Source organism: Brasilonema bromeliae SPC951 (assembly GCF_012912135.1).
GTDB classification, from domain to species: domain Bacteria; phylum Cyanobacteriota; class Cyanobacteriia; order Cyanobacteriales; family Nostocaceae; genus Brasilonema; species Brasilonema bromeliae.
This window is the reverse complement of sequence record NZ_QMEB01000002.1, coordinates 1-57671: the sequence shown is the minus strand read 5'-3', so window position 1 is coordinate 57671 and position 57671 is coordinate 1. Positions and strand designations below refer to the sequence as shown.

Sequence of the window (57671 nt, the reverse complement as noted above, 5' to 3'; positions counted from 1 at the left end):
CACAGCATTATCTTGTTGTACGCCGTGATATTGAGGAGGATACCTACCAACCAGCAGACCGATTGGTCATCCTCTCTAGCCTTGCTGTTATACTTCTTGGAATTGGGGTTATCTATTACGTCTTCAGTATTCCTCTGGAGTCATTAAACACAGTCATAGTTGAGTGAAGAGACTGGGTGTGGAGTGTTAGGAGTACCCCTGCACCCTGCACCTTTTATGAAGGATTGTTAGAATAGGATGGTCATCCGGTGGTAAATCCCATCATTGAATCGCGTGATTCCTGTGTGAGGTGGCTGTTGACTCGACCAAGATAGTTTCTCTGATTAAACTTGAGTCTACTTCTTTTGTTGTTTCCTCCTACTCATTTCAATCGAGTTTTTGGCAGAAGTGACTGGTTTGGTGAGAAACAATCTCCAACTGTTTGGGAATCTCTTTGAAACAAACGACAAGAATCGGTCTGCCTAATGCTGTGATGTTTTTTGCTATCTGCATATGGTAACTCCGAGAATGTCTAAATATAATACATTGGACCTTGCTGCAAGCGAGCCTCTCTTTGCTGACACAAATCTTGGAGTGTATAGTTCTGTAAAACCTTAATAGAGGCGGTGTTGGCTTGCTCCCAGATCTCATGAACCAAATCCCTTTCCAAAGTGGAAGTCACAGAGGGTTCTCTGTCTTTACGTTCTCCTTCCACCAAAGTGACAATCTCCAGCAAGGTGATTTGCCAAGGTTCACGCGCCAGAACAAAGCCTCCTCGCGAGCCACGATGACTCTGTATGACACCTGCTCGCCGCAAACTGGTGAGAATTTGTTCCAGATAGCGCTCAGGTATGGGTTGTTTAGCAGTCATTTCACTCATAGTGAGAGGAGTTTTTTTTCCCTTGTTGGTTGCTAATTCTAAAAGTGCTAGCAGCGCGTATTCAACTTTGGAAGACAGATCCAAAAGGGTGTAGTTTTGGCTATTCAAGTTTGTACTCAATATACTACTGTTGGTCGATAATTTTATTGTAATTTTATGATAGATTCATTCTCATGGCAGTGTTAAATGTAATAATATTGCGCTATCTACTCATAAAATATCATAAACTTATCGTTTTACCGTAGTTTTGCTAACACAATTATCACAAATAACTTGATTGATTACAAAACTTACACACCTGTCTTGTCTGTTGAGATTTGGTGTCGGTGCATATTTTGAGTTGTTTATGAACTTCCCGAGATAGAAACAAATTATGCTGCTAACTGATTTGCGAACGATTTATGAACGTGATCCAGCCGCCCGTAACTGGCTGGAAGTGTTATTCTGTTACCCAGGTTTTCAAGCCATACTCTTCCATCGAGTGGCACACTGGCTTTATCAAAGGGGGATTCCCTTCATACCTCGGTTGATCTCCCATATCAGTCGGTTTTTTACTGGAATTGAGATTCACCCTGGAGCAAAAATTGGCACGGGAGTTTTTATTGACCACGGTATGGGAGTCGTGATTGGTGAGACAGCAGTGGTGGGTGAGTACAGCCTAATTTACCAAGGAGTTACCCTAGGCGGTACTGGCAAACAGACAGGAAAGCGCCATCCTACTGTTGGCAATCACGTTGTTGTGGGAGCAGGTGCTAAAGTATTGGGTAACATTAATATTGGGGATCATGTCCGCATTGGAGCAGGTTCAGTCGTGCTGCGAGATGTGCCTAGCAACACCACAGTCGTAGGGGTTCCAGGGCGTGTGACTCGTCAGGCTGAGGAAAGCACCGATGTTCTGGCTCACAATAAACTGCGGGATGTGGAAGCAGAAGTGATTCGCGCTTTATTTGAACGGGTTAAAGCTTTAGAAAAACAAGTCCAAGAGTTAGAGGTACAACCTTCTGTACACGCATTGCAAGTCAGCGACTCACAAACGAACAATGGCAAGTCCAGTAGTGATTTGATGATTTCAGAGTTTTTAGATGGTGCGGGGATTTAGGTGATGAAGGCGATCGCTATTTCATAGATGAATGCGATCGCAGCACTGTAAGCAACGCTGCGATCGCATTTTCAAAGAATGAAATTTACTTACAAGTAAAAACTTCAATCAAGTTTTAATGCAGTTGCACAAGCCACTGCCAACAAAAAAATATCAGCATTCGCAACACAATAGTTAATAGCAAATTCTTTGTCCAAAAGCTGATCAAAATTGCAGCGCTCGCTCCCACCAAACGAGCATTGGTGTAAGATAGGGGCGGCGATGCTGCAAAGCAGCCGCTACGCGAACGCCATACCTCGTCACCATTTGGGCGAGAGTCCAAAGAAAACAAGATTCCCCTCACGACCTGTCAAAATTAATGTGGCGGACCACTAGCCTGTCATTTCCTGAAAACGGTATGAAATATAGCTTTGGGAGTTAAAGTAAAGTAAACTTGACATAAAGACAAGTTAAGTTTACTATAGGATACAGGCTAGGCAAAAACTATACAAATAAACTAGTTTTTTTTCAGCCAAGCAATGCAAAATCGTTTACGTCTTCTTAGAACTCAACGCAATTGGTCACAGGCGGAATTAGCACAACGTTTGGGCGTGAGTCGTCAAACCATCAACGCTATTGAAGTTGGTAAATACGACCCAAGTTTGTCTCTAGCCTTTAAAATTGCCCAGTTGTTTCGCTGTCCAATGCAATTCATCTTCTTACCAGAGGAAAGGTCTATGTTTGAAAGATTTACCGCCAAAGCATACCGTGCAATTGTACTTGCACAAGGCGAAGGTGAGCGCTTAGGACATCAATTTGTAGGTACTGAACAGATTTTGATTGGATTAATTGCAGAAGGTAATGGTCTTGCTGCTAAAATTCTCAAGTCTTTTGGTGTCACCTTGGAAGCGGCTCAAATAGAGGTAGAAAAAATTATTGGTCGTGGTTCTGGAATTAAAGGCATAGAGTATCCCTTTACTCCTAAAGGTAAGCAAGTTTTGGACTTTGCTGTTGAAGAATCTCAGAAATTAGGTCACACACACATTGGTACAGAGCACCTTTTACTGGGTGTATTGATGGTTACAGATGGGGTAGCAGTGAGGGTGTTGGAAAAGCTAGGCATAAACCTTCAAAATCTAAAGCAAGAAGTGCTCAGAGAAATCACATCTGTTGGCATACCACAGGTAAATATTGCTCCTAGTAGAGACTTTGGCAGTGAGGATAACTTGAATGATTCCCCACCTGATTTTACCTCTGGTGAAATTAGCGCTCGATTTTGTGCATTTTTGTTTTCTTGGGTAGAACCGCGCAAGCTAGGACATATCATTGGCTCTAGAGGTGGATTTCAGTTACCCAATGGAGAGATAGCTGCGCCGCGTATTTCATTCTTTTCACGGGAACGCTTGAAGCGAGTACCGCGAACTTATCCTGAATTAGTACCTGATCTCGTTGTGGAGATTAAATCTGCCTTTGACCGACTTATATCTGTACAACAGACAATTCAAAGATTCTTAGATTTGGGAGTGAAAGTCGCGCTACTCATTGATCCAGATGCTCAAACTGTGGCTGTTCATCGCTTAAGCAATGGGGCGACAGTGCTAGGGAATGGTGAAAAGCTGACTATCTCAGAGTTGTTCCCAGAGTGGGAACTTGCAGTCTCTGAAATTTGGCCCCCTGTATTTGATTGAGAAGAAAAAAAATATGCCGTGGATAGAGTTAAGCCTCGATACAACACACGAGGCTATTGATTGGGTCTGTACGCTGCTTGCAGAAACTATCGATATTGATGACATTAATATCGTAGAATATACAGAACCTAACCTACCCCACCCAGTTGATCAGCACCCTCAATGGACGTTCACGATTTACTTATATCTACCACTAGATGCCCAGTCGAGGACACGTGTAGAAAAAATCGTTAATTTGCTCTCGCCCTTGCACCGTACTGGACTAACAACTGCGATACAGACGAGTGTGGTTGAGGAGAAACCCACAGACGCAAACGGACTCAACTCCAGAGTTCATCGGATTGGGAAACGTTTCGTTGTGGTGACTCCTGATGCACCATTACAATCCCAGACAGCAGACGAAATCACTCTGAGACTGAAGACAACCCTCTGTTTTGGCAGCGGTTTACATCCAGCAACCATTCTCAGCCTTCAACTGCTTGAGCAGTATATCATCCCCACCATGAATGTCTTAGACTTGGGTTCAGGTTCAGGTATTCTTAGTGTGGCAATGGCGAAGCTTGGGGCAAACGTCTTAGCGCTAGACAATGATAGCATTGCTGTAGAAGCCACTCAGGACGCCGTACGTTGTAACGGAGTAGAACAGCAGGTAAGGGTGATGAAAGGAAGCTTGGGGTCTGGAAGTGAGATGGGGCATTGGATGGGTGGAGACATTATCGACAATGTGCCAAGCATCAAACCTACAAAAACTTTTGACCTTATCGTCGCAAATATTCTAGCACGAATGCACATTGCTCTTGCTGATGACTTCCAGCGTGCGCTGCGTCAAACTGATGCACAGGTCGGACTTCTGATTACAGCGGGTTTTACTGCTGATCATGAGGATAATGTTGACAAGGCTCTAACAAAAGCAGGATTTGAGATCGTTGATTGTAAACGATTAGACGAGTGGGTTGCATTTGCTCACCGCCTTGTTTTGTAACGGATGCTGTTGGCGAAATATTTCGTTACATTTGAGCCCATAAAACCCAATGTAAGGAAAAACATTGAGCAGTACTATTTCAAACAGATTTTGTCGGTAATCGTTCTCAACAATATTTTAGGAGTTTTAGCTCGGCAATCATTCTATTTAAAGCTTTTCGGGTTGTTTTATAAGCATGAGCCTGTCGCCCTAATTTCAATTCAGATAAAATGCGAAGCGCGTTCCGCGCCGCTCCGCTAACGCGTACCGCCTCATAATCTACAACATCATGCACTTTGGTAATGGCTGAGCGTTCCTTAATTTCAGAGTTACGTGAAGTGAGATTCTATACTTGGGCTTTAAGCGTCTCTATCTCCTGTTCATACCGCGTAATACTCGGTAATAGCTCTGAGGATTTCCATATATTACACGGTTGGAGAGCGACGCTTTTCCATGTATTACACGGATAAAACTTTCTTCTAACTATTTCCTCCAGGTAGTCGGCTCTACTTAATCCCAAACATTCAGAGGCAATACCTACAAGTTAAAGATTCAACTTGTGATTGTGTACTCCAGTTGCCAATGAGTACGCGAAAAAATTAAACCTCTGGGTACGGTTCGATTATTTGTATCGTTAGGGTGTCTACTGGTGGAGAATAGTAATGATTCAACTTCAAGAAATCGACCCAATTCCAGAAGAAACAGCACACATCGCTCGTTTAGCCTTTGCCAAAGGTAACACTTGTATAAAAATGAGGGATTCTATCGGTACTATCTTTTGCGATCAAGACTTTGAAGCTCTATTCTCAACACGAGGTCAACCAGCTTTTAGCCCTTGGCGATTAGCTCTGGTATGTGTGTTGCAATACATCAACGACATGACTGACAGGCAAGCGTTTCAGTTGCAGTGCGCGGTCGAATTGATTGGAAGTACGCACTTTCTCTAGAACTAACCGACCCCGGCTTTGATTTTAGCGTGCTATGCGAATTTAGAGGGCGACTAATAGCGGGGGGTGTTGAACAAAAATTACTGGATATTTTATTAAAGCAGTTTCAAGAAAAAGGTATTATAAAAGACAAAGGAAAACAGCGCACTGATTCAACTCATGTGCTGGCGGCAGTTCGGAATTTGAATCGCCTTGAAAACGTAGCCGAAACCTTACGTGCTGCATTAAACGCGGTCGCCACTGTCGCACCAGATTGGTTACGTGGTTGGGTTCCACAAGAGTGGTTTGAACGTTACGGACGTGCCGTAGATGAGTACCGCTTACCGTGCATGTGTTGCGGCTCGGTATGAATATGCTGAAACTATTGGTAATGATGGTATGCAGCTATTAGCATCTATCTACGAATCGTCAACAACACCCCAATGGCTGCGGCAAATTCCAGCAATTGAAGTTCTCCGCCAAACTTGGCTACATCAATATTATATAGACTACACAGATGTACCATTAGATACACCTGGCAAATTACGTTGGCGCAACGCAGCAGACTTACCAAAAGCAGGCGACCGTTTTGACTCTCCTTACGATACAGATGCTCGTTACGCCAATAAACGCAGCACAACCTGGATTGGTTACAAGGTACATATTACTGAAACTTGTGATGCTAATGATGTTCATTTGATTACAAATGTTGAGACGACCCAAGCCCAATTATCTGACGTAGACCAGACAGAACCAATTCATGTATCTTTGGAATCAAAAGGCTTATCACCATCTGAACATATTGTCGATGCAGGTTACGTAGACAGCGAATTACTGATAAAAAGTCAAATCGATTTTGATATAGAACTTATTGGTCCAGTTCGTCCAAACGTCAGTTGGCAAGCAAAAACGCCTGGTGGGTATGACATCAGTAAATTTAGTGTCGAGTGGGACGCTAAAACAGTTACGTGCCCTCAAGGTCAAAAAAGTACGACTTGGACTCCTGCAATAGATAATTGGGGCAATTCAGGAATTAACGTGAAGTTTCCCTCCAAAGTCTGCCGCCGTTGTGATTTTAGGCATTTGTGTATTAAATCAAAAAGTGAAAGTGAGCCAAGAAAATTAAGATTGCGTCCAAAAGAAGAACACCAAATTATTCAAACTATCCGATCAACTCAGGATACTGATGAGTGGAAAGAGCGTTATAACACCCGTGCTGGTGTCGAAGGCACTTTATCACAAGGAATAAACGCTTTTGGTTTACGGAAAGCACGTTACCGCAACCTGCCCAAAGTCCGGTTGCAGCACCAAATCACCGCTGTTGCTATTAATATCGTTCGTATGATTGCTTGGTTAGATGGTATACCTCACGCCCAAACCAGAATATCACGATTTGCCGCACTAGCCGTCGCTTAAAACAACACGTACCTTTTTTTTCAATCACCAAAATCATGTAATACACGGTTGAACCCGACCCAATCCGTTGTTTACAATACCGGTGTAAGACATGGTGAAACTTCATATGAAAAGAGATATTCAGGGAAAGTTCGCACTCAAAAACGATGACTACCGTTCTGTGCGTTCTCTACGGCTAACGGACGATACCTGGAGGGCATTGGGCGTGATCGCTGAATGTTTGGGGTTAACCAGAGCTGACTATCTCGAAGAAATAGTCAGCAGGAACCTTTTACCAAGTATTACACCGTCGGAGGCGGAACACCTACCGAGTGTTACACCGTTGGAGGGAGAACACCTACCAAGTATTACACGGTATGAGCAGGAGATAGAGAGACTTAAAGCCCAAGTACAGAATCTTCAAGAAAATAATTCAGAAATGAGAAAGGGGGCAGCCTTCATCTTTATTCAAGACGTTGTGAACTTTGAGACAATACGCGATCGCATTTTATTTGAATTGAAGTTGGGGCGACAGGCGAATGGTTATAAAACAGCTCAAAAAGCCCTGAATAGACTGATTGCGGAACTAAAACTTTTAGCGACTCGCCTGTGATCAACACAAACCAGCAATCTCTCTCCCAACCAAAATTCCATATCTTCCCGAACATAGGGTTTTCCTGGTTGGGAAATGTTAACTCAGATCTTGCACCAGGGTAAAAAATCGGGTTTCTTGAGAATGATGACACTTGCAAACCTTAATTTACTGTTCAAAAACCCGGTTTTTTAGGTCTTGTTGAGAATGGTGCAAGATGTCAGTTAAGAAATATTTCGCCAACAGCATCTGTAACGGGACAAGCCCTATTTTCAACGACCTCGTAAACCTGCGCCTTCTAAGTCACTCAAGCAAGTAGATAATACAAGGAAAGACCCCGTCCTTAAGGACGGGGTTTAACCTCATAAGAGTTAGTTATGGGTATATAGTGTCAGCAACGAACACAGGCTTGTTTCTGTAATCTGCTTCCAACTGTCGTCTCACCCTCTCATCCCAAGTTATGCCGTAGTCTCGTTCAATATCTGCAACGACAAAAGGACGAACAACACCCACCATGCCTACTGTCTGACCTTTGTTAATCACCCGTTTTGGTGTTGCAACGAATAAAACCAACAAATTGTCCGCGCCTAGGGAGTAGCTTTCATTGAGTGTGAACAAAACGGGACTTTGGATATTATCAACATTACCCATAACTGCAACCTTTGTACCATAGTACTTGCGAGGGTTTTTGGTAATTTGTCCCACTCTCGGCGCTAATAGAATTGACTTAGCAATAATCGCAGGTTTATTGATGTAGTCTTTATAAAATTCGTCCTGCAAATTGAGGTTATAATCCCGCTCAATGTTTGGAATATCTAAGTTACGAACATCACCCGTAACTTGAACTCTTGTATCACTGTCAGTCGGTAAATCGAAAGCCAGACCCGAAGCGTTGACGACTACTACAGGCTCGCCGCCTAATAATCTTTGATCAGTTACCGTAAAGGAAGCTAAACCTACTTTTTTAATCGGTTGGCTTCTCACTGTCACGGTTTCACCGATAAAATTGTTTGTCTTTGTGGTAACATCATATGTATTAACAACTTGTGTAGGAGCTAGTCTATTATCGCCATAGCCTACTCTCACCAGCACTGCAATCAATACTAGAGATACAATGACTCTTGCGTCCCAAAGCCTTTGCAGTAAATAATCTCTTTCACGACTGATTTTGCCCTTCATCTCTTGGTCATTCATAATTCAGACTTTCTTATTCTAAATTTATTTGTTGTCCAAAAATACTAAGCTAATATTAGATAGTCAGATAGCACACAAATTCCATAAAAATCAATAGGTATGAGACTTTGACAAAAACTCAAAATTCGCTTCTTCATGAAGTTATTAATCTGAAGGAAGAGAAAGTTTTTGTTTGATGTGATGCAAGTTTAATATTAGCGATGTCGTGTCATTCCCTCTTCCTGCTGAGGTAATATAATTAATATCAAGTAAGATTGATTGCCAATACTGTAGATAGAGTCTTCTCTTCCTATCGGCGACTCTAGGTGGCTATCTTAGCTAGTGCAACTATCTGAAGAGAATGGTAAAAAGCTTGAAATGGTACATATGTACCAAGATGGCAAGATGGCAAGATACAACGATTGAGCGATCGCCCTTCTTTGCCCAGAGGGGTTTTGGAAAAACCCCTCTCCCCAAATCTCCGATTTGGGGCAACCAAACGGAGTTTGGTTGGGGCATAGGGCGCGCCAAGGGCGATCGCCTCCTTCGGTCGGCAGCTGTGCACCATTGCCCAAAACGTCAAAAAAATGTAGCCTTAACATACATTTTACAGGCAGCGCGAACGCGAATGCGTATCGCACACAAAAAAGCAGATCGAAAGGGAATTTTCAAAGGGAACTCTAATAGTAAGCCAAAAGCAAAGACAAATAGCAGTGAGCAAGCCTGGGGGATTATCCCCCAGGCTTTTTTTAAGTTTTACTCATGGCGCAGTAGCAGTGTGCTAAGTCCCGTTAGGCAATATTTACGCCTAAAGCACGCCAAGTTTTTACACCAACAATTCCATCTGGACTCAGATTATACTTGCGTTGAAAGTCTTTGACTGCATCCTCAGTTTTATCACCGAAGTTGGCGTCGAAGGTAATTTTGTATTTGTAACGGAGAATCAGAATTTGTTGCAGTAATCTAACTCCTTCAGTTTGTAGACCTTTTTTTAGAGTTGGCAGATCATTAGACAGTTGGGCATCAGCAGCAGTAGTTGCAGCTTTAAGTTCGGATGACATAGTTTATTCCTGTTTGAATGTTTTTTGGGAGAACACGCACACTCAAAGTATTGAGGCTTGTCCCTCCAAATTCTTAGTAAATGTCATCGAATGTAACTTATGCAGTTGGACAATCAACTTTATTCGCGATCATGCTTTTGCTAGATAAGGCGTTGCCAATATTGCGATAATGTGAGAAGCAATTCTGGCGTTGCTCTTGTGCACCGGGTGCTCGCAATACGCTTCGGTTAACGGTCGTCAGTTGTAGTTTGGTGTATCCTGGCAAGTAAGAGACACTAGAATAAAATTCTATTTGCATTTTACTCACTAAACCACAACGCACTAATGCTACCAGAGCTAAACCCCGGAACTTCGATTAACAGTCGCTATCAGATTCAAAGACTTCTTGGACAGGGAGGCTTTGGAAGAACTTACTTAGCAGTTGACACTCAACGTTTCGGGGATTATTGCGTCCTCAAAGAATTTGTCCCTGCAAACACAGCAGAACCCGTACTTCTCAAATCCCGTGAGTTATTCGAGCGTGAGGCTAAAATTTTATACCAACTCAATCATCCCCAGATTCCTAAGTTTCTGGCTTGGTTAACCGAGAAACAGCGGATATTTATAGTCCAGGAATATATTGAAGGTGATAGTTACTCTCGACTGTTGGGCGATCGCCTTTCGATACAAAAAAAGCCATTTTCCGAGGCAGAAGTTATTCAGTGGTTATTGGATTTGTTGCCAGTTTTAGAGTATATCCATCAACGCAATATCATTCATCGGGATATTTCACCAGACAATGTGATGCTTTCCCGTAAGCTTTCTAAACCTGTACTGATTGACTTTGGAGTGGTTAAGCAAAAATTCACTCAAATTCTGGCGGGTGATTCTTCAAATCCTTCGCACTCTGTTGCTGGTTCAGTAGTTGGAAAAGTAGGTTATTCTCCACCAGAACAGATTCGTATGGGACGCTCTTACCCCTGTAGCGACCTCTATGCACTGGGTGTTTCTGCTCTTGTTCTTCTGACTGGAAAAATGCCACGTTTGCTACTAGATCAGTCTTTTCAGTGGCAATGGAAATCTTACGTTAAAGTTAGTGATTTTCTCACTCAGATATTGGAAAAAATGCTGGCAGAAAGACCAGCATATCGTTATCAATCAGCAAGAGAAGTTTTGAATCTGCTTCAGTCACAAAGTTCATCTGGCGGTATTAATGTGACACCATCACATCAAAACGTACGAATTCATGGTGATCCTGTTAATAAGGTTGGATTACCAGAGACTAAACTACCTAAAGAAACTAAAGAGTCTTCTCGAAAATCACAAAAACCGATTCAAAACACTGAAAAAGCAAACGAATTGCCAGCCGAAAATACGACTAGCATCAAGCCAGAGTTTGTGGAGTATTGTCGGCGAGAACTGACTAGTTTTGTTGGTCCTTTCGCCAGTTTTGTTCTTGAAGACACTTTGGATAAAAATCCACAAATAACACCAGAGCAATTGGTAGAAGTTTTAGTAGAAAAAATTCCTGATCAGCGAAGAGGGCAAGAATTTAAAAAGCGCCTTAACCTCCCTCGCCATTAATTTTTTTACATGAAAATTCCTTTCTAGATGACTATGAAAAATCAAGCAGATTGTGGTTGTGGACTTTGATATGTTTGTAGATATTCAATTATCAGCAAGCGCAAATAATCCAGCATCCGAATATAGGCTTTCATTTGTCCGTAGTCTCGATTGCTTGTCAAGTAAAATTCAGCAAAGTGCTGAACCATCCTGACGTTATCCAATTTTGGGAATTCGTACTGCTCGTTTTTTATTAAAATTGTAGGCTTTGCGTAGATATTTCAACGGGTCAAATTCTTTTCTGTTAGCATGGTCTAGAATACTTTGAGCCACACTGATATAAGTAGAAGCATCCCACTCAGCCATATACCGCTGTATTTCAACAACTTCCGCCTCGGTGTATCCTTCACATAGTTGGGCTAAAAATGGGTCTGGTGGTGGCTCATCGTACACTATTTTTTACTCCTGCTGGTTCCTTGGGTAAACTTCACAATTTTAAATTATCGGGAAAATTCAGTATTTTCCGGTAGTCCTCACCTAAAATAGTTACATAGTTGTGCTAATTTGTTTGCTAACTCGTAGATTTGGAATACCCCAGTTCCACCTATAAGCTACAATCACACGCAGTTCAGCACAATCATCGTGAAGTGTAATGACTGATTTAAAAACTACCAACGCTGCATTGCAAGTTGCTCAACAGACTGTATGGGTTTTAGCACAATTGGCTGGTGTACGATTACTACCGTGAATGTGAGTACCCGAACGATTTAGAAGCAATCAAGGAAGTCAAGTGTAATGCATCGATACAAAGATAGGTATTTTTTTTCCGAAATATTACTGATACGTATCCTTGTAACTGGAAGAATAAAGAACAACAGCAGCGATTGAAAATACTTATGACAAATTCTCAACTCAACATCACAACGGCTATTAGCTGGTGTTTGGCTTGGGGAGATAAGCGAGAACCCAAGTTTGATGTAGCCGTTCTGCTATTCTCCAAGCTAAGAGTTCTCCCGACGATTCAAGCCAAGGACTTCCTGGTGATCCTTGGTTTTCAGAAGCATCCGCACGGAAAAGAGTGGTAGGACAAATAGCTAAAAGAGATGATAGTTCTCAACAATGGTATGAACAGGCAGATTTTGAGTGGAAACCTGGTAAAGAAGCTATAGAAAGTTGGGTTGACAAGTTTGAGCAATATTTACACGATACTCCCCACAGATATTACGGCAAAATTCGCTCGGAAAATCTTCATCGTATTAGCAGGATTGCGACATATCCATGCGTTTGGCGGGAGTAAATCTGTTGGGCTGGGTTGGCTGAAATGGAAAGAACTTGAAACATTTTCAAAAGATGATTCAGTCTGGGAGAAACTATTACCGGAGGCTAAGTCATGAAGCGGATTAAATTAGAAATTACCACTTTGTCTCCGTTAGCGATCGCCGGAAAAAAACCTGGTTCAGTGAGTGAAGCGGAGGATCATATTCCTGGTTCAGTGATTCGAGGAGCGATCGCATCCCAAATTCTACAACTATCCAATCAGCAAACACCACGGATAGCAGAACAAAATTTCACAGCAGGCGGTGGTGACTTTGAAGCATTGTTCTTGGGTGATGAACCTGCCATTTTTCAAAATGCTTATCCAGCCGTCGCTAAAATAGCTGATGAATCTAATTCTACTAAAAAGAAGCCAGACTTAATTTCTCAGGTTGTGACTGATGAAGTCATGGTTCTACCTGCAACAGCCGTTAGTTCTAAAACAAACTCAGGTTTTAAACCCAAAGGTAACGGAGTTTTTGATACTCTGATTGACCGCTTCTGTGCAGATGCATATAATTTTCCTTACGACCCTAGCGATCCAAAATCTCTGGAAGAAAAAACAGATGCACGGGTTGAACCTTTTGGTGGCTTCTACAGCAAAACTAACGATAGTGAAATTCTATATAAATATCGTAGTCATTCTACTACAACTCGCTTCCTAACAAGGGTGGGAATTAACCGCCGACGCGCCACATCTGAGGATGATATTCTCTACAGCATTGAAGTTTTAAACGAGTCATTTTTAGAAAATCCCCAAGCACGTTTTAAAAACTGGCGTCCTGTTATTTTCCGAAGTTCAGTTTTAGTTAAAGACGCAGAATTAGCCAAGTCTCTAGAAAATTTCATCAATCAAAATTCTCATTTCTTTCGTTTAGGTGGTGCGACTTCACGAGGTCTAGGGAAGGTTATCATCAAAGCAGAAGTTGAAGATGCTTCAGCAGATGTCGAAGCTAGAATCACTGAATTTAAAAATAAACTTCAGCAACGCTGGGAACTTTGGTCAGTTTTTGGTAAGCCAGAAAAGAACTTGTTAGAAAACCGTACCTATTTTACCCTTGACCTGCAAGCCGATGCAATTCTCACAGAAAACTGGCGACACACCACAGTGATTTCACCACAAATGCTATGCCAAGCTGTGGAATTAAATGATGAATTTTCCCAACTTAGTAAAGAAGAACAGGAGGATTTTCTTAAATTGGAAGTCGCGTACAGCAGCTATAACTATCGTTCTGGCTGGAATGCAGCTTGGGGGTTAATGAAAGATATAGAATTAGTCACCAATCGAGCTGCTGTATATTTATTTAGTACAAAGGAACCAGGTTTATGGATGGAGAAATTAAAGGAGTTGGAATGGAAAGGAGTAGGCGATCGCACTTCTGAAGGCTTCGGTCAAGTACAAATTTGCAACCCATTTCATCTAGTATTGAGAGATGAGCTAATAGAGGATACTGTATGAGTTTATCTATAGAATCAAAAACAGAGTTACAAATTCAAAAAGGAATACGTCAAGCTGAAGATGAGCTAGTAATCTGGATTCAAGTTATTAATAGTAGAGGACAGATAGATAGAAATTTTGATTCCAGTAACGGTACACAAGGACACGGTTATGAAATTGTTCAAGACTTACTACGAAATGCTGAAAGACGTGCTGCTCAAGAACGTTCGGATGATGCTGTAGGAAGACTTTACAGAGCTTTAGAATTATTAGCTCAGATTCGTCTGTTGAAATCTTATGGTATTAGAACAGGTGATGTGAATCCTCAGCAACTTCCAGAATATCTGCAAGATGAATATGAGAAAAAACGTTCTCCTGTTAAGGGATTGATTCAACTTTCTTTGAGAAGTAGTTATGAGCTTTTAAATCAACTTCCTAATGACCCTATAGGACAGTTTTATCAGGAAAGCGCAAACAAAATTATTAATGCCCTAGAAGTTCGTAATAACTCACTCTTTGCTCATGGATTTCAACCGATTACTAGTAATAATTATCAGAAAGTAAGCGAAGTGTTTGTCAATTTTATTCAATCTGCTCTTACAGCTGTTATTCCACCTAAATTACAATTACAGCCACCACAATTTCCCAATCATTTAGAAATTTAAACACTATGTTCGAAATTTTTAAAAACCGCCTAAAAATCACAGGCACACTAACTACAATAACAGCACTACGTATTAGTGCAGGACGTTCTACTGAACCCATTGGTTCTGATTTACCTGTCATTAAAGATGCTTTAGGTAGACCATTAATACCAGGTTCTAGCTTCAAGGGTGCAATGCGATCGCGCTTGGAAAGTTTCCTCCGTGGTATCAACCCAAATTTTGCCGCTAATCCTGCTATCGAAGCAGAATGGTCAATCACAAACGAACGTCTCAATGGTAAGAATGGTATCAAAGAAGAAGTCGAAGAAGAACTGAAGCAATACCCAGAGAAAGAACGCAACGCGAAAAGAGATGAACTACTGACAAAAAAGATTATCGATGAAACTGATTTAGCTTCTCACCTTTTTGGTTCTCCCTGGCTCGCCAGCAAATTCCAAGTCCGAGATTTAACCATAGTACCTGATACCTGGTTTGGACAATATCAAGAAAGAGATGGTGTCGCCATAGATAGAGATACAGAAACAGCCGCAGAGGGAAAACTCTATGATTTCCAAGTCGTTCCTGCTGGGACACAGTTTGAGTTTCAGGCTGTGGTAGAGAATGCTGAAGAATGGGAATTAGGATTGTTGATGATTGGTTTGCACCAGTTTCAAACAGAACAGATACCTTTAGGTGGTGGGCGATCGCGCGGGTTGGGTGTTGTTAAACTGGACATTAACGAGATGCTTTGGTTTGACTATCCCGAAGACCAACCGCAGTTATTACTAGATTATCTCAAAAAATTGGTTATGGGAGATAAGAAAGCTTATGAAGATGCACGGGATTTTAAAGACCATTGGGTACAAAAGTTAATTGAACATCTTGAAAGTAAAGCATCTCATAAAAATAACACTGAAGCGAAGAGGTAAATATGGCTTTTAGTAGCTACAAAACTATTGGTGAAGTTCTCAAAGCATTTCAAGTTATCTACACCGAAGCTAATTTCGTAGGCGAAGTTGAATTTAAGATACCTGATTACTTCCGAGAAGACTTAGAAACCATGATGCGGGATGGTGTTGTTGATAGTTCAGAGTTTGCTATTTGTGAAAATCTGATTTATCCAGTCCTCAAAGAGATTTGGAAATGCTACCGTAGTAAGTTCATTTTATGGAGTCATCATTCACTCAACTATGACGAAAAACTATCAGGTTTTCCTGAGTATATTTTAGCGAAACGTTCTCCTTTAGGAAAAGTTGTTTTTGACAAACCATACTTCATCTTGGTAGAAGCCAAGCAAGATAACTTTGAAGCAGGATGGGCGCAATGTTTAGCAGAAATGATAGCAGCACAGCGGCTTAATGACGAATTTCAAATAACTATATTTGGAATTGTATCTAATGGTGATCGTTGGCAATTCGGGAAGCTAGAAGCAGAAGTGTTTACGAGAAACATCACGTTTTACACAATTCAAGAAATAGATAAACTCTTTGCTGTCGTCAATTATGTCTTTCAACAGTGTGAATTGCAGCTAAACAATCTGGTAGCTGCTTAAGATTCCAGATTATTACCAACTAAATTTCGTCATGCATAAAAGATTTGTAAACCACTGTACGATTGATATAACCCTAATTCCTGATGATCCAATTCTCATCAAATCTGGTAAAGAAGGTGCAGATCCAACTAAGCCGGATATGGAATTTGTGGAAACTTATCATGCTGGAGGACGTTCTATATATTTGCCAGGAAGCAGTTTAAAAGGAGCAATTCGCGCTCATGCAGAACGAATTGTTAGGACGGTAGGTAAAGACAAGCGCGATTCTGATAACTGGAATCTGCTTTGGGCGAATGACCCATTAAATGATAAATACGATTATCTCAAAAGTAAAGATGGTAAAGACTTACCTGCACCGGAGATTTACAAACTCTCTTCTTTTACAGACCAAATGTTTGGCAATACTTCCATCGCCAGCCGAGTCAGAATAGAAGATGCTTATCCTGATAAATCTCAACCTCTCAAAATTGAAGAACGTAATGGGGTAGCAATTGACCGAGTCTTTGGTTCTGTCGCAGTCGGTCCATTCAATTATCAAGTTTGCACTGCTGGTGAATTCCATACCAAAATTCATTTGAAAAACTTCACTCTTGCACAGTTAGGTTTAATTGGTTTAGTGTTGCGAGATTTAGATGATGGTTGGTTTGGTTTGGGTTTCGCTAAATCTCGCGGATTGGGTACAGTACAGGTGAAATTAAATAAAGCCGTTGTACAATATCCTGGATGTATTTTATCGGAAGATAAACAACAAATTTGCGCTTTGGGTAGTGAGAAAAAATGGTCTAAGACTTTCCTCTTAGGTGCTGGAGAATTTTTAGAACTTCAAGAAGCACAATTATATGGCTTCCCTACACAAGATCGTCAAGATACCCCAGCTACAGCACAAGAAATGGATTTGGGTTTTGGAGTGCAACTCACCTGGCGAGAAGGTACAGTCAAAGATTTGTTTGAGCGTTCTGTTAGGTCTTGGAGTCATTTACTGATGGGGGCAAAATGAAACCTTTTGTTGGTTATAAGAAAGAACTTTTCTCAGTACCTCAACTGCTAGAATTCATTCCAAAATTCATAAGTGAACCTAGCTATTATTTCTTACGTTGGACTCATGAAGTCAGTGGAATTGTAGAAAAACCACCCACAAATGATGACTTTCCCATGATTGAGGGGCAAATGTTTAATCATAAGTGTGAACTGCGGTGGAAGTACAAGCGCCAAAATACTTATGAGGTGTTGCTGCTAACTATTGCTGACAATCATGATGAGTTTATCCCAGTCAAAGAAACAATTAACAAAGAAGAAAAAGAACCTTGGCGGATAGAACCTAATAATCCTCCTTATGGATATCCCGCTTATGCGTATCGTCCGGATGAGACTCGTTTTCCCAAAAAGCTAATTTTCCCTGAGAGTTTGGATATTCGACAAGAAGAAAACAATAAGCCAAAATTAGCTCAACGTTATTTTATTGATAATGAAACCTCAACTGTGCAATTTATCGCTTTGACTGTGGAGGTAGCGCTACCATGACTGGAAATCGTCCGCAACGACCTCAACAACCAAACAGATCTAACCGTCCTAGCAGTACTAGTTCATCAAATCCTGAACTTGCACCGAAACCTTATGAATTCGTCTCTTTTCCCAAGGAACGTCCTAACCTACAGCGTCCTGTTGGACATCATAAATATTTGAGCGATCGCCTACACGGTACTTTACATCTTACCCTAAAAGTCCAGACATCTCTCCACGTCTCCACAGGAGTCGTTGTCATGGGTAGCGATATTGGCAGTCGCATTCCTCTCATTAAAACAATGATACAAGGTGTTGACCAAAAGCTTACAATTGGTGGCAGTTCCCTCAAAGGCTGCATCCGGTCTGTTTATGAAGCGATTACTAACAGTACTCTAGCAGTTGTTACTCCCAAGTATAAAAGTCAAATACCTACCGAACGCCTACCTTGTCGCAACAAAGAAGAACTTTGTCCAGCCAGTCGGGTTTTTGGTGCGTTAGATTGGCAGGGGTTGCTTGATTTCAACGATGCTAAGTGTGAAAGCACGGGCTTTTCCACCGGATTTATGCCTTCCTTATATCGTCCTCGTCCAGATGAAAGCAGCGCATACTTTATTCAAGGCAGAGTTGCAGGTCGGAAGTTTTACTACCATACTATCAGGGCAATTGATAAAGGTCAAAATGCAGGCATTCCTGTACAGCAAGCCCCAAGAGAGTATACTTTCACAACCCAGTTGCACTTCAAGAATTTACTACCAGAAGAGTTAGGAACTTTGTTCATTGTCTTAGGACAAGACCCCAAAAATCCTATTGCTTTAAAAGTGGGAGGCGGGAAACCCATTGGTATGGGAACAATGACAGTCACTGTGGAAAAAATCTTACAAGCACAAAACCTGAAACAGCGTTACTCGTCTTATAACCTCAATGATTCTGACGAGATGACAGGAGAAAAACTAAAAAAATTTATACAAGAAAAGATTCAAACAGCCCACTCGCGTTTGATTCAGAAACCCCAACTAGAGGAACTTACAGCCGTACTACGCTATCCAACCGACCGCGAACCGCCATCAGGAATGTACTAATTATGACTATGGTTGAATTTTCCTCGGAATCTTTGACGGATGCAGAGTGGGATATTGCTCATGCTATCGCTCAAACCCTAGTAAAAGAAAATACAGATATTAACGAATTGGGGAAAGCAGTTGCTTATCTGCGTACTGTTGTTAACAAACCAGATGCAACTTCTCGGTTTTTCAAGTATTTAAAAACCTTGGTGAGTAATGGTAGAGTTATTGGACACAGTGGCAGAACTTCAGATTATTACCGCAGCATCGAGAAAGCTTGTAGTGATTCTCTCAAAAGTGTTGGAAATGCTTACACAATACTGCAAATTTTAGGCTGGGTCTCTCGGCTGATGCGTTACTACAAAGATGCTGGTGTACCCATTGGAGAAATTGCAATTAACACCCCGTCCCCTGTAGAGTCATCCCGTCAAGCAGAAATTGCCAAAGTCGTTCAATCCCAAGACTTTCAGGTTGACCAAATATTAGAGGCAAAAGTCATCAAAATCAATGGTAATAAGGTCACTTATGAGATTTTGGGAGCAATTAAGTTAACTGAGAAGGAACCGAAAAAAGCTAGTGTTCTTCAGGAAGGACAGACAGTGAAGGTGAAAATTGTGTCTATGAAGGAAGATGGGAGTATTAAAAGTGTCAAGTATTGTGATTAAGAAAGATATGAAGACAAAGCCTTTTAGTGAATTGCGAAATCAAATGAAACTACCCTGATTTTAAAGCCCGACGACTTAACTTAGCATAAGTCTTCACCGTTTCATAAGGCATCTCCAAATCTTGGGCGATCGCCTGCAACGACTCCCCCATTTCCCGCCGCGCCAAAATAGTCGCCCATTTTGATGCTATTTCTTCTGCGCGATCGCCTCCAGTCCGCTTACGCTGTGACTTAAAGATATCTGTCAGTTCCTCAATACGTCTTGCCAACAAGCTTTGCACATCAGGTACTTCTGGTGCTGCTTGCGACGACCAACCCAACCGTGTTTGACCCAATCCAAACGTCGTTTTATGACCAGTACCGCAGTAAGGTGCAAACTTACCCAAAGCATAAAATAGCTTGCAAAAGTCTGGTTGTCTGGAAGCTTCTTTGGTCAAAGCAAATTCTATTGTTCCTGTAAATCCCGTTACCGCACCTTTCTTACCAGCTAGGACTTTCATAGATGTCAGTTGGTGACGAGTAATCAAAACGTTTTCATCCACCCAAGCCAAAAACGCCTCCTGATCAACAAACATCCCAGAAAAGTCATTCCAACGACGCAGGTAACTGTGAAAAACATTCGTTGGCATTGGTAAGGGGAAATGATGACCTTTGCGACGGAAACTGGTCGGGCTGAGAAATTTTAAGGTAACAGTTTCTCCATGTTCAGAGTTTAGCAGTTGAGTATAAGTCGTGGGAGCATGAGCAATATTGCAAGAACGAATCTGTAAGGATGCATTCCGCAAGTTAAGTTCTTTTGGTAGATTTTGCACCCACTGTTCCATCCATTGTGAGACTCGACTCGACAACACTGTGACATACCAGTAGTAAGAGTTGTTGGCGCTTAGTTGCACTAGCCTACCACTGCTGACTAATTCTCCATCTAATGCAGAAATCGTAAACGGCTTTTCTGACTCGCCATCATGGAGGTACCCAGAGAGTTCTGGATCATAAGAACGCACTTGGTCAAGAAACCAAGCGTGCAGTCCAATGGTGTACTGAGGGTAAATAGAAGCATCTGCTTGTGTGACGAACTCAAATACTAACCCGACGAGTTCCGTTTCTGATGACCAGTTTAAGTTAGATTTGTAGTCAATTGTTTTGTTTTGTAATTTGCGAGCCATTATAAATTTTTATAGCGATTCTCGTTTGAATCAAATATACAACGGTGTGTAGAGACCGTATAGTACGGTCTCTACTGTATTGCACGCAATTTCAAACCGCTATAATTCTCAACAATCAGTAAACATATATAGGACTCCTCCGCAGATTTTTGCTTAGCTAGGTACACCTTTATTCCCTGTTCCTTGTTCCCTGTTCCCTGTTCCCTGTTCCCTCTCTCTACGAGTGATTCAGCTAATCAAATCGGATTGCTATAGTTCACTAATTTCCTCCACGGTACCGTTCAAAACTCCTGATTGCCATAACTAAACTTATCTTCATGCGTGTAAAAGCTTCCACCAAACTGCCGACTTCATCGTTACCCACTTTTTCAAACTCTGCATCCATATCACCAGTACTCACAGCTTCTGCAACACGGACGACACGCTTAATGGGTTGTACAACATATCGCTTTAGCCAGAAGTTAGCGACGTATATGGCGATCGCAAAAATTATAGTCACAATTCCCATCACCAATAAAAACGATTGATTCGCTTTCTGGAAAACTTGACTAGCAGGAATAGACACTATCTGAACGCCATTAATCAGATTTAATTTCCACCCAAATCCATGTTCTGTTCCATAAATCTGAATCATCTTCTTAGGCGCAACATCTGGTGTGCTGTGACATCTCAAGCAACTAGATTCAGTTATGGCTAAAGGACGCGCAATGTAATAAAACTGTTCTTGATCAAAAGAACGGAATCCTGACAAAAATTTTAGATTTTTCTCCTTACGGAATTTTTGTATAAGTTCTGTCTCAACGCTATCAGCTTTATCCCGAGGATTTGTCGGATTCAGCATCGCCTCCTTATAGAAAAAATCTTTATAGGCATCGTCCTCATTTCGTAGCTTTTCAAAAACTTTCCGTGCTGAGTAAGCAGGGATAGTCTGTGCTGCAAATTCATCCTTTCCTAAGCGTGCTTCCAACTCGGGATTGACTTCATCATTTGTGTAAGAACGCACAGAGTTTATAGTCTTGAACAGCAATTTACCATTTGAACTCACTTCATCTTGAGCTTTGTAATTTAAGATCCCAGACAAAGCTATACCACTCAGAGTAATTCCTGCAATAAATATAACGAGCAGTAATACAGTTAGCTTTTTGCCTAATGGAAAATTGTTAAAATTCCAGGAAAATTGTTTCAGCATATTTCTTGAAAACCATTAATATAAATCAAGCGTATTTACTTAGGCTTTCGGGATACAAAGTATTGCGCCCAGAAAGACTCCTTTAATTCCAATAGATGCTTAAATCATTTAAAAAGCAATGCTTTTTGTAACAATAATAAAATTCCTTTCTATCTGGTAGTTCATTTCATTAACGTTCCTTGTTATAAATTTTATGGAATTTATTCTATATCTATTCCTCAACAGCCGTTTGAATTTTTACGGAAATTTGGAATGATTTACGAGCAATTACGTAAGATTTATAAATTTTTATGACTTTTTATAACAACCAATAAGTTGCATGGTCAAAGGTGGTATTGATTGCAGTGATAGCTTTATCCGAATTAGGCGTGTAGAGACGTTGCACTGCGACGTCTCTACAAATGTTATCGTTCTTGCAGATTATCTTTCACTTAAGAAATTGAGCAAGCTGTTCCAACTTCTTCCAAGCAAGTCCACTTTGGAGAATTTCCTTGGCAACAATAACAGCTTGAGAAAAAGTTTGATACTCATCTCCTTGATCTGGTACTACTTCGCCCACATACAGCGCAAACGCTGCATTGAGAGCAACCACATCTTGCTGTGGCCCAGTCCCTTTACCTTGAAGAACAGCTTTGAGAATTTCTGCATTCTCTTCGACATCCCCACCCCGTAGTTCACTAATGGGAGCGGGGTTTAAGCCTAACTCTTGTGGAGAAAGTTCGAGCAGGTGTATTTGTTGATTTGACAACACAGCCAAGTCAGTTTTATCTCCCAACCCTGCTTCGTCTAATTTTTCGCGTCCGTGAAGTGTAATTGCTCGGCGAGTCCCTAGTTGATTTAGAACTTTAGCAAAAGTTTCTACCAAAGCCGGAGAGTTGACACCAATAACCTGTCCTGTTGGTTTTAAGGGGTTGATTAATGGACCTAACAGATTAAAAACTGTGCGTACTTTCAGAGTTTTTCGCAAAGGAGCGATAACTTTGAGAGCAGGATGCCAATCAGGTGCAAACAAGAAAGTCATGCCAACTGCGCTCACAGCTTCTTGAGTTTTCTCCAGACTTGCTTTAAGATTAACACCCAAAGCTTCTAACACGTCTGCTGATCCAGTTTTTCCAGATGCTGAACGATTACCATGCTTAGCCACTTTTACCCCAGCAGCCGCAGTCACAAAAGCAACAGCAGTGGAAATATTAAATGTTGATGCTCCATCTCCCCCAGTACCACAAGTATCAACAAGTGGTGAGGTGCCAACAATGGAATCTCGTTGCGTTGGTTTGTTAGATTGGGAATATAGAACCTCAACCATGCCAAGTAACTCTTCGGCAGACACTCCCTTGGCTTGAATCGCTGCTAAAATAGCACCCGATAACACAGGGGGAATGGCTTCTTTGAGCCAACCAGACATTAAGTTAGAAGCTTGAGATACCGAAAGTGATTGACGCTCTAACAGTTGCTGCAACAAGGCAGACCAATTAGAGGAGTCTTGATCTAATGGATTGTCAACATTAGCTGTTATCATAACTTCGATAGATACAACTCTTTTATGACCGTTATGTTACGTCGGAGTATGTCTTTACCGTAAGGATTTTATCAGAAACAAACGTCTCTTAGATATCTCGAATATTCTAAATGTAGAAGAATTTACCTGTCTTTTTCAAATCTTCTCCTAATAAACACAGGGAACAGGGAACAGGGAACAGGGAACAGGGAACAGGGAAATGGTGTTTCTTTTGCTTGTAGAAGATTGCTTAACTGACTCAAAGACAAGATTGCAGCTGCCCGAATCAAAATCATTACCCCCACTGTCACTGCAATGATTGTTAAGTTTTCCTCCAAACTGGCAAACCGTATCTGATCGCCAATCAAGAGAAAGACAAATGAGTGAACAAAAAACGTCAGAAACTCCCAGAACTCAATAACGATAACTCAAGTACGCGGGTTCATGCCCATACGTGAACCAAAATGGCGCAAAATCAACCTTGTAATCACAACCCCAATGACTCCAGAACCATCCAACTCTTCAACAATAAGATATGTAGCGTAGGTAGGAACCAAAGTTAAAGATTGTTCCACAAGTGGTAAATCGAACCGTAATGACTTCTTCACCAATTACCGAAGCATCCACCATAAGAGCATTCTTAATACAATTCACCGTAAATATTAACCAGATAAGTTGTTAAATAGCACTCGTCCTGAGGTGAGACCAAAAGAAGGATTGACTGTTTGGACGTTTCAGTATAGTTTTAGTTAATGTATGGGTAAAACTTGCCTAATTCAATCCAGTCTAGTTGTTGAAAAACTTCTAACCTGGGTTAGAAGCGGAGGAACCAATGTATTGGGGCGAATCTTGAATGGAGAGACACCTTCCAGTCTTAGCCCGTCAGCTAACTCCGTCGGCATTGGAAGGAGTACCTGTGACATCAGCTGATTTCAAGCCGTTGTCCCTAGGTTCTCCTAACTAGAATAGCTGTCACTACTGGCAGTGTAGACATAAGAGGCTGTTGATTTCGTTTAGGGAATATCCTGTATCTTTTGTCAATTCAAAAGTCAAAAAACATCACAATTGTGTGCATCTCTATTTTTGCAATTCCCTCTACTCAAAAGAATCAGCATCCTTTCCCGTAATGGTTGAAAATCAATTTGAACGAGTCGCAGCAATTCTTAGAATTCAGGAGAAAATATGCCAATCAAAAATCAGACATCATTATATACTGATGAAGTCAACTTCTTTCCAGATCATCAGTTCAGGTTAATTGGAGAGTGTGCAGGAAAAAAACTTTTATTGATTGGTAGAACCAAAGCATACAATGACCCTATTGTGGCAACAAGTCAAACTGACGAGCCAAGTCAGGAAGATTTATATGCTTATGATCTCTACGAGTTAATGAAGTTTAGCCACGAACCAGTTAAAATTCACGGGGAAATTTAAAAAAATTTGTGGAGCAGATGCCAATATGGCTTTTGACCGCAGACTGGATACTTTTTCACTAGCAGCCTTGCTGGTATCCGCGCATTACGGTTTGGGGTTTCTTTTGGGAACCGCTGAGAAATCCCTAACTTTAGGGGCTGCTGGCAGTCTCTATACTGTCTCCCTTGGCTTGGGTACAATAGCTCTTTTAGGACTGGCAAAATTTTACTGGAAACGAGCAGAGCCAATTTGGACATTGCTAGGTTCTGCCTACGGAGATGGGGTAAAAGTTTTTGTGAGCCTAATGTCCTGGTCATCGCTGATTGGCATTGAAGCTGTTCAGTTGATTTCTGGAGCATTTATCCTCAAGGTCTTCGGAATAGCTACTCTCCCGACGATGGTTGTTTTGGCTATCCTGTTTGCAATCATTTCCCTACTCCCAATGGAAAAAGCAGGCTGGATATTGCGAGGGTTACTGATTCTGAATTTTTTGGCTTTGGTTTATGGATTGTGGGTGTTACATGGTTTTGGTGATTATGTGCGATCGCCCATAGAATTTGCTAGCTCACTCAAACATATGAGTTTGCCAACTATAGTGGGCATCTCATTGTCTACAATTCTGCTGGTACCTATAGATATGAAGTATCAGCAGTTTCTTCTCCAAGCAAAAGATGTAAACAGTCTGTATCAAGGGTGTACTTTGGCCGCAATTTTGCTACTACTGCTTGCTTTTTTACCTTCAACAGTTGTTGTAGCGGCACATAACGCAGGAATTTTCCCTGCTGGCATTGATGGTAAAGAAACTCTCCCATTTATCCTAGCCTGGGTTGGCGGTGGTACCGACAAGCCTTTGGGTATTGCTCTGATTATATCTTTACTGGTTCCAGCGCTGGGTATTGGCAGCAGCATATTGCGAGTGCAAAGCAAGACTATTTTGGACTTCAACATTCTGCCTGCATCTGTTTGGAGTCGGCTACTCGTCACTGCTGCAAATGCTCTGTTTGGTCTTGCCGTTGCTTTGAAAGGTGGGGAAATTGTTAATTTAATTGTGTATTTTTATGCAGCATATGTAGGAGGGGTGTTTGCTCCTTTTGTTGCTTTTTTGCTCGCTCAAACGGGACGCTATAACTTCTCAAAAACAAGTGTCAAGCTGTCTTTAATGACAAGTAGTTTTTCGTCTATTTCATTGCTCCTGATAACACTTATAAATCCTGCTTTTTTAGGATTTGGTAGCGTTGAATTGAACATCATGGGAATAGGAATTCTGAGTGGGGTCTTGTTTTTGTTAATTGGGGAGATATTACAAAAGTACTTCCTAATATCCAAGGTTAGAGAAGAAGCTTAAAACAAAATTTCTAAGAATGCTGTCACTCATAAAATTTCATTGAAAACAATTTGACACTTCGTTGCGCTATTGTTTCCTTGGTTAGAGGTAAAAAATCTATCCGTTCTTCTAAAGTTGCAGTGGTAACTTCACCTCGTCACGACTCTTTGGAAATTGTAACCATGAATAATGGCAACGGCTTAAAAAAACACAATGGCAAGCACATTCCTCATTGGAAAAAGCACATTTGTCGTACAGAACACGCCGCCATCCAAGTGGAGGACGATCGCACGGGAATGGACGTCGAAACCCTCAAACGTGCTTTCTTTGATAACCTCTATTACATTCAGGCAAAAGATAAAGGTTGGGCAACAGCACACGACTACTATATGGCACTGGCGTATACTGTACGCGATCGCCTGCTGCACCGTTGGCTTAAGACTGTCGAGCAAACCTACTTTAAAAAGGATGTCAAAGTCGTTTGCTACCTGTCTGCAGAATACCTTATTGGACGACAACTAGGCAAAAACTTGACAAATATTGGACTTCATGATGTTGCCCGTCAAGTAGTGCAAGAGTCAGGGTATGATTTGTATGACTTAATGGAACAGGAAGATGAACCAGGATTAGGCAACGGTGGTTTAGGACGACTAGCCGCTTGCTTTCTAGATTCCCTCTCGACTTTGGAAATTCCTGCCATTGGCTACGGTATTCGCTACGAATACGGCATCTTTCAGCAAGTGATTCGCGATGGTACTCAAGTGGAAGTTCCAGATCGCTGGCTACGTTTTGGAAACCCTTGGGAAATTCCTCGTCCCGATTACACTATGGAAGTTAAATTTGGTGGACACACCGAAGCTTTCACAGATGAGCAGGGACGCTACCAAGTGCGTTGGATTCCAGAAAGAACTGTCTTAGGGACACCATACGACACACCAATGGTCGGTTACAACTCCAACACTGTGAACACTCTGCGTTTGTGGAGTGCCAAAGCGAGTGATGAATTTAACTTGCAGATTTTCAACAGTGGAGACTTTGCCAATGCCGTTGCTGATAAAGTCTTCTCTGAAAATATTACCAAAGTTCTCTATCCCAACGACAATAATTACCAAGGTCGAGAACTGCGTTTACAGCAGCAATACTTCTTTGTTTCCTGTTCTCTGCAAGATATCATCCGCAACTTCCTGCAACACGACGACAACTTTGACAATTTCCCCAATAAATTTGCCCTGCAAATTAATGACACCCACCCTACCATTGGTGTAGCCGAACTCATGCGGCTATTGGTAGACGAACACCAGCTAGGATGGGATAAAGCTTGGGACATCACCCAAAAAACCTTTGGTTTTACCAATCATACATTGCTGTCTGAAGCTTTGGAACGTTGGTCTTTAAGCATTTTTGGCAGACTTCTACCTCGACACTTGGAGATTATTTTTGAGATTAACCAGCGTTTCTTGGACGAAGTTCGTGCTAAATATCCTCAAGACATTGAAAAAGTTGCCCGACTGTCGCTGATTGAAGAAGGTGCAGACAAACGGGTAAGAATGGCTCATCTTGCTTGTGTGGGTAGTCATGCTATTAACGGTGTCGCAGCATTACACACCGAACTACTGACACATGACTTGTTTCGAGACTTCTACGAATTGTTTCCCGAAAAATTCAGTAACAAAACCAATGGAGTCACCCCGCGTCGTTGGATTTTGGTCGCCAACTCCAAACTAGCCCTCCACATAACAAATAAAATCGGTAAGGGTTGGATTAAAAATTTGGAAGAACTCAAGCAGTTAGAAGCTTTTGTGGACGACCAAGAATTTCGTGATCAATGGCGACAAATTAAGCAGGAGAATAAACAGGACTTAGCAGAGTACATTTTGCAAACGAATGGTATTCATGTTGATCCCAATTCTCTGTTTGATATACAGGTGAAGCGACTGCACGAGTATAAGCGTCAGCTTTTGAATTTGCTGCACGTAATTACACTTTATAACCAAATCAAACAGAATCCTCATGCGGATGTTGTACCGCGAACTGTGATTTTTGCTGGTAAGGCTGCACCTGGTTATGCAATGGCAAAGTTGATTATTCAGTTGATCAACTCAGTAGCGGATGTGGTGAATAATGATCCGGATGTAGGCGTTCGCGGTAGCGTGCCGGAGGCATCTCGCCTCAAAGTCGTTTTCTTAGCAAACTACAATGTAGCGTTAGCACAGCGCATCTATCCAGCGGCTGACGTTTCGGAACAAATCTCGACTGCTGGTAAGGAAGCCTCTGGTACGAGCAACATGAAGTTTGCCATGAATGGGGCATTGACGATTGGTACACTGGATGGGGCGAATATAGAAATTCGCGATCGCGTCGGACACGAAAACTTCTTCCTCTTTGGACTGACGACTGAACAAGTTTCACAAATGAAAGCTCAAGGCTACCATCCGTGGGATTATTACAACAGTAATCCTCAACTCAAACAAGCAATTGACCAGATTGCATCCGGTTACTTCTCCAAAGGTGACAGGGATTTATTCAAACCACTGGTAGAATCTCTCAAAAACCGGGATGACTATTTACTGTTTGCTGATTACCAGTCCTACATTGAGTGTCAACAACAGGTGAGTGAGGCATATCGCAATCAAGACAAGTGGTTGAGGATGTCAATTCTCAACGCAGCGCGCACGGGCTACTTTTCCTCAGACCGGACAATTCGCGAGTACGCCCGAGATATTTGGCACGTTCAGCCCGTACCTGTCATCTTAGAAGATGATCAACAAGAGAATGCAGCTATAAAACATCGCAGCACAACCAGCATTAATAGTCAATAATGAGTGATTCGTAATTCGTATTTACCAACGTAATTACGAATTACGAAGTCAAGGTTAAGAATAAGAAAGGTTGTCCTGATGAAGATGGTTTCAAATCACTTTTGATATTTGAATACCGGAAATATCTTCCTTAAGGGTACGTCTGTTGCTAGAGGGAATAGCATCAGCCCAAGTTTTAACTTGTATAAGTAGTCAGTTTATGCAAGTTTAACAAAGAGGCAAAAATGACTCAGGAACCACGCAAGCCCATTAATTTATCAGTTCATGAAAGCGCTGATCCAAGTGTAATTAACCCTAATCCAGATAAAGAAGCTTCTGGAAATAAGAATGACTTGAATGACTTGAATGACTCTGTTCATGATGAAGAAAACGTAGATGTTCCCATTCCGGGGACTTTTGATGATGCTGACGACTCTAATCCTGTGGATCGTCAGCTCGGTATTATAAGCCGAACCGCTGGATAAGCTGACTTTACTAGGGTAGGGGAAAATAATAAATAGATCTAAGCCATCTACACCCTACCCTAACCTGAGCGCGCTGTTTTCCTCTTGGGATAGTTGCTGCTTACAGCTTCTACCCCCGAGACCACTTGGATCCAAAGCCCCGTTCTTAAGAACGAGCGATAGTGACGGGTTTTAAATCCCCTCACATAACCACCCTGTTCCCTATTCCCTGTTGCCTGTTCCCTTTTAACAATACTAATTATTCTTTAATAATAGCTTTCTTATTATAGATGACAAGAAGCTTGAGTTGGTATAAGCATAGAAAAAGAGGGATTTTCTGTTTGACATATTCGATAAACACAGTCTAATGAAAAGAATACGCTCAAAGAAGAATCAAAATTTGATCAATCTAAAGATAGATGCACTAGATAAAAAAATAAATCAACTCGGCAAAATCTCTGAAAAAAAATCGTTAACTCACTTATTCCTACCACTTATTGGAGTAGGAATAGCATTTTTGAGTGGCTGCTCAATAAACTCATCGAGAAACGTGCAACCTTCACGGGAGACTAATACTGCTAATGCTCAACCAGTCCAACAGTCTGCTACTCCAAATAACCGTCCTCTGACACCAACTCCAGAGGATAATAACTTTGTAGTTGCTGTGGTAAATAAGGTTGAACCTGCGGTAGTGCAAATTAATACTTCCAGAACTGTCAGAAGCCAAGTCCCAGAGATCTTAAATGACCCATTCTATCAACGGTTTTTTGGTCGGCAGATACCAGCACAGCCTCAAGAGAAAGTGGTGCGTGGTGTTGGTTCTGGTTTTGTGATTAATGCTAATGGACAGATTCTCACAAATGCTCACGTTGTCAATGATGCTGATACAGTATCGGTATCATTGTCCGACGGTCGTACTGTTGAAGGAAAAGTCTTGGGACAAGACAAATTGACTGATATTGCGGTTGTGCAAGTTCCAGTAAATAACCTCCCAACTGTAGAACTGGCAAAATCTCAGCAAGTTAAGCCAGGACAGTGGGCGATCGCAATTGGTAATCCCTTAGGTTTGCAAGAAACAGTAACAGTAGGCGTTGTTAGTGCAACGGATCGTTCTATTAGTGATATCGGTGCATCAAATAACCGGGTTGGTTATATTCAGACTGATGCAGCCATTAATCCTGGAAACTCCGGCGGACCACTGCTAAATGCTCGTGGTCAAGTTATTGGGATGAACACAGCTATTATCCAGGGCGCTCAAGGAATAGGCTTTGCGATTCCCATTGATACTGCTCAACGAATTGCCCAGCAATTAATTACTCAGGGTAAAGTTGAACATCCCTTCATAGGGATTCAGATGGTATCCCTCACACCTGAACTTAAGCAACGGATTAACAGCCTGTCAAATAGTAACGTCCGCGTGCAAGCAGACCAAGGTATTCTTATTGTCCGCGTTCTTCCTGGTTCTCCGGCTGACAAAGCCGGAATACGTCCAGGAGATGTCATCCAACAAATCAACAATCAATCTGTTACCACTGCGGATACAGTGCAGCAGATAATTGATAAAAGTGGCGTTGGGGCAAATGTGCAAATGCAACTGCAACGTAATGACACAACTGTGCAAGTCACAGTACAACCTGGACCTCGCCCAGTAAATGCGCAGTAGCTTTGCTGGATTTATGCTTTAGCCTCACTAGTTTTATCCAGAACATCAGCAATGCTTGCAGAAGTCATTCGGAGTCGCCCTGTATTTGTAACTCAGCTAAAAGAAGGTGAGTTGAAATTTGCGAATTTTGCATTTGCCATTCCACAGTGCAGGCTCCTTTTGACTTCTCAAGTTGCGACATGGGGGCTATTTTCTCCGGAATTTACTTAAATCCCAAGTATAATAACCAACTTTGTCAGGAACTCTAGAGAATCTTCCTATCCGATGACCTCTAGAAAGTTCATTATGCACTGCAGTTTTTATCTCTGTTAGTTGTTCAGCATTGAGTTCTCCATAAAGTCCTGTGATGACATCAGCTACGCTGAAGATTTTCCCGGAATTTTTCTGCAAGAGTATGCAGATGGCATCAATCAAAAACTTACCTTCATATTCAGGCAGCATTGATGCCCTTTTTGACTTAGGGAGTAGGAAGGGTTTCTTCTTTTGAGGTTTGATTGTCTTGGATTTGACCTTACCATTTGCTGGTGTTATCAAGCTTAAATCCAGGGTGTAACATCCTGGCTCATCGGGAACGGCTGCCCAGTAACTCTTTTCTTTGCCATGTGTCAGAGAGGACTGGATGCGACTTTTGACGATTTTGAACACACTTGGCTCTAAATCGCCAAAAAGTGAGCGCACAACGAAGTCTATATGACAGACACTTCCAGCATTCTCTCGCAATATTTTCTCTATCGCTTGCATTCGCGTGAGAACTTGGTACTGGGGCAGCATTGGAATATCCCCAGGCATAGAGTGATCGTTATTCTGAGTTGGTATCTCCTTTTGTGGGGATGGAGTGGGTGATGTAACTACTGTGTTTTCTTCGTCCGATGACTCCTCATCTAAATCTATCTGCTGGTCCTCATCGTCTGGGAGTTCTGAGTCGATAGCTTGTTGTTGTTCAACATCATCCAAATCTATCTGTTGGTCTTCATCGTCTTGGAGTTCTGAGTCGATAGCTTGTTGTTGTTCAACATCCGATTGATATTGAGTGGTTGACAGGGAGTCTTGCTGGCTAGGAGTGGGTGCAAAAGACAACATCTCAACGACAGCCCTTAGATTGTCGCGTTCATCGACACCAGACCAGTTGGATAACAAGGCTTCTACATGTACAAGTTGCGATCGCGCCGTTTGCCATAAACGTTCATACTCTTCAGTAAGAGCAGTATAGTAGTCCCGTAATTCCAAAAGTGGCTCCAGCAAGGTTTGGGGTGGTGGCTCTAGTTTTCCCTTGGTAGTCATATGGCGTCAACTCAATCCAAATCAGTTTTAGATTTATAGGTCATGGGTCTAGGTTTAGCCTTTTGAGGCTTCATTAACGATTTTTTGGGTGGTTGAGGAGGACGACATTGTTCACAATACAAAGGTCGAGATCCGTAAGTCTCGCGCTTCGCCGGAATACCGCATTCCTTACACAGAAAGTTGAAAACCCGGGTATGAATCAGTCGTTTATGTGCCTTAACAGTGTATTCTCTAACAGAGACTAATTTACTTGCCATAATCAGAATTTGTGAATTTTTGTCCGGTCAATATAGCTATTGGAGCAGAGGAACTTGCATAAATATGACGCAAACAGCACCTTTTTGCCACTCATTGACTTAAGCTTTGCTTTTTGTGCAACACCCGAGGCAAAACTCCGTTTCGTCAAGTCGAAAAGGCTTTCTCATCCTTTGTGAAGATGAGAAATGGGTTTATAATAAACACCCAAACACCTTTCTACGACCATATCCTATCCCTCACGCTAGCGCCAGTGTTGTCACTCTAGCACAGCATTTTGTACTGACTGTGCCAATATGAGGCAAACACTGGATACATTTTTTTGGAGAGTGCCATCGTTCTGCAAGATTGTCTTGAAGAGTTCTTTGAGGCACTCAGACAGAGTGTAGGAATCAATACTATGAAGTAACACAGGCTTTTAACTACAAAGAAGCAAAATTATCTACATATTTTAATTAAAGCATTGCAAATTCCCTGTTGGTTCATTTTAATATTCAGCATTTCAAACAAAAAAATAAGTTCTACAAATTTCAGATTTCCCCGGTTAATCTTTCGTGCCACTTGTAGCGTAGTTTATATACGCCGTCAATGCACCGATTAGCTCAACCATCACCGAATAATTTCTGCGGTATGTTTAAATCTGTCAAGCTTTGCATACATTGTTTTCAGACTTTTGCCAGATTTTTACTTTTCTCAGTGAACTACCCCGCCGTCGGGCGCGGACGGGGCTTCCAACTTCACGGAGGAATGCCCTCCGGGTATGCGCAAAGCGCACGCCTGAAGGCGAACGCCAGTCGCCTGGCTGTCGGGAAACCCTCCTGCAGCGCTGGTCTCACCTCATCTTAGGCTTACGCCCGCGAGTTGGTCTTACTTCCTCTCCATTGGCGGAGCGCCTCCCCCGTCCCAGAGGAGGACAGCATTCTGAAACATAGCTGCTCTAATATTCATTGCAGCATTACCATCTCTATCATGATGAGTACCACAACTTGGGCAAGTCCAAGTTCTTACATCTAACGACAACTCCGAAATTTGGTAATGACAATTAGAACAAAGTTTAGAGCTAGGGAACCATCGGTTTATTTCTATCAACGTCCCGCCATCTCGTTCTAGTTTGTAGGAAGGTTATTCCGGACAAGTTTGGAAATTATAGCGATTCTCATTTGAATCACATACATCACCACGAATAATGTGAAAGTGCATGCACTTTCACTACAGATATGTATTGCACCCAACACCACCAAGCGCTATAATAACCGTCTTGCACACCCAATAACGAATACGGTGAGGCAGCGCAATGAGTCCAACAGTGGGGTTCTCACTCAGCATCCTCCTGCAGATCTTGTGCGATTGTTAACAGCTTGTCTAAAGACTTAGCCACTGCCATGACTTGCTCTGAAGTCTTGCTGGCAATACTCGCAACTTCTAGAATAGATTGGCTTGCTGAGGTTGAAGTTTTTGCTTGGACTGGACCCGTGTGGACAAGCTCCTCGACCAGTTTTTTCATTTGGTCACTAATAATAACAATCTGATTGAACTTCTGCTGAGTTTCCTGCGCCAATCTAATCCCGGTCATTGCCTGTTCTGCCCCGTATTCCATAACAGGAATAACTTCATTGGCTTGTGTTTGAATTTCTGCAACGAGTGATTCTATTTCTACAATACTCGCGTCTAATTGATGCACTTGAGAAAGTGCTTCGTCAGCGAGCCAAGCAAATTGTTGACCAGCTTCTGGGGTTCGACTCGCTTCAAGTACTGTATTCATAGCTTGGAGCTTTATTTGAGATGCGATATTACTAATAAAGCTCACTATATGGGAAAGCTTTTGAAAAGGTTGGTCTAGACGCTCGACCTTCTCGGCAGCTTCCATAACTCTTACTTGGATATCACAGAAGTTTTCTAAAATTGGGTCTATGGACTCATGCCCATCCTGTACTATTTGACTGAGCTGCTGTTCTTGGAGTTCTGCTTGTTGGGCACAAATCACCATTATCATCGCCGAATCAACTAACGTTTTAATTTGATTGTAGGCACCTGTAAGGGACTCCACCTGGCTCTTCGCCTCACCTGAAAGGGTTTGGACAGCGGTGTCACTACCTCTGAGCAGTTCTAACACCTGACGCTGGAGTGCTTCTTTTTGTTCACGCTGCTCGTCAGAGGTCGCTTCAGCAGATTGGTACGCCTGCTCTACCCGGTATAGGAGTCTGGCATGGTCGAGAGCAAATCCGACCTGCGTAGCTATCTGAGCGAATAAATCAATTTCATATTGCTGCCAATCACGAGGTCCTGAGCACTGATGCGCTATCAATAAGCCAAATAGCTGGTCATCTTTGAGAATGGGCGCAACCAAATTTGCCTTGACAGCAAAGGGTTCGAGTTGACCAATGTAACAATCGCTCAATCCTGCTTCATAAATGTTATTGGTCGCTTGAACTCGACCTGCTTGGTACATTTCTACATAGCCTTCTGCAAAACAGGGGTCTTTGATTTTGGCTCGCAACGCTTTCGGAAAACCTGGAACAACTGATTCTGCAACCACAGTTCCATACCAGTCGCTGTCAAACCCATAAACAACCACTCGGTCAGCGCCCAGTGCTTTGCGAACTTCATTAACGGTGGTTTTGAGGACGTCTTCTTCGTTGAGCGATTCCCGAATGCGGCGGGTTATGTCCGTAAGTAATTGAGTTCGCACTCCTTCAGCATCGATTCGCTGAAGGAGTCTGGCATGGTCGAGAGCAAATCCTACTTGCGTAGCTATCTGGGTAAACAAATCAATTTCATATTGCTGCCAATCACGAGGTCCTGAGCACTGATGTGCAATTAATAAGCCAAATAGCTGGTCATCTTTGAGAATGGGCGCAACCAAATTTGCCCTGACAGCAAAGGGTTGGAGTTGACTAATGTGACAAGCGGTCAAACCTGCTTCATAAATGTTATTAGTGGCTTGAACTCGACCTGCTTGGTACTTTTCCACATAGCCCTCAGCAAAGCAGGGATCTTTGATTTTGGCTCGCAACGCTTTCGGAAAACCTGGAATCACTGATTCTGCAATCACTGTTCCATACCAGTTGCTGTCAAAGCCATAAACCAGCACTCGGTCAGCGCTCAGTGCTTTGCGGGTTTCTTCAACGGTGGCTTTTAGGACATCCTCTTCGTTGAGCGATTCTCGAATGCGGCGGGTTATATCTATAAATGCCTGAGCTTGATCGGCTTTTGTATCTATCCGTTCTAGCAGCTTAACATAGTCAAGAGCGAATCCCACTTGCGTAGCTATCTGAGCAAACAAATCAATTTCATACTGCTGCCAAATACGGGGTTCAAAGCACTGATGTGCAATCAATAAGCCGAATAACTGGTCGTTTTTGAGAATGGGCGCGATGAGATTGGACTTGACAGCAAATCGCTCTAGCAACCCAATATGACAATCAGTAAGATTAGCTTGATAAATATCATCAATAGCACGAACGCGACCATTTCGGTATTGTTCGACATACCCTCCGTTGAAACAGGGGTCTGAGATGGTAGTCCATAAGATTTTTGGCAAATCAGATGCCGCAGATTCTTCTACAAAAGTTCCATCCAAGTTAGAATCAAAACGAAAGATGACCACGCGGTCAATTCTTAGGGCTTTGCGAACTTCTTCAACAGTGGTTCTGAGGAGGTCTTCTTGAGTGAGCGATGTGCGAATACGGCGGCTAATGTTGTGAAACACCTGGGAGCATTCGGCTTCGGCTTCTTGTTTCCACAGTAAATCCGGAAGCTGTTCTTTGACGAAGTTGATGTTTGTCTCTAAGACAGCCAGTTCATCTTTGCTGACGGTGGAGGTGGGAGAATCCGCGCTTTCTCGACGTAACCTATTCACCATAGTGGTAGAGACTGCGGCAGCATTCAGGACTGGACGAATGGCGCGAATCCCTAAAATTGTAGCGATCGCAGCTGCCAACACTGCCGTCACCCCCGTTTCAATTAACAGGAGTGACAGTAGTTTGTTTAGTGCAAGTTCAGCTTTTGCCAGACCTGTGGTATCCGCAAGTCTAGCTTGAGAAATCTGTTTGGCAGTCAACTGGCTACCAAAGTAGTAAGTGGTTGTCCCTACTGTTAGCACGGGGACCATACTAACAAGCATAGCCCAAGCGATTGCCTTGGTCTTCAAACTCAATTCCTGTCGCCCCTGCTGAGGATGAGCAGACTCTTGAAGCCCTTTTGGCTGATTAATTGACTGATTCAATTGTTGCTCGGCTTGCTTTTGAGAAGAAGGCTGAGTCATAGACGAAATCTACTTTATGCTGCAAAAACTTATTGAGGACATAGGTGTTGGTTGCGATATTCAGTTCCTCAACTGGGGAGGTAGAGTCATGCACCTTTTGGATTGCTGCTGAGTCAAAGGTAGATTTTTACAGTTGCAACCTTCTGTTGACTTTATCTGGGGCTTTTGTGTAGGAGTGCGCGCTACCATAAGCATGGGTAAAATTTAGAGTTCGGTACAACAAGCGGCAAAGTAACCCTAAAAGCTTGACATGGTTTGCTTTTCACTCCTTAGGCCTTCTGCCTCTCCTCAAGGGTCTGATGCGCCGAGTTAAGAATTTGAATGTATTTAGTATTTGACGCTATCAGAGTATATTATATTATTGATTGATTCAAGTGAATGATAGAAATTTGTCAATTTTTGTCACTTTTTAAGGTGCAGCAAGTAGCTATACAAAACACTGCTTTTGGCGGTGCTAATTAACTAGTGACGAGATCATCGGGAAAAATATCATCTGGAAAGAATGCAGCGTCTAATTCTTCAACCGTGTCCACCACCAGCGCACGATCAAGAAATTGGTTGCGGCGTTCGCAGGATGTTTCAGCAATTAACAAACATCCGTGACATGCAGAACCGTGCAGAAAGCGTTCTTCGCGAGGGTTATCCGGTTCGTGTTGAGCGCAAACTGGGTCGTTTGAGCAAAGTCTTCCTAAGGCTAGGGCTTTTCCGAGATGGTAATCAATGTGTCTACCAACTTCTACTAAGCCGCCTAAAGTCCCTTCTGAACCCGAAGAACCGGTATAAAGTAAAATTCCATACCCATAATCGCTTGCATAAATGCGTTCACGGATGGCACTTGCAGCATAGCCGCATTCAAGAGACACTGCTGTAATCAATAAGTGAGATAGGGAGTGCAGCATGATGTATTTTACACCTGGAAATGCGGCTTTATCCCGAGGAATTCCCTTACTATCAAGCCATTTGAGAAAACCACGGTTTAAATCTTCGGCTCGCTTTTTCACCGTATCGCGCTTGAACCATTGGTCCATAACTTGCTTATGAAACGAGATAAAGACACCTTCGCCTTTATTCTCAATTGCAGGTATCCACTTCGTTTCAAAATCAAGGGCGGCGCGACGGACATTAATCGCTAATTCGTCGATTTCGCCTTCGATATTGGGCATTGCGGCTTCAAAGCGGGTAAAACCAGTTAGGGCTATGACTTCGCGCAGGCGATGGACTAGCACAACGCGATCAATATATGGTAGGAGTCCGCTAACTGGGTGGGGAATTGCCGCCAGTATAAAATTGAGCGGTAGCGAATCCTTAGTTTTCGGGAGACGATTGTTGCTCAACGTATCTCTTTAATTGCTCAATTGTGACACCACCGCAGCTGGCAACAAAATAAGAACCAGTCCAGAATACAGGTTTTTTGTCGAACTTGCTCAGATACTCACTATAATCCCTGCGAATTAATCGAGAAGAAACCGTCTTGAGATTGGCAATGAGTTTGCTCAGTTGCACGTGTGGCGGGTAACTGACAAGCAAGTGAACGTGGTCAGATTCCCCATTAAACTGCTTGAGGTTACATTCCCACTTATTGCAAGTCGAAGTAAATATCTGAGCTAATTTCTCAAGAATTTCTTTGTTGATGACTTTTCTGCGGTATTTGGTGACAAAAACAATATGAGCGGTAAGACTATAAACTGACCTAAAACCTTTTTGATACATGGTATAGAAGTTAAAGCGATAAACTAAAATAGTTCTATGCTAATCACTTACTGCTACCGAATCAAGCCAAATCCCGAACAGGTTGTCATTATGGACAACTGGCTCGAACTCTTGCGTAGGCACTACAATTACGCATTAGGGCAAAGACTTGATTGGTTGCGGCGTACGAGATGTCAAATTGACCGTTGCAGTACTGTTTCTCAACCCATTGGGGAAATACCAGATAAAGTTGACTACTACACTCAGCAGTCAGACCTGAAGCAAACAAAACAGTTGTTTCCCAATTACAAGAATATTTGGGCAGAATCTCAGCAAGTCAATCTGCAACGCTTGGATAAGGCTTGGAAGAAATGGTTGTTTCCCGACAAGAGTGGCAAAAGGGGAGGCAGGCCGAAGTTTAAGAAGTCGGGACAAATGCGTTCTTTCGTGTTTCCACGAGTCAATAATCCCAAGGCAGGGGCTTTTTTAGAGAACGGAGTATTGCGTTTGTCTAAGATTGGCCCAATGCCCGTAATCATGCATCGACCATTACCAGTCGGGTTTAATCTCAAACAGGCAACGATAGTCAAAAAAGCGGATGGTTGGTATGTGTGCTTGTCCCTAGAAGATGACACAGTGCCATCACCATTGCCATTAGATGAAGTGAAATCTACTGTTGGCGTGGATGTAGGATTAAAAGAATTTCTGACGACATCATTGGGCGAAACAGTGCCCGCAAGCAAGCCATACCGCACCGCACAAAATCATTTAGCCCGACAACAAAAATTTTTATCCCGCAAGCACAAAGGGTCTAATGGGTACAAGAAGCTGCAAAACAAGATTGCTCGCATTCACCAACGAGTGGGGCGGGTGAGAGAAAATTTTCACTACAATACGGCACACAAACTGGTTAAACGCTATGACTTAATTGCAGTTGAAGATTTAAATATCCGGGGTTTAGCCCGTACACCTTTGGGCAAATCAATCCTAGATGTGGCTTGGGGTAGTTTCATTCACAAGTTGGAAGCAGTGGCAGTCAAATGCAGCGTTCACGTTGTTAAAGTTAATCCTCATGGCACAACTGTGGATTGTTCAAATTGTGGGGCGAAAGTACCTAAAACCCTGTCGATGCGTACTCATGAATGCCATAAATGCAATGCGGTCATCGACAGGGACGAAAACGCGGCTCGTAATATCTTGCAACGAGCATTAAACGCCGTGGGACTCATGGTGTCTGCTGGTGGAGGCTTAGGGGATGCCCAGCCTATGAAGCCAGAAGCTTGGGGTTGGAATGGAGTACAGACAACTTAATTTTGACTCTTAGAAGCTCCCATTATACCCGCAAGGGTATAACGGGAGAGAACGTCACATAATGCTTGGATTTGGCGATCGGCGCGGCGGACGGTTGCAGTGGAAGCAACGATTTTCGGGCGGATGGTTTTATCGTTGTTGGTGACGCTGCATAAAGCATCTATTGCAGTTTCGTACAATCCTACCATCGTTCCCAGTGGTCCGGAAATCAGGTGCAATTCGTCTTGAATAACTAAGTCGGGTGGGGGTAGTCTTTTTTCGAGCGATCGCCCTTTAATTTTTGGATCACCAGTTCCATAAAATCCGTCTCGGTCGTCGTAGTGCGTCACCTTACCAAAAAGCGCCCCCGTTTGACCTACCCAGGGTAAATTGGCAAATTTGTCAACTGTCGCAATGATGAAACAGGGTAATCTGCGATATATCTGTTCATCGACTGCAATTAAGGGCAGAAAATTGTTTCTTCTAAAAACGCACGCTGGTTTGCCGTCCGCACGTTTCTTACTGCCAACACAAATTAATCGCAAGTCAGTAGGTGCATCGGGATTTGGTAACAACTGAAACGAGTTGGTTGTTAACTCTGCACCACACCAAGGACAGCGTTCGAGGGGGACTGGCTTAGGTTTGGCTTTGTCATCGCGTTGGTAAGCATGAGTGCGGGCGTGGGCTGAATTCTCATCCTTGTCGCGTTTGCTACCCATTTTATTGGGAGTAGCGCTTTGCCCGACCCAAAGCCCAATTTCAAAGGGGTGATTGCCAAGTTTGGGGTTATGCTGGCGTTGAAGTTCCAAAGCACAGATGAGAGTTGCAGCGCGTTCGAGTTGATCCAGGGTGAGGAGACGGAGGGTGTAGCGCATCAGGACGCTGACACCTGCAGAGTAAATGCTGGGGTCTCGCAGACGGCGTAAGACAAGGGTAAATGCAGCTAAACCCAGGTATGCTTCGGTTTTCCCGCCACCTGTGGGGAAGAAGAGTAAATCGACAATTTCCCGATCAGAATTTTCGGGGTTGGTGATGCTAACGAGATTTAAGAGTAAAAATGCTAACTGAAACGGTCGCCATTTGGGGGGTGGAAAGTCTTCGGGTGAGATGTTGTCGGTGAGCAAGTTCGAGTCTTGGCGGTTTCCGTCGAGTCGAAACTTGCGAACCCGAAGGGTGTCGTGGGTGAGGCGTTGTCTGCGGGCAGTAGCGATCGCACGGTTAGCAATTTGAAACGCCTCAAAAACCAATGGATCATCCAGTGCTTGGAGTCCAGGGCGATGCGATAAGCCGGAGGCTTGACGCTCCGCGTATCGCATATTTTTCTCGCACGGTTCAACAAGTCAGTTGCGACTTTGGTTTGTTGCGGTTCGCTTGGGGCTGCGGCTTGTTGGTCAGTTATCCACTTGAGATAACTTGTCACCATTGGATTTATCATCCGGCGCACAGTTTGCGCGTCTGCAGCATCCGCCAGTGCTTCCATTGAAAGTTCCAACCCTGCGATGTCTGCTGGTTCAACTCTGGGAACTTCGGCTTGTGGTATCCAAGTTGTGGAGATTTCCTGACATTTGTTATCAGAGTGAAGTGCGATCGCCGAGACGTTATGACCGACGGCGAACTCGCAGTCATTGCGGTATTGTAAACTAGCGACAGCTTCATCCCAATCTGAACTATTCTGTCCACGCAAGTCAGGACGAGGAACAAAGCCCTTGGTGGTACGGATGTTGAGACTGGCTTGGAAAGCAAAACTGGGATCTCGTTTTTTATTAGGGTTATGAGTGCGATAGTTAACTAGAAAGACGGAAACCGAACGAGTACCCTTGGGAAGATTTTGAGAACGTACTGCGCGACACGAAACAAACAACTGCAACCCACTACCACCAGGAACATCTAGCTGTTTTTTCTGCTTATCTTTGGGTAAGATGATGTGTACATCCACAGCTTGGGGAATGCGTTCCCATAACTCAGTTGAGATTTGTTCCGACTCGCTGTCAGTTTCTGTACTCTCTAATTCCGTTTCGCCAACTTTAGAAACGTAGTCGCCCCAATTCACCGTCACATCTAACTCTTTAGTCTCTGATGAGATAAGAAAGCTTAAGCCAATCGAAGAGGGAAAAAGTGCTTTTCTTGCGGAAGCAGTTTCAGGAGTTCCAGCATCATCAGCTACATCGCTGTTGCTAATTTGGTCAAGTTCATCATTGCTTGTGTCATCAGAACGCACTTCAGGCGGTGCACCAAAAGGTACCAGAAAGCCAGTGAGATACCACTTAGAAGGTGGCTGCGTCAGGACTTCACAGGCGTAGGTGGTATCATTAGGTGTTGGTCCTACTAAGTCAAGTTGGAGGGCATCTGTGAGGTGCGATCGCACTTCGGCTGGAGTAGTGGCTGGCATGGTGTATCGCCGTTTACTAGAGGTACAGCAAGCAATCAACTGTATTTCTTATGTTGACGAAAGTTTTGTCAAGTGTCAATTCATAACTTGAAAAATTTATGACGTAAAAATCAACCAGCTTTCACCATCCACACCAGAAAGCTAAGAATTTGTTCGATAGGAGGAAGAGGATAATCCATTAAATCAATTGTGACTGTTTGTCCCTCAAGTTTGAGAAATCGCCATTGCGTTCCACTGCTTACAGTACCGTAAACTGCTGTTATGGGTTGTGCTTTGGCTTCATTAAATTGCTGTGCGGCTACCATTTCTGCAATGCATTGTCCGAGTCCAGATTTGAGATCAGATTTTTTCGCTTCAACAATCACAATTGCAGGTGCTTCCACGGTTAATTGTTCGGGTGAACGACAAAGCAGGAAGTCACATACACCGTTGAGTCCAATACTCGGATCAACGTTAAATTCTTCCCCGGAAAATACGCTGATTTGCTGATTAAAAATGCGCCGCACTTCCAGAAGCACGGGATTTATGATCACTTCAGAACGTGCTTTCTCTGTATCTACAGCTATAGCCCACGGTAAATCTTCTAAGATTCCTTGTAGTCTCGGACTCGGAGTCACTGGTTCAATCGAGTCTGGAAAAAAGCGAACTCCCTCTACAGTAGTCAGGCGAAAATCTTTTTTTACTCTGTCGATGGTGAATTGACTGTAAGGCATGATATCGCAGTCCTATTTGAGTTGTAAAAATTATCAACCGCCTTAGCGCAGCGTGTCCGCAGGACATAGACGCCAAGAACGCCAAGAAAAGAGAGAAAAGAGAATTTTCCGTCTACGTTTTGTTTGAGTTAAGTCTGAAAATGGAAAGGGAACGATAACGACATTACCTTTTACAAATCCTGCCATGCAGCTTCTTCCTCTGGTTTTAACCAATCTTTTTGTAGTGATGATTCACTCATAATAGTGATTTCTCTTATGTTACGTTGCTGGTTTTTTGCCTGGAGAAACTGAACGAAATCTAAAATTTCCTGCAACAAGGGTTCAGGTAATTTTTCTAGTTCTTGTGTAATTTGTTCTTTAATTGTCATTGTCTCCGCTTATATTTAGGCAATTTAAATTAATATTACTCCACATTAAACCCTGGTATTATTGGCGAATCTTTAACAAGCTTTTGAGATTTGGTTTTAGCTGTTTTCTTTTTCGCACTCTTCGCCTTCGCTTTCCCCTCCGCCGCCTTACCGCCAAGAATTTCCGCTTCCGCGCGTTTTTGGTTAAGGTCGAGGAGGCGTGCTAAAACTTCATCATGCACTTGTTCTGTCCAACGGTAGCGCCAAGGTTTTTTCCGCTGTCTACTACTCCCCTCTCCTTCATAAGCAGAGGCGTTGGGGGTGAGGTCTTCCTCATCGTTGTAGTCTAGTAAGAAGGTGCAGTCGGTAGGAATATCACTCCAGTCGTAAGCATTGAGGACGGCTTTATCCATTGCGGCGTGAAGTTCGCGCAATTTCAGGATATCAGAGTCGCGTTCCTCTGGATCATGGAAGCGGTTGTAAGTGTCGGTGAGTCCTTCGTTGTTGCGAATCATTAAGGCGGCGCGGAATTCGTAGTATTCTTTGCCTGCGGCTTCTAGGGTGGGGTTGGTTTGCGAGTTTTCGGGGAAGGGGAAGGTTTCAAAGCAGTCGGTGGGGGTGTAGCGAAGTCTATCTTCCAAGGATGAACCGAAAAATCTTGCCCAAATTTCGTGGATGCGGGATTGAAGGATGCAAAAGGCTGAGTAGGTGGGAAGTGCGAAAACTACTAAACCCTCAGAAAAAACTATATTTGAAGGTAAAAATGTAAATGAGCCATGTTGACCGATGCGAGAAATGACTAACACGCGATTAAGTGGGGCGATCGCTCTAAACAAATCTACTCTTTTTTCTGCATATTGCCACCAATATTTTCTATATGAAGCACGATTATCAAGTAATCGCTTTGGCTTAACCTTCTGCTCTACAATCTCCATCAAATCAGGATACAACCTCGCCTCATCCTCACTCATCTCCCCAAAATTAATAACATAACGACGATGCGCGTGAGTTGGACTACTATTTACCTCTTCTCCCCCAATATAAGGAAAAATCCTATCTGCATTTTTTGAATCTTTCTCAATCAAACGCTGCATTTCTGCAATGGGTGTCGCCTCTGGATTACTATCATCAAACGTGAAACCCATTCCCAAAACATAGCTTCCAATAAAACTTTTCTCAGCATTCGCCAGCAACACCGCCGGATTTTCATTTCCCCCCGCATGAAACAAAAATGCAGAAATTCGGGGAACCTCTCGCCCATTCAACAGCTTTGTCTGTTTATAATTTCCTTGACATATATTAACCACGCTGACAACAACTGCTGCTAGTCCGGGCCATTTTAACCGTTTTTGAGCATTGTAAATTGTTCCCCCTTGCTGACAAATCCAACGCAGTCCAGTGCTACGAGTATCACCCTGTGCAATAGTATTTGTAGCAATTAACCCAAGCGTCCCACCCTGACGCAAAATCTCAAAAGCACGACGGAAGAAAAACGCCACTAAATCAGAATTACCGTGAGATTCTGGGTAAACTTCTTTTAACCAATCTTGATAACCAGGTGCATGGGCGTTAATTGTGGTATTTTTTCCCGCAAACGGCGGATTCCCAACGATCGCATCAAACCCTGGATTATTATTTCTATCATCCTTATCAAATACCTCTGGAAATTCAATATCCCAGTTAAACGGAATAATCCCGCGTTCCCCACTCCGCAACCTACTCGCAATTTCCTGCAAATTCTCAGTATCTGCTTGGTGATACCGCCAATTTCTCACCAATTCTCCAATCTCTTTTTCTCTCTCTTCCCGCTGCTTGTTATTACTTCCCTCAAAGAACGCCGCAATTCTCACATCTGCTGTTAACCGCGCCTCGTGCAATTCTTGTTCTACTTTATATAGATAATTCCGCTTTTGGTCATCATCAGCATCACTGCGGGTATCCAACGCCTGAATTTCCGTCCGATAAGAATGCGCACGCTCAAGTTGTTCTTTCAACAGTGCTAACAACGGAGCCGCATCTTTCCCAAAAGAACCAATCTCCTCTTTCCTCAACCCTACCAGCGAATCTCCACACTTGAGCGCATGATCCAAAAATGTAAACGGCAAATCCTTCGCCAGCGTCACCAACCATAAAGATAACTTCGCCAAATTCACCGCAAACGGGTTTTTATCCACTCCATACAAACAGCGTTGGGCGACGAGGCGACGCGCGAGAAGGAGGGGTTCGTCGGAAGAAAGCAGAGGGGTGGAAAGACGGAGGATCGCAGGAGAATCTTCTCCCCCCTGCTCCTCTGCTCCCCTGCTCCCCTGCTCTTTTCTCTCCCAAGTTTCCACCAACTTCTCTGCCAACTGACGACAAGTCTCCACCAAAAACGCACCGGAACCCATCGCCAAATCACAAACTTTCAACGATAAAATTTGCTCAGCGGTGGGACGTTCTCCCAAAGCTTCCAACACCGGACGCAGTGTTGTTTCCACAATTGGCTTGGTGAGGGAACGGGGTGTGTAGTGAGAACCAGAACGCCTGCGTTCTTCTCCTGGTTGCAAGTACAGCGAACCCACAGGTAAAATATGCGGTGTTTGTCGCGACACTTTTCGATCTAGCGCCGCCACCACATCTTCTAATGTCTGTGCTGCTTTTAATTCCTTGAGGGCATTTCCGGAAATTTCACAGTTTGCCCATTCTTTTAATAGTTTAGGGCGATACGCGAAGCGTCAAGCCTCCGGCTTATCGCCTGATTTCGCCGCCAAAATTGCTGCCACATCCACCACCACCGTCGTCGAAACCTTTGACCCCTTGGGCTTGCTGTAAACTCCAATACTCGGACTTTTCGCTTGTTCCACAGCAAAACCCATGATACCTTCATACACTGAGCCAATTTGCTCCACATCCAGCGCCCGATAAGAAAGCCGTTCTCCTTCCAAAATCAGTAACTTTTCTAACAACCTATACACCACACCATCAGGAATTCGTGGTGGTTGAATCGCTTACACAACAAACCGATGGGTATTTGCGTCTCCCGCAACAACCGCTCAAATTTTGCTTGAGGACTAGCGTGCCAACTTGTACCAGACTTAGCAATCAAAGGTGCAACTGCATCCAAATCAGTATCCGGGGAAATGATTTGCACCAACATCAGCGGTGAGTCGCTATCTGGTTCAGGCACAATATAGGTAGGCGCGAGGACTTCGCCGTAATCAGGTAACGCTACCTCATATTCTGTCGATGCCTCAATTAAGTTAGAGTTATCCCAATTTAATACTTATACCACGAAAGAAAGAAAATTTGCAATCCTACCATCCTCATCAACCACAGCCAGCAGCGATTGTTGCAAATCCACCACATTGCGATTCACCACCGCCTGCGCCTTCACCAACGCCGGAGGAGACACAACCAACCCTACTGGTTGGAGAAAACCCAACCACTCTCTATGTCTTGTGATTTCAGGGTCGATTGCCATTGTCTCTGCTGTGTCTCCTTTAATTTAATCTCTCAAATCAAGTATCTTTGATTACTCATACCAGTTCTCCATGATAGCTTGCTCGTAAAGTGCCATAGATGCACTTTATTTTTAAAACGTTAGCGTAGCGTGCGCCCTTGGCGCATACCGCCAAGAACGCCAAGAACGCCAAGAAAAGAGCAAGAAGAGAGATTTAATTATTTAGTGCAAGTTTATAGAGAATCGGTATAAGCTTCTTTCCTACTTTATAACTTTCATCAGATAATGTTCGGATGTTGCAACACAAAGTATAGTGTGGAGTCTAGACATAGTTTTAAAATAGAGGAAAGCTAATTGATTCTGTTGCTACGCGAGCGCGCTACAAGAGAGCAAATCGAGCAAATGCTGGAAGAGCATAAGTTTTCTATCAAAACTGTAGTTGATGTTGAGCGCCGAGTTATTGCTGGAGGGGGTGATATGCATTATGACTGCGAACAGGTATTGCTAGATGATGGTAGCACTCAAGAAAATATCTGGGGTGCAAGCTTTATGCCTGTGAATCAGAAAATTACTTACGACTCGATTGTTAATCTTCGTCCTCGTCAAAATCGTTCAATGGAAATACTAGACCCTAATATTAGAGAAAGGGTTGCTCAAATCATTATCGAGTTTCTAGGAAAATTATGACAGACTTTAGCTTAAAGAAACAAAGCTTTGTAAAAAATGATATTCCTAATCGCCTGCATAAGTTGGCTGAAAATTTATCTCAGATTAAAAACTTATGTGCCGAGGAATCGCATCAGGAATCGATACTCAATCTTGCCAAAGAAAGTAGGTATTTTATTGAATGGACTGTTCCAGACATGGTACAGGCAGATATTGATCAAGCAGCAGAATTGGTTGATTTAGGGCGTGTTTTGACGCGTTGGCTATTTGATTGGGAAAAAATTTGGTCTGATTCCAAAGAAAAAACGAAAATCGCCCAACAAGCCGAAGACTGGTTAAAAAGAGTTTTAGAAATATCGCGCTCGCAATCTGAATCAATTACTGTATAGCTAGCTTTCTTGGAGGAATCAAATGAGCCGCCAACCATTGCTAGACCCAAATCGCTCGTATACTTTTAGTAATTATTTTGAATTGGGATTTGCAATTGATGATTTAGTTGCAGAGTTTGGCTACTCATTCGAGCGGAAATTTCTCCATTTGCCGCAATATTCCGGTACACTAGACCGATTACTTGATTTAAAACAACGAATTGAAGAAGTATTACCATATGTAGATTTGGAAAACGAAGCTACGCGACGAGAGATACTTATTGCGCCAGTTGTTACCGAATTAATCCACTATTCCCGTGCCAAATTGCGGATTGAATACAACATCAAAGTTGATAATCGACTTCAAGGTAATTTGGATTATTACCTACGAACACAGACCAATTTAATTGTGATTGAAGCCAAGCAAGCAGATATAAATAGGGGATTTACACAACTAGCGACTGAGATGATAGCCCTTGATAGATGGACTGATTCCAATCAACCAGAAATATTGGGAGCAGTAACAACTGGTAACATTTGGCAATTTGGTATATTGTACCGACAGGCGCAGCGTATTGAACAAGCAATCAACCTTTACCGAGTCACCGAAGAATTGGAAGTGGTAGTCAGGATTTTACTAGCTGCACTCGTGAATCTCTGAGTGAACGTAAATTAACAACTAACCACTCACCAGATTCTTTATAGTGATGTTTCGGATCATTTACCAGAGTACGCCACATTGAAGGCAATGGGATATAGTGACGGTTATCTTTTGGGTGTTTTGTTTCAAGAAGCGTTACTTTTGGCAGCATTGGGTTATGTGCCTGGATTTTTGATTGCGATCGCACTCTACCAAGTGACATATGCAGCAACTTTGCTACCTATTGCGATGACACTGACTCGTGCAATGACTGTGTTTATCATAACGATAGTCATGTGTACTTTTTCTGGGGCAGTTGCAATGAGGAAGTTACAATCTGCAGATCCTGCGGATGTGTTTTAGTGAGTAATAAATGATTAAAAAACCGCAGAGACGCAGAGTACGCAGAGAAAGAGGAAGGAGAAATAAATTCTGATATAAACGGATTTGATATAAGTGATCACAGAAATGTTCTGGGAGTATATCAATGTCAAATGACTCAACAAATGCATTCAACAACGAAACTCGTGATGCGTGGAATACCAACGCTAGTGTATGGGACGCCCGCATGGGAGATAACGGGAACGACTTTCATCAACTGCTGATTCGTCCTGCGATGGAGAGACTGCTGGAGATAAAACCGGGTACTCGTATTTTGGACATAGGCTGTGGAACTGGGCTGACAACTCGCAGATTAGCTAGCTTGGGTGCACATGTCGTCGGAATAGATTTTGCCGAGGAGATGATTACTTGTGCCAGCAAAAGAACTCAACAGCATGAGACATCAATTGAGTATCACGTCCTCGACGCTACAGATGAGACAGCTTTACTTGGGCTAGGGGAACGTTCCTTTGATGCTGCTGTATCCGCAATGGTACTTATGGACATGGCAGAAATTGACTCTCTGTTACGGGCACTCACAAAGTTGTTGCGTCCTGGAGGCTGCTTTGTCTTTGCCGTGATGCATCCTTGTTTCAATAGTACACATACCAGTATGGCTGCAGAAGTCAAGGATTGCGAAGGTCAACTAGTAACAGAATACTCGGTCAAAGTGTCTGGATACTTACAACCCAGCACCACAAAAGGATTAGCAATTGAAAATCAACCAAAACCCCAATTGTACTTCCATCGACCATTGCACGTTTTGTTAGGTGCAGCATTCCGTGTTGGGTTTGTACTTGATGGCTTGGAAGAACCTGCTTTTCCTGCTGACGATTCTTCTAATAGTCGCTTTTACAGTTGGTCTAACTTTACTCAAATTCCACCTGCGCTTGTTGCCAGGTTGAGATTTTCTGATGAATTACTACGCACATCTTAGGCAGTCAGTCAATAATAACCTAGAAAAATAAGACTATCAAAAAAATAACTTCTTCTCATAACCCAATGCACATAGTAACAACTGAACCCGTCATTTCTGCCCAAAACCTCAATCATTACTTTGGTGAAGGTACGCTTCGCAAACAAGCGTTATTTGATATCAATTTAGATATTTACTCTGGCGATATTATCATTATGACTGGACCTTCAGGTTCAGGAAAAACAACCTTGTTAACCCTTATGGGAGGACTGCGTTCTGCCCAAGAAGGAAGTTTGAAAATTTTAGGACAAGAAATGTGTAGTGCGAGTAAGAAGCAGCTGCGAGACGTTCGTCGTCAAATTGGCTATATTTTCCAAGCGCATAACCTCATGACATTTCTAACAGCAAGAGAAAACGTGCGGATGTCGTTAGAGTTGCATGACGAGTTTTTAAATCAGGACATGGATGGTAAAGCTATTAGTATGTTGGAGAGTGTAGGTTTGGGAAATCGTGCAGATTATTATCCAGACAGTTTATCGGGTGGACAAAAGCAGAGAGTGGCGTTCGCGAAGCGTTCCCGAAGGGAACTCGCCCGCGCCCTCATCAGTCAACCAAGAATAGTTCTAGCAGATGAACCCACAGCAGCACTTGATAAAAAATCTGGGCGTGATGTCGTGGAATTGATGCAGAAGTTAGCGAAAGAACAAGGCTGTACAATTTTGCTGGTGACTCATGATAACCGTATTCTTGATATAGCCGTAGACGCGAAGCGGCTTGTCGCCAGACATCGCATTATTTATATGGAAGATGGTCATCTTATCAGCGATGGTGTAGATGCTGCAGCGAAAGTGGGTTAAAAAGTTAATGTCCATTTAAATGAATTTTGATATGCCAGCAAGAGATATCTATCATGATGCTGTCAAAAATGCTTTGCTTAAAGACAGCTGGACAATTACAGACGACCCTTTGCATTTAAAATGGGGGCAGAAAGATATGTATGTGGATTTAGGAGCACAACGACTACTAGCCGCAGAACAGGGAAATAAAAAGATAGCTGTGGAAATTAAAAGTTTTATGAGTCCGTCGGAAATGCAAGACTTAAAAGATGCTATTGGCGGATTTGTCATGTACCGGGCTGTTATTGGGCGTCTTGAACCTGAAAGAACGTTGTATTTGGCGGTGCGCGACAATATATTTACAGCTTTGTTCGAGGAGCCAATTGGTAAACTTTTGATAGAGACAGAAAATCTCTATCTAGTCGTGTTCAATCCTAACAGTGAGACGATTGTGCAATGGATACCTTAAATACTTATCGACGCATTATTAAAGATGTATTAATTCCATATACACAGATTCCTTACTCGCACGGAGACATCCAGTGTAAAACAGTCTTCGATAGTGAAAATGATAGCTATTTACTCATTACTTTAGGATGGGATGGTGTTAAGCGGATTCACGGTTGTTTAGTCCACATTGATATTATTGATGGTAAGGTTTGGGTGCAACGGGACGATACAGAGGATGGAGTTACCTATGAATTAGTAGCTGCAGGAATTCCCAAAGATAGGATTGTGCTAGGATTTCATCCAGCTAATGTTCGTCCTCATACAGGATATGCAGTTGCTTAAGGTTACGGTTGAAGGTTAGGTTGTTCCAAAATTGACAAATTTCTGATCCCTGGATATCTGTGCCAAAATAAATTCAAACTTTTGTGACTATCAACCAATGACGTGGGCACCAGGACAGAAATTACACCGCGATAAGTATGAAATAAAACGAGAGTTAGGAAGGGGACGGATTGGCATTACTTATCTTGCCACAAATAGGGATGGAAAAGAAACTGTTATTAAAACACTGAATCCCGATTTACTCAATCAACTTGGTTTAGAAGACCGTAATTACTTAGAATCAGGGTTTCTAGATGAAGCCCCTAAACTCGCAAGATGTCAACATCCCAATATTGTCCTTATGATAGAGTCCTTCAAAGAAGGGGACTTACCATGCATAGTCATGGAGTATATTCAAGGAGATAATTTAGCGAAACTTGTCAAATCACGGGGATTTTTTCCAGAAAAAGAAGCCCTCGGTTACATTCAGCAAATTGGACAAGCACTTATCGAAGTTCATAAACAAGGATTTTTACATCGGGATATCAAACCAGAAAATATCATGGTGCGGGCAGGTACGTATCAAGCTGTTTTGATAGACTTTGACTTAGCAAGAGGATTTGACAGTCCGTTGACAAGTCGCGGTGCTAGAGTTGACGGATTTACACCCATTGAACTACACTTCAACTCCGCCACACAACAGAAACGACGCGGTGCTTGGACGGATATTTATTCTCTTGCTGCAACTTTATATGTATTATTAACAGGACAACAGCCAGTTAGTGCGATAAACAGGAAAGACCAAAATAAAAGATTAACTGAACCCAAAGAATTGAACAACCAAATTAGCGATCGCATTAACAATGCCATAATCCAAGGAATGGAACTAGAACCAGAACAACGTCCCCAGACAGTAGAGGACTGGTTGAAAGAATTGGGGTTGCAAACAAGAGGTTTTTCTCTCCCGAAACTACTTTGGATAAAACCTCTGTGGGCACGGATAATAGGGATTTTGACTGTGTTGGGGTTATTGGCAGGAATAATATCAGGATTAGACGCCACTATAAATTTACGGGATAAATTGTTCCCAAAACCATTAGCTACACCCACCAGTTCCACAACACAAGACACGCCACCATCTTCCAGTCTCCCGCAGAAAAAGTGACAAAATTTTGCTTTTCTGACTGATAACAACTAATACCAAAAGAAAGATAGGAAATCGCCAAAGCATCAATGCTTGCGGATGTACACTGGCACATTGCGTAGTTCTAAGTACTTATGGCAAACTGTAGCACCTGCCATATCCGCAAAAGGCGTGTCAAAATCAATAATAGTTAACGACAAACCTTTAATTATGTACTGGGGCGAGGGGCAACTCATACACAACGGCAAATACAAGATAGAAAGACAGTTGGGCGGCGGCGGCTTTGCTGTCACCTACCAAGCAATACATACTCAGCTTAATCGCCGAGTCGTCATCAAAACACCAAATTTAAGTGTCCAAAACGATCCAGACTATCCCAAGTATCTTAAACGCTTTAAAAAAGAAGCACAAATGCTGGGAGAATGTTGTGCAGACTCCCATCCTCATATTGTGCAAGTCTTCGACTTCTTTGAGGAAGATGGTCGTTCCTGTCTGGTGATGCAATATATACCAGGCGAGAGTTTGTGGCAGTTTGTACAAAACCGAGGGGCATTACCAGAAACTGAAGCTGTTAAATACATCCGACAAATAGGATCAGCCTTGGTGGAAGTGCATAAAAAAAATATCTTCCATCTTGATGTCACCCCTCCCAATATTATGCTCAGTTTTAAGCCAGGGGTTTCTAACTCTGGCAAAGCGGTGCTGATTGATTTTGGTATTGCTGGGGATATGTCTCCACCTAGTACACTTTCGAGATCTTTTGGAAACAAGGCATTTGCGCCTTATGAATTAGTGCGTAAAGGTATTCGTCACCCAACAGTGGATGTGTATTGTTTGGCTGCGTCCCTGTATTATGCTGTAACTGGGCAACGCCCCACCAATTCCTTTGACCGCAAGTTTGATAACGAGGAATTAGTACCACCCCAGCAACTCGTCCCCAGTCTCAGCAATGGTGTTAATCAGGTAATTCTGCAAGGCATGGCGTTAGAGGCAAAAGACCGTCCTCAAACGATGCAGGAGTGGTTAAACTTATTGGGTTCCCAGCAAGCGATTATCTCTAATAAATTAAGTTCAGATATGGGGGTAGATTACCGTAATCTGGAGAAGCTACTCAAAGCCAACCTGTGGCAAGAAGCAGATGAGGAAACTACTAGACTGATGCTGAAAGTAGCTGGTCGAGAAAAGGATGGCTGGCTTGATGTTGAATCTATTAACAACTTTCCCTGCACAGACTTAAGCACCATTGACCAACTTTGGGTAAAATACAGCAATGCGCATTTCGGCTTTAGCGTACAAAAGCGCATTTGGCAGGAAGTTGGTGGTAAACCTGATATTGATATGAAAATTTACATCCATCTTTGTAAGTGCGTCGGATGGTATAGAAACTCTGGTTGGTTGAATTATGATGAACTTACCTTCAATGCTAAATCTCCTGTAGGTCATCTTCCAGGAGGATTACTGATCTGGTTATGGATAAGTTTTGAAGTAGGAATAGAACGAGAAACAACAGAAACAAAGTGGTGGAATATTATATCTTCTCTCTCATCAAGACTTGCAAAGTGTAACATTCAGTGCGATTAGTTGGGTAGAAACCTTTTCGAGGGATGATATGGATGGTGACTTGCTCAATCCCTTTCCGCCCCATACAAAATATGCTGTTGCTTAAGGCAACTTCTGTGCCATTTTTGAATTTAGTAAAATACAGTTACTTAGCGTCTGACGAGATATTAGGCGATCGCTCCAATCTATCTTTAATAGTTAAGTCATTCAACTTACCAGCTATTAATATTGCTAGGGTGGAGGTATCTCCAAATCTTTACAAATTTTCACAGCCAAAATATCAACTATCTCGGTATGTCTTGGAACTGCTGATGTTCTATTGTTTGATGGATTGTAGTAAATGGTGTGTTTTCCACCCTCTCGAAGCAAAAGACAACCGTTGGCTTCCAGATGGCGAATCAATTCTCGTCTCTTGACGATATTTTGACTGTAATCTTTTCACGCACAACATCTTTACCAGATAGTTTTTGCTCTGCCAATTCCCGATTTGAGATTAAAATTAGCTCAATGACTTCCCGCAGGCTTTCCCTTGCTTCTTCCAAAGTTCTTTCTTGGACATTTGCGCCAGATAACTCTTGGACGTAGCCAATATACCAGTCATCGACTTTTTCAAATATTGCAGTGAAAGAGTTTTCCATATAATTTGCTCTCTGACTCCGAAAGTGTAATCATTTGAAGACATCATAGCCTCAAAAGAGGTGAGTTTGTGTGGTGCCGTACTCTCGGCTAACCCACCCTACCTTCTAAACCGTCACACCTTCAATCTCCTCATCCGTCAACTCATACAATTCGCGTAACTTCTGCAACTTCTCATCACTCGCCTCCCAAAAACCGCGCCCATGCGCCTCCAACATCCTGCCCACAAGATTACGAAAAGCTTCCGGATTCGCCTTTCGTAATTTCTCCGCCATCTCTGCATCTAAAGCATAAGTATCAGCAGCTTGGTCATATACCCAATTATCAGTAAAATCCGCAGTACCGCCCCAACCAATCAACGCCGTCATCCGTTGAGAAATTTCATAAGCACCACCCGAACCCTGATTCGCCATCGCTTCCGCCCATTTAGGATTCAGCAACTTGCTGCGATACTCCATCCGCAACAAATCATCCAAATTTCGGGGAGTCGTATCCTTCGAGAAACTTTCCACAAAACTAGTAGTCACTTTTTTCCCGCGTTGTTTCTCCGCCGCCTTCTTCAAACCACCAGTATTGGCATAATATTCTTGAATATCAGTCAAACCGTATTCCACAGAATCAATTTCTTGGACAATGCGACTGGTGTTTTGCAAAAGTTGAGTCAGCACTTCTGGTCTAGCTTGACCTTTATCTTGCCTACCATAGCTAAACACATTGCGACCTTTCCAAGTATCCCCCAACTCATCCCCAGATTCCCAATTACTATCAACCACACGATCATTCACCAAAGAACCAAAATCACCCGCAGGATTAGAAAACAACCTCGCCGAAACATTCTCCACTCCTTGCGCCTTCAAAGCCAAAGCGTGTTTCCTAATAAAATTCTGGTTCTCCGGTTCATCAGCCTCAGCCGCCCGTTCAAACAAATCATCCAACAACTCAATAATATTCACAAAACTATCGCGGAAAATCCCCGACAAATTCGCCAACACATCAATCCGGGGATGTCCCACCTCAGCCAAAGGCTTCAACTCATAACGAACAATTCGCCCCGTCCCCTCCTTCACAGCTTCCGCACCAACCAACTCCAAAAGAATACCAAGAGATTCCCCCTTAGTTTTAATCGCATCCAAACCCCATAACATCACCGCCACAGTCTCCGGATACGTCCCATTCTCTTGCAGATGCTGCGCGATAATCTTTTGACCAATTTCCCGTCCCCGTGCAAACGCCGCAGGCGAAGGCATACGATAAGGATCTAAAGCATGAATATTTCTCCCCGTAGGCAAAACACCCACACCATCCCGTAACAAATCCCCACCAGGCGCAGGCAAAATATACTCCCCATTCAAACCCCGCACCAGATTCGTCAACTCATCAGTAGTTTGTCCCAACAACTCTCTAATTCTCTTCTCCTCTTCCTCCTCCTCTCTGCGTTCTCTGCGCCTCTGCGGTTCGTTTCCAAAATAAGCCTCCAAATACCCCGCCAACTCCTCCTCACTTGGCTTTTCCCCCAAAACATGCAACCCAGAAGAAAACAGACGATTCTCCAAAACCTGCAAATACTCGTACAACTTCACCAGATAATCATCAAAAGCATGACCACTAAACATCCGAATATTCTCAGGCGTAAACCCAATCCCCAACCGCTTCGCATCCTCAAACGGACAATCAGCATCCAAACCAGTATCCACAATCTTCTTACAAATCGCTTCCTTCAGGACATAATTCTTCTGCGGATCCTCTCGATACTCCGCAATCAAATCCCGCAACGTCACCAACTCCTTATACAAACCCGCACGCCCATAAGGTGGGACATTGTGAGAAATTAACACCCCATAACCGCGACGCTTTGCCAGAATCGATTCCGAAGGATTATTCGCCGCATATATATATAGATTAGGCAAATCTCCCAACAAAATATCAGACCAAGAATATCCCGTATTCCCCAAAGGAGAACCAGGCAACCATTCTACAGTACCGTGCATCCCAAAATGAACAACCGCATCAGCTGCAAATTCATTTTGCAACCATTTGTAAAAAGCAGCGTACTGGGGATGAGGAGTTAAATCTCGTTCAAACATCAACCGCATCGGATCACCTTGTAATCCCAATGGTGGTTGTACACCTATCCAAACATTTCCAACCTGAACACCGCCAATATGAAATTCATCGCCGTAAGTCTTAATCCCAGTACTCGTGAGAGATTTCCATTGTTTCTCAATCCGGGATGTGCTCCGGTATCCTAGCCATTTTTCCAAGGTGCGGACATTAACTGATGAGGGAACAATATTTTCTTCATCTTGCTTATCTTCCCATTTGAGTTCATCCGCTTCTTTAACTTTGCGAATCAACTCTTCTCCATCTTCCGGTAAATCTCCAACCGTATAACCTTGGTCTTTCAATGCTTGAAGAAACTTCAGTAAACTTCTTGGTACATTTAACAACGCAGCTGTTCCCACAGCACCGTAACCAGGCGGGAACCCATACAAAATAATTGCAATCTTTCGTTCCGAGACAGGTTTTTGTCGCAAAGCAACCCAGTTTTTCACTCTCCCAATTAATCGCTGCACCCGTTCGGGAACCAGATAAATCTTTTCTCCCACCAAACCACCAAGGGGAACGGTGTCGATCGCCCCATCCAATTCTGGCAAAGCATATAAAACAACACTCTGCAATCCTCCAATACCTTGGCGCGTCCAAGAATAAATATCTTGAATCAGCAATGGTGCGGCGACAATGTATGGTACATTCTTAGCAGTAAGGATGCGTTTTGCAACATCAACTTGTCTTCCCGCTTCCATTGAACCAGCCGGACCACCGACAAGAGGAAAGCCAATCGTTGAGACAATGGCGTCAACCTTGACTGCTTCTTTTGAAAGCGAAGCAATTTCTACATTTCCTTGTTGTCGTTGCTGAGTTTCGTAGTCAGTTGTCATCCAATCCCGCACCGCGACATGACCTTCTACACCATTAATAAAGATGGGTAATGGTATCAAACCAGCTTCTTGAAAATTGCGAATGAGTTGCGGTATGTAAGGTTGTTTGGTGATAACGTGTTTGCGATAGAGGAGAATTCCTACGACTGGCTTTTGGATTTTAGATCCCCCCAACCCCCCTTTCAAA

The 57671-nt window shown here is 42.8% G+C and carries 59 protein-coding genes, 3 pseudogenes and 1 riboswitch (1 of these 63 running past the window's edge); of the genes and pseudogenes, 33 read left to right on the top strand and 29 right to left on the bottom strand.

What is annotated here, in order from left to right:
• Positions 1-167: the 3' portion of a YidH family protein gene (locus tag DP116_RS00655; RefSeq protein ID WP_211172998.1), read on the top strand. 277 nt of this gene lie to the left of the window's left edge; the window shows 167 of its 444 coding nt (coding positions 278-444); the start codon falls outside the window, past its left edge; its stop codon occupies positions 165-167.
• Between the two features lie 199 nt (positions 168-366).
• Here the strand turns inward: DP116_RS00655 and DP116_RS29885 are convergent, their stop codons facing one another.
• The gene (locus tag DP116_RS29885; protein ID WP_281357334.1) at positions 367-492 is read right to left on the bottom strand and encodes a hypothetical protein; all 126 of its coding nucleotides are present in this window, start codon (positions 490-492) and stop codon (positions 367-369) included.
• 19 nt (positions 493-511) lie between these two features.
• Complete coding sequence (locus tag DP116_RS00650; protein ID WP_169153318.1) at positions 512-979, bottom strand: RrF2 family transcriptional regulator; 468 nt, start codon at positions 977-979, stop codon at positions 512-514.
• A 253-nt stretch (positions 980-1232) separates the two neighbouring features.
• On the opposite strand from DP116_RS00650, the gene cysE reads away from it, so the two are divergent.
• Positions 1233-1958, top strand: coding sequence for a serine O-acetyltransferase (cysE, locus tag DP116_RS00645; protein WP_169153317.1), 726 nt, complete (start codon positions 1233-1235; stop codon positions 1956-1958).
• A gap of 115 nt (positions 1959-2073) precedes the next feature.
• Here cysE and DP116_RS00640 read toward each other — a convergent pair whose 3' ends face one another.
• Entirely contained in the window at positions 2074-2280 is a 207-nt protein-coding gene (locus DP116_RS00640) for an AzlD domain-containing protein (protein WP_211172997.1), read from the bottom strand.
• Positions 2281-2476: 196 nt separating this feature from the next.
• Between DP116_RS00640 and DP116_RS00635 the strand changes: the two genes are divergently transcribed.
• The 4 genes and pseudogenes from DP116_RS00635 to DP116_RS00620 all read left to right on the top strand — a co-directional run bounded on the left by DP116_RS00635 (position 2477) and on the right by DP116_RS00620 (position 7520).
• A complete protein-coding gene (locus tag DP116_RS00635) occupies positions 2477-3625 on the top strand; it encodes a Clp protease N-terminal domain-containing protein (protein ID WP_169153315.1) in 1149 nt (382 codons plus the stop codon).
• Positions 3626-3638: 13 nt separating this feature from the next.
• Positions 3639-4607: a 50S ribosomal protein L11 methyltransferase gene (locus DP116_RS00630; RefSeq protein WP_169153313.1), complete on the top strand. Its 969-nt coding sequence runs from the start codon at positions 3639-3641 to the stop codon at positions 4605-4607.
• A 641-nt stretch (positions 4608-5248) separates the two neighbouring features.
• Positions 5249-6928: pseudogene (locus DP116_RS00625) on the top strand (IS1182 family transposase).
• Between the two features lie 106 nt (positions 6929-7034).
• A complete protein-coding gene (locus DP116_RS00620; protein WP_169153311.1) occupies positions 7035-7520 on the top strand; it encodes a hypothetical protein in 486 nt (161 codons plus the stop codon).
• A gap of 354 nt (positions 7521-7874) precedes the next feature.
• Here DP116_RS00620 and DP116_RS00615 read toward each other — a convergent pair whose 3' ends face one another.
• From DP116_RS00615 to DP116_RS00605, 3 genes are all read right to left on the bottom strand, one after another.
• Positions 7875-8693 carry a hypothetical protein gene (locus DP116_RS00615; RefSeq protein ID WP_169153310.1) on the bottom strand — a complete coding sequence of 273 codons (819 nt, stop codon included), beginning with the start codon at positions 8691-8693 and terminating at the stop codon, positions 7875-7877.
• Positions 8694-8994: 301 nt separating this feature from the next.
• Positions 8995-9240 (bottom strand): hypothetical protein, encoded by a 246-nt coding sequence (locus tag DP116_RS00610; protein WP_169153309.1) that lies wholly within the window; start codon positions 9238-9240, stop codon positions 8995-8997.
• Positions 9241-9463: 223 nt separating this feature from the next.
• Positions 9464-9733, bottom strand: a complete 270-nt coding sequence (locus DP116_RS00605; RefSeq protein WP_169153308.1) for a peptidoglycan-binding domain-containing protein — start codon at positions 9731-9733, stop codon at positions 9464-9466.
• Between the two features lie 324 nt (positions 9734-10057).
• Between DP116_RS00605 and DP116_RS00600 the strand changes: the two genes are divergently transcribed.
• A complete protein-coding gene (locus DP116_RS00600; RefSeq protein ID WP_169153307.1) occupies positions 10058-11296 on the top strand; it encodes a serine/threonine-protein kinase in 1239 nt (412 codons plus the stop codon).
• 41 nt (positions 11297-11337) lie between these two features.
• Here DP116_RS00600 and DP116_RS00595 read toward each other — a convergent pair whose 3' ends face one another.
• Positions 11338-11484, bottom strand: coding sequence for a hypothetical protein (locus tag DP116_RS00595; RefSeq protein ID WP_169153306.1), 147 nt, complete (start codon positions 11482-11484; stop codon positions 11338-11340).
• Between the two features lie 7 nt (positions 11485-11491).
• Positions 11492-11728 (bottom strand): hypothetical protein, encoded by a 237-nt coding sequence (locus tag DP116_RS00590; protein ID WP_246275426.1) that lies wholly within the window; start codon positions 11726-11728, stop codon positions 11492-11494.
• A gap of 443 nt (positions 11729-12171) precedes the next feature.
• Between DP116_RS00590 and DP116_RS28415 the strand changes: the two genes are divergently transcribed.
• The 10 genes from DP116_RS28415 to DP116_RS00545 all read left to right on the top strand — a co-directional run bounded on the left by DP116_RS28415 (position 12172) and on the right by DP116_RS00545 (position 19452).
• Positions 12172-12360, top strand: a complete 189-nt coding sequence (locus DP116_RS28415; RefSeq protein WP_211172996.1) for a hypothetical protein — start codon at positions 12172-12174, stop codon at positions 12358-12360.
• Positions 12354-12572, top strand: a complete 219-nt coding sequence (locus DP116_RS28410; protein WP_211172995.1) for a hypothetical protein — start codon at positions 12354-12356, stop codon at positions 12570-12572. Before DP116_RS28415 ends, DP116_RS28410 begins: the two co-directional genes overlap by 7 nt.
• A 93-nt stretch (positions 12573-12665) precedes the next feature.
• A complete protein-coding gene (gene csx10 / locus DP116_RS00580) occupies positions 12666-14048 on the top strand; it encodes a type III-D CRISPR-associated RAMP protein Csx10 (RefSeq protein WP_169153305.1) in 1383 nt (460 codons plus the stop codon).
• Positions 14045-14692: a TIGR02710 family CRISPR-associated CARF protein gene (locus DP116_RS00575; RefSeq protein ID WP_169153304.1), complete on the top strand. Its 648-nt coding sequence runs from the start codon at positions 14045-14047 to the stop codon at positions 14690-14692. Before csx10 ends, DP116_RS00575 begins: the two co-directional genes overlap by 4 nt.
• A 5-nt stretch (positions 14693-14697) precedes the next feature.
• Complete coding sequence (gene csx7 / locus DP116_RS00570) at positions 14698-15600, top strand: type III CRISPR-associated RAMP protein Csx7 (protein ID WP_169153303.1); 903 nt, start codon at positions 14698-14700, stop codon at positions 15598-15600.
• A 2-nt stretch (positions 15601-15602) separates the two neighbouring features.
• The gene (locus DP116_RS00565; protein ID WP_169153301.1) at positions 15603-16223 is read left to right on the top strand and encodes a hypothetical protein; all 621 of its coding nucleotides are present in this window, start codon (positions 15603-15605) and stop codon (positions 16221-16223) included.
• Between the two features lie 31 nt (positions 16224-16254).
• Positions 16255-17220 carry an RAMP superfamily CRISPR-associated protein gene (locus DP116_RS00560; protein ID WP_169153300.1) on the top strand — a complete coding sequence of 322 codons (966 nt, stop codon included), beginning with the start codon at positions 16255-16257 and terminating at the stop codon, positions 17218-17220.
• Positions 17217-17744 carry a hypothetical protein gene (locus DP116_RS00555; RefSeq protein ID WP_169153299.1) on the top strand — a complete coding sequence of 176 codons (528 nt, stop codon included), beginning with the start codon at positions 17217-17219 and terminating at the stop codon, positions 17742-17744. Before DP116_RS00560 ends, DP116_RS00555 begins: the two co-directional genes overlap by 4 nt.
• Entirely contained in the window at positions 17741-18805 is a 1065-nt protein-coding gene (locus tag DP116_RS00550; RefSeq protein WP_169153298.1) for an RAMP superfamily CRISPR-associated protein, read from the top strand. Before DP116_RS00555 ends, DP116_RS00550 begins: the two co-directional genes overlap by 4 nt.
• A gap of 2 nt (positions 18806-18807) precedes the next feature.
• On the top strand, positions 18808-19452 hold the full coding sequence (locus DP116_RS00545; protein WP_169153297.1) for a hypothetical protein: 645 nt from the start codon (positions 18808-18810) through the stop codon (positions 19450-19452).
• A gap of 49 nt (positions 19453-19501) precedes the next feature.
• On the opposite strand, the gene cas6 is transcribed toward DP116_RS00545, so the two are convergent.
• The 4 genes and pseudogenes from cas6 to DP116_RS00525 all read right to left on the bottom strand — a co-directional run.
• The gene (cas6, locus tag DP116_RS00540) at positions 19502-20614 is read right to left on the bottom strand and encodes a CRISPR-associated endoribonuclease Cas6 (RefSeq protein WP_169153296.1); all 1113 of its coding nucleotides are present in this window, start codon (positions 20612-20614) and stop codon (positions 19502-19504) included.
• Positions 20615-20873: 259 nt separating this feature from the next.
• Complete coding sequence (locus DP116_RS00535) at positions 20874-21803, bottom strand: Tll0287-like domain-containing protein (RefSeq protein WP_169153295.1); 930 nt, start codon at positions 21801-21803, stop codon at positions 20874-20876.
• Between the two features lie 427 nt (positions 21804-22230).
• Positions 22231-23322, bottom strand: coding sequence for an anthranilate phosphoribosyltransferase (trpD, locus tag DP116_RS00530; RefSeq protein WP_169153294.1), 1092 nt, complete (start codon positions 23320-23322; stop codon positions 22231-22233).
• Between the two features lie 194 nt (positions 23323-23516).
• Positions 23517-23894, bottom strand: a pseudogene (locus DP116_RS00525) (cation:proton antiporter domain-containing protein); the annotation flags it as partial.
• Positions 23895-24093: 199 nt separating this feature from the next.
• A riboswitch (cyclic di-AMP (ydaO/yuaA leader) is annotated at positions 24094-24217 on the top strand.
• 266 nt (positions 24218-24483) lie between these two features.
• Between DP116_RS00525 and DP116_RS00520 the strand changes: the two are divergent.
• The 5 genes from DP116_RS00520 (at position 24484) to DP116_RS00500 (ending at position 30960) form a co-directional block, all read left to right on the top strand.
• Positions 24484-24732 (top strand): hypothetical protein, encoded by a 249-nt coding sequence (locus tag DP116_RS00520; protein ID WP_048870345.1) that lies wholly within the window; start codon positions 24484-24486, stop codon positions 24730-24732.
• Between the two features lie 25 nt (positions 24733-24757).
• On the top strand, positions 24758-26056 hold the full coding sequence (locus tag DP116_RS00515; RefSeq protein WP_169153293.1) for an SLC5/6 family protein: 1299 nt from the start codon (positions 24758-24760) through the stop codon (positions 26054-26056).
• A 275-nt stretch (positions 26057-26331) separates the two neighbouring features.
• Positions 26332-28854, top strand: coding sequence for a glycogen/starch/alpha-glucan phosphorylase (locus DP116_RS00510; RefSeq protein WP_343038219.1), 2523 nt, complete (start codon positions 26332-26334; stop codon positions 28852-28854).
• A 224-nt stretch (positions 28855-29078) separates the two neighbouring features.
• Positions 29079-29318 carry a hypothetical protein gene (locus DP116_RS00505; protein ID WP_169153292.1) on the top strand — a complete coding sequence of 80 codons (240 nt, stop codon included), beginning with the start codon at positions 29079-29081 and terminating at the stop codon, positions 29316-29318.
• Positions 29319-29664: 346 nt separating this feature from the next.
• Positions 29665-30960, top strand: coding sequence for an HhoA/HhoB/HtrA family serine endopeptidase (locus DP116_RS00500; protein WP_169153291.1), 1296 nt, complete (start codon positions 29665-29667; stop codon positions 30958-30960).
• A gap of 186 nt (positions 30961-31146) precedes the next feature.
• Here DP116_RS00500 and DP116_RS00495 read toward each other — a convergent pair whose 3' ends face one another.
• The 6 genes from DP116_RS00495 to tnpA form a co-directional block, all read right to left on the bottom strand.
• A complete protein-coding gene (locus DP116_RS00495; protein ID WP_169153290.1) occupies positions 31147-32241 on the bottom strand; it encodes a hypothetical protein in 1095 nt (364 codons plus the stop codon).
• An 11-nt stretch (positions 32242-32252) separates the two neighbouring features.
• Positions 32253-32498 carry a hypothetical protein gene (locus tag DP116_RS28880; RefSeq protein ID WP_071654235.1) on the bottom strand — a complete coding sequence of 82 codons (246 nt, stop codon included), beginning with the start codon at positions 32496-32498 and terminating at the stop codon, positions 32253-32255.
• Between the two features lie 865 nt (positions 32499-33363).
• On the bottom strand, positions 33364-33585 hold the full coding sequence (locus DP116_RS00490) for a zinc ribbon domain-containing protein (RefSeq protein WP_339381524.1): 222 nt from the start codon (positions 33583-33585) through the stop codon (positions 33364-33366).
• A gap of 226 nt (positions 33586-33811) precedes the next feature.
• On the bottom strand, positions 33812-36760 hold the full coding sequence (locus DP116_RS00485) for a methyl-accepting chemotaxis protein (RefSeq protein WP_169153289.1): 2949 nt from the start codon (positions 36758-36760) through the stop codon (positions 33812-33814).
• Between the two features lie 458 nt (positions 36761-37218).
• Positions 37219-38094 (bottom strand): DUF1998 domain-containing protein, encoded by an 876-nt coding sequence (gene drmB / locus DP116_RS00480; RefSeq protein WP_211172994.1) that lies wholly within the window; start codon positions 38092-38094, stop codon positions 37219-37221.
• Positions 38066-38470 carry an IS200/IS605 family transposase gene (gene tnpA, locus DP116_RS00475; RefSeq protein WP_169153288.1) on the bottom strand — a complete coding sequence of 135 codons (405 nt, stop codon included), beginning with the start codon at positions 38468-38470 and terminating at the stop codon, positions 38066-38068. Before tnpA ends, drmB begins: the two co-directional genes overlap by 29 nt.
• Positions 38471-38506: 36 nt before the next feature.
• Between tnpA and DP116_RS00470 the strand changes: the two genes are divergently transcribed.
• Entirely contained in the window at positions 38507-39760 is a 1254-nt protein-coding gene (locus DP116_RS00470; protein ID WP_169153287.1) for an RNA-guided endonuclease InsQ/TnpB family protein, read from the top strand.
• Here the strand turns inward: DP116_RS00470 and DP116_RS00465 are convergent.
• The 8 genes from DP116_RS00465 to DP116_RS28865 all read right to left on the bottom strand — a co-directional run bounded on the left by DP116_RS00465 (position 39757) and on the right by DP116_RS28865 (position 46648).
• Positions 39757-40863: a hypothetical protein gene (locus DP116_RS00465; RefSeq protein WP_169153286.1), complete on the bottom strand. Its 1107-nt coding sequence runs from the start codon at positions 40861-40863 to the stop codon at positions 39757-39759. The genes DP116_RS00470 and DP116_RS00465 overlap by 4 nt on opposite strands.
• Positions 40800-42128, bottom strand: coding sequence for a hypothetical protein (locus DP116_RS00460; RefSeq protein ID WP_169153285.1), 1329 nt, complete (start codon positions 42126-42128; stop codon positions 40800-40802). Before DP116_RS00460 ends, DP116_RS00465 begins: the two co-directional genes overlap by 64 nt.
• 110 nt (positions 42129-42238) lie before the next feature.
• Positions 42239-42841 carry a hypothetical protein gene (locus tag DP116_RS00455; RefSeq protein ID WP_169153284.1) on the bottom strand — a complete coding sequence of 201 codons (603 nt, stop codon included), beginning with the start codon at positions 42839-42841 and terminating at the stop codon, positions 42239-42241.
• 170 nt (positions 42842-43011) lie between these two features.
• Entirely contained in the window at positions 43012-43209 is a 198-nt protein-coding gene (locus DP116_RS00450) for a DUF2281 domain-containing protein (protein WP_169153283.1), read from the bottom strand.
• Positions 43210-43244: 35 nt separating this feature from the next.
• Complete coding sequence (locus DP116_RS00445; protein WP_339381523.1) at positions 43245-45800, bottom strand: Eco57I restriction-modification methylase domain-containing protein; 2556 nt, start codon at positions 45798-45800, stop codon at positions 43245-43247.
• A gap of 102 nt (positions 45801-45902) precedes the next feature.
• Entirely contained in the window at positions 45903-46133 is a 231-nt protein-coding gene (locus DP116_RS28875) for a hypothetical protein (protein ID WP_246275425.1), read from the bottom strand.
• Positions 46127-46354, bottom strand: coding sequence for a hypothetical protein (locus tag DP116_RS28870; RefSeq protein WP_246275424.1), 228 nt, complete (start codon positions 46352-46354; stop codon positions 46127-46129). Before DP116_RS28870 ends, DP116_RS28875 begins: the two co-directional genes overlap by 7 nt.
• Positions 46355-46450: 96 nt before the next feature.
• A complete protein-coding gene (locus DP116_RS28865) occupies positions 46451-46648 on the bottom strand; it encodes a hypothetical protein (protein ID WP_246275423.1) in 198 nt (65 codons plus the stop codon).
• A 333-nt stretch (positions 46649-46981) separates the two neighbouring features.
• On the opposite strand from DP116_RS28865, the gene DP116_RS00440 reads away from it, so the two are divergent.
• The 10 genes and pseudogenes from DP116_RS00440 to DP116_RS00395 all read left to right on the top strand — a co-directional run bounded on the left by DP116_RS00440 (position 46982) and on the right by DP116_RS00395 (position 53930).
• Positions 46982-47314, top strand: a complete 333-nt coding sequence (locus DP116_RS00440; protein ID WP_281357333.1) for a DUF5674 family protein — start codon at positions 46982-46984, stop codon at positions 47312-47314.
• Entirely contained in the window at positions 47311-47682 is a 372-nt protein-coding gene (locus tag DP116_RS00435) for a hypothetical protein (RefSeq protein WP_169153282.1), read from the top strand. The genes DP116_RS00440 and DP116_RS00435 overlap by 4 nt, the downstream gene beginning before the upstream one ends.
• Before the next feature lie 22 nt (positions 47683-47704).
• Positions 47705-48322 carry a hypothetical protein gene (locus DP116_RS00430; RefSeq protein ID WP_169153281.1) on the top strand — a complete coding sequence of 206 codons (618 nt, stop codon included), beginning with the start codon at positions 47705-47707 and terminating at the stop codon, positions 48320-48322.
• 27 nt (positions 48323-48349) lie between these two features.
• A pseudogene (locus DP116_RS00425) lies at positions 48350-48664 on the top strand (FtsX-like permease family protein); the annotation flags it as partial.
• Between the two features lie 124 nt (positions 48665-48788).
• A complete protein-coding gene (locus DP116_RS00420) occupies positions 48789-49619 on the top strand; it encodes a class I SAM-dependent methyltransferase (RefSeq protein WP_169153280.1) in 831 nt (276 codons plus the stop codon).
• Between the two features lie 65 nt (positions 49620-49684).
• Positions 49685-50455, top strand: a complete 771-nt coding sequence (locus DP116_RS00415; protein WP_169153279.1) for a DevA family ABC transporter ATP-binding protein — start codon at positions 49685-49687, stop codon at positions 50453-50455.
• A 31-nt stretch (positions 50456-50486) separates the two neighbouring features.
• Positions 50487-50903, top strand: a complete 417-nt coding sequence (locus tag DP116_RS00410) for a XisH family protein (protein ID WP_169153325.1) — start codon at positions 50487-50489, stop codon at positions 50901-50903.
• Positions 50891-51226: a XisI protein gene (locus DP116_RS00405; RefSeq protein WP_169153278.1), complete on the top strand. Its 336-nt coding sequence runs from the start codon at positions 50891-50893 to the stop codon at positions 51224-51226. Before DP116_RS00410 ends, DP116_RS00405 begins: the two co-directional genes overlap by 13 nt.
• Positions 51227-51323: 97 nt before the next feature.
• Complete coding sequence (locus DP116_RS00400) at positions 51324-52370, top strand: serine/threonine protein kinase (protein WP_169153277.1); 1047 nt, start codon at positions 51324-51326, stop codon at positions 52368-52370.
• Between the two features lie 78 nt (positions 52371-52448).
• Positions 52449-53930 (top strand): serine/threonine-protein kinase, encoded by a 1482-nt coding sequence (locus DP116_RS00395; RefSeq protein WP_211172993.1) that lies wholly within the window; start codon positions 52449-52451, stop codon positions 53928-53930.
• A gap of 210 nt (positions 53931-54140) precedes the next feature.
• Here the strand turns inward: DP116_RS00395 and DP116_RS00390 are convergent, their stop codons facing one another.
• The 3 genes from DP116_RS00390 to DP116_RS00380 form a co-directional block, all read right to left on the bottom strand.
• Entirely contained in the window at positions 54141-54278 is a 138-nt protein-coding gene (locus DP116_RS00390; protein ID WP_244838252.1) for a type II toxin-antitoxin system HicA family toxin, read from the bottom strand.
• A gap of 29 nt (positions 54279-54307) precedes the next feature.
• Positions 54308-54547, bottom strand: a complete 240-nt coding sequence (locus DP116_RS00385; RefSeq protein WP_169153276.1) for a type II toxin-antitoxin system HicB family antitoxin — start codon at positions 54545-54547, stop codon at positions 54308-54310.
• A gap of 105 nt (positions 54548-54652) precedes the next feature.
• Positions 54653-57671: cobaltochelatase subunit CobN (locus tag DP116_RS00380; protein ID WP_169153275.1), on the bottom strand; the 3019-nt coding region annotated here is incomplete at its 5' end.

What these genes read in the sequence shown, in the direction of transcription:
- DP116_RS00575 (WP_169153304.1), top strand. Translation starts at nt 14,045, where the DNA reads ATGAGTTTATCTATAGAATCAAAAACAGAGTTACAAATTCAAAAAGGA.
- DP116_RS00515 (WP_169153293.1), top strand. Translation starts at nt 24,758, where the DNA reads ATGGCTTTTGACCGCAGACTGGATACTTTTTCACTAGCAGCCTTGCTG.
- DP116_RS00545 (WP_169153297.1), top strand. Translation starts at nt 18,808, where the DNA reads ATGACTATGGTTGAATTTTCCTCGGAATCTTTGACGGATGCAGAGTGG.
- DP116_RS00400 (WP_169153277.1), top strand. Translation starts at nt 51,324, where the DNA reads ATGACGTGGGCACCAGGACAGAAATTACACCGCGATAAGTATGAAATA.
- DP116_RS00420 (WP_169153280.1), top strand. Translation starts at nt 48,789, where the DNA reads ATGTCAAATGACTCAACAAATGCATTCAACAACGAAACTCGTGATGCG.
- DP116_RS00605 (WP_169153308.1), bottom strand. Translation starts at nt 9,733, where the DNA reads ATGTCATCCGAACTTAAAGCTGCAACTACTGCTGCTGATGCCCAACTG.
- DP116_RS00630 (WP_169153313.1), top strand. Translation starts at nt 3,639, where the DNA reads ATGCCGTGGATAGAGTTAAGCCTCGATACAACACACGAGGCTATTGAT.
- DP116_RS00620 (WP_169153311.1), top strand. Translation starts at nt 7,035, where the DNA reads ATGAAAAGAGATATTCAGGGAAAGTTCGCACTCAAAAACGATGACTAC.
- DP116_RS00510 (WP_343038219.1), top strand. Translation starts at nt 26,332, where the DNA reads ATGGACGTCGAAACCCTCAAACGTGCTTTCTTTGATAACCTCTATTAC.
- DP116_RS00555 (WP_169153299.1), top strand. Translation starts at nt 17,217, where the DNA reads ATGAAACCTTTTGTTGGTTATAAGAAAGAACTTTTCTCAGTACCTCAA.
- DP116_RS00430 (WP_169153281.1), top strand. Translation starts at nt 47,705, where the DNA reads ATGAGCCGCCAACCATTGCTAGACCCAAATCGCTCGTATACTTTTAGT.
- DP116_RS00485 (WP_169153289.1), bottom strand. Translation starts at nt 36,760, where the DNA reads ATGACTCAGCCTTCTTCTCAAAAGCAAGCCGAGCAACAATTGAATCAG.
- DP116_RS00535 (WP_169153295.1), bottom strand. Translation starts at nt 21,803, where the DNA reads ATGCTGAAACAATTTTCCTGGAATTTTAACAATTTTCCATTAGGCAAA.
- DP116_RS00460 (WP_169153285.1), bottom strand. Translation starts at nt 42,128, where the DNA reads ATGCCAGCCACTACTCCAGCCGAAGTGCGATCGCACCTCACAGATGCC.
- DP116_RS00595 (WP_169153306.1), bottom strand. Translation starts at nt 11,484, where the DNA reads ATGGTTCAGCACTTTGCTGAATTTTACTTGACAAGCAATCGAGACTAC.
- tnpA (WP_169153288.1), bottom strand. Translation starts at nt 38,470, where the DNA reads ATGTATCAAAAAGGTTTTAGGTCAGTTTATAGTCTTACCGCTCATATT.
- DP116_RS00435 (WP_169153282.1), top strand. Translation starts at nt 47,311, where the DNA reads ATGACAGACTTTAGCTTAAAGAAACAAAGCTTTGTAAAAAATGATATT.
- DP116_RS28415 (WP_211172996.1), top strand. Translation starts at nt 12,172, where the DNA reads ATGACAAATTCTCAACTCAACATCACAACGGCTATTAGCTGGTGTTTG.
- DP116_RS00560 (WP_169153300.1), top strand. Translation starts at nt 16,255, where the DNA reads ATGCATAAAAGATTTGTAAACCACTGTACGATTGATATAACCCTAATT.
- DP116_RS00455 (WP_169153284.1), bottom strand. Translation starts at nt 42,841, where the DNA reads ATGCCTTACAGTCAATTCACCATCGACAGAGTAAAAAAAGATTTTCGC.
- csx10 (WP_169153305.1), top strand. Translation starts at nt 12,666, where the DNA reads ATGAAGCGGATTAAATTAGAAATTACCACTTTGTCTCCGTTAGCGATC.
- DP116_RS29885 (WP_281357334.1), bottom strand. Translation starts at nt 492, where the DNA reads ATGCAGATAGCAAAAAACATCACAGCATTAGGCAGACCGATTCTTGTC.
- DP116_RS00415 (WP_169153279.1), top strand. Translation starts at nt 49,685, where the DNA reads ATGCACATAGTAACAACTGAACCCGTCATTTCTGCCCAAAACCTCAAT.
- DP116_RS00500 (WP_169153291.1), top strand. Translation starts at nt 29,665, where the DNA reads ATGAAAAGAATACGCTCAAAGAAGAATCAAAATTTGATCAATCTAAAG.
- DP116_RS00395 (WP_211172993.1), top strand. Translation starts at nt 52,449, where the DNA reads ATGTACACTGGCACATTGCGTAGTTCTAAGTACTTATGGCAAACTGTA.
- DP116_RS00615 (WP_169153310.1), bottom strand. Translation starts at nt 8,693, where the DNA reads ATGAATGACCAAGAGATGAAGGGCAAAATCAGTCGTGAAAGAGATTAT.
- DP116_RS00565 (WP_169153301.1), top strand. Translation starts at nt 15,603, where the DNA reads ATGGCTTTTAGTAGCTACAAAACTATTGGTGAAGTTCTCAAAGCATTT.
- DP116_RS00410 (WP_169153325.1), top strand. Translation starts at nt 50,487, where the DNA reads ATGCCAGCAAGAGATATCTATCATGATGCTGTCAAAAATGCTTTGCTT.
- trpD (WP_169153294.1), bottom strand. Translation starts at nt 23,322, where the DNA reads ATGATAACAGCTAATGTTGACAATCCATTAGATCAAGACTCCTCTAAT.
- DP116_RS00470 (WP_169153287.1), top strand. Translation starts at nt 38,507, where the DNA reads ATGCTAATCACTTACTGCTACCGAATCAAGCCAAATCCCGAACAGGTT.
- DP116_RS28880 (WP_071654235.1), bottom strand. Translation starts at nt 32,498, where the DNA reads ATGGCAAGTAAATTAGTCTCTGTTAGAGAATACACTGTTAAGGCACAT.
- DP116_RS00610 (WP_169153309.1), bottom strand. Translation starts at nt 9,240, where the DNA reads ATGGTGCACAGCTGCCGACCGAAGGAGGCGATCGCCCTTGGCGCGCCC.
- DP116_RS00635 (WP_169153315.1), top strand. Translation starts at nt 2,477, where the DNA reads ATGCAAAATCGTTTACGTCTTCTTAGAACTCAACGCAATTGGTCACAG.
- cysE (WP_169153317.1), top strand. Translation starts at nt 1,233, where the DNA reads ATGCTGCTAACTGATTTGCGAACGATTTATGAACGTGATCCAGCCGCC.
- DP116_RS00495 (WP_169153290.1), bottom strand. Translation starts at nt 32,241, where the DNA reads ATGACTACCAAGGGAAAACTAGAGCCACCACCCCAAACCTTGCTGGAG.
- DP116_RS00550 (WP_169153298.1), top strand. Translation starts at nt 17,741, where the DNA reads ATGACTGGAAATCGTCCGCAACGACCTCAACAACCAAACAGATCTAAC.
- DP116_RS28865 (WP_246275423.1), bottom strand. Translation starts at nt 46,648, where the DNA reads ATGGCAATCGACCCTGAAATCACAAGACATAGAGAGTGGTTGGGTTTT.
- csx7 (WP_169153303.1), top strand. Translation starts at nt 14,698, where the DNA reads ATGTTCGAAATTTTTAAAAACCGCCTAAAAATCACAGGCACACTAACT.
- DP116_RS00600 (WP_169153307.1), top strand. Translation starts at nt 10,058, where the DNA reads ATGCTACCAGAGCTAAACCCCGGAACTTCGATTAACAGTCGCTATCAG.
- DP116_RS00505 (WP_169153292.1), top strand. Translation starts at nt 29,079, where the DNA reads ATGACTCAGGAACCACGCAAGCCCATTAATTTATCAGTTCATGAAAGC.
- DP116_RS00450 (WP_169153283.1), bottom strand. Translation starts at nt 43,209, where the DNA reads ATGACAATTAAAGAACAAATTACACAAGAACTAGAAAAATTACCTGAA.
- DP116_RS00405 (WP_169153278.1), top strand. Translation starts at nt 50,891, where the DNA reads ATGGATACCTTAAATACTTATCGACGCATTATTAAAGATGTATTAATT.
- cas6 (WP_169153296.1), bottom strand. Translation starts at nt 20,614, where the DNA reads ATGGCTCGCAAATTACAAAACAAAACAATTGACTACAAATCTAACTTA.
- DP116_RS00520 (WP_048870345.1), top strand. Translation starts at nt 24,484, where the DNA reads ATGCCAATCAAAAATCAGACATCATTATATACTGATGAAGTCAACTTC.
- DP116_RS00385 (WP_169153276.1), bottom strand. Translation starts at nt 54,547, where the DNA reads ATGGAAAACTCTTTCACTGCAATATTTGAAAAAGTCGATGACTGGTAT.